49 protein-coding genes (2 of these 49 cut by a window edge) are annotated in these 57671 nt (G+C 52.6%); 28 read left to right on the plus strand and 21 right to left on the minus strand.

Annotation, left to right across the window (positions count from 1 at the left end; translation table 11 throughout):
- Nucleotides 1–1319: the 5' portion of a transketolase gene (gene tkt / locus EYB48_RS14760; protein WP_162021141.1), read on the minus strand. Its footprint begins 685 nt before the window's first position; the window shows 1319 of its 2004 coding nt (coding positions 1–1319); it begins with the start codon at nt 1317–1319; its stop codon lies beyond the left edge, outside the window.
- Nucleotides 1320–1517: 198 nt separating this feature from the next.
- Here tkt and speE point away from each other — a divergent pair, with 198 nt between their 5' ends.
- The 6 genes from speE to EYB48_RS14790 all read left to right on the plus strand — a co-directional run bounded on the left by speE (nt 1518) and on the right by EYB48_RS14790 (nt 6299).
- Nucleotides 1518–2765 carry a polyamine aminopropyltransferase gene (gene speE / locus EYB48_RS14765; RefSeq protein ID WP_268895155.1) on the plus strand — a complete coding sequence of 416 codons (1248 nt, stop codon included), beginning with the start codon at nt 1518–1520 and terminating at the stop codon, nt 2763–2765.
- Nucleotides 2766–2773: 8 nt separating this feature from the next.
- Nucleotides 2774–3268, plus strand: coding sequence for a hypothetical protein (locus EYB48_RS14770; protein ID WP_162021143.1), 495 nt, complete (start codon nt 2774–2776; stop codon nt 3266–3268).
- Nucleotides 3268–4398: a glutathionylspermidine synthase family protein gene (locus EYB48_RS14775; RefSeq protein WP_162021144.1), complete on the plus strand. Its 1131-nt coding sequence runs from the start codon at nt 3268–3270 to the stop codon at nt 4396–4398. The genes EYB48_RS14770 and EYB48_RS14775 overlap by 1 nt, the downstream gene beginning before the upstream one ends.
- 121 nt (nt 4399–4519) lie before the next feature.
- Nucleotides 4520–4927 carry a DUF350 domain-containing protein gene (locus tag EYB48_RS14780; RefSeq protein ID WP_162021145.1) on the plus strand — a complete coding sequence of 136 codons (408 nt, stop codon included), beginning with the start codon at nt 4520–4522 and terminating at the stop codon, nt 4925–4927.
- A gap of 95 nt (nt 4928–5022) precedes the next feature.
- Nucleotides 5023–5748: a 16S rRNA (uracil(1498)-N(3))-methyltransferase gene (locus EYB48_RS14785; protein WP_162021146.1), complete on the plus strand. Its 726-nt coding sequence runs from the start codon at nt 5023–5025 to the stop codon at nt 5746–5748.
- 149 nt (nt 5749–5897) lie between these two features.
- Complete coding sequence (locus tag EYB48_RS14790; RefSeq protein WP_235935179.1) at nt 5898–6299, plus strand: YidB family protein; 402 nt, start codon at nt 5898–5900, stop codon at nt 6297–6299.
- A gap of 111 nt (nt 6300–6410) precedes the next feature.
- Here EYB48_RS14790 and EYB48_RS14795 read toward each other — a convergent pair whose 3' ends face one another.
- Complete coding sequence (locus tag EYB48_RS14795; protein WP_162021148.1) at nt 6411–9482, minus strand: Ig-like domain-containing protein; 3072 nt, start codon at nt 9480–9482, stop codon at nt 6411–6413.
- Between the two features lie 788 nt (nt 9483–10270).
- Between EYB48_RS14795 and EYB48_RS14805 the strand changes: the two genes are divergently transcribed.
- Nucleotides 10271–10939 (plus strand): hypothetical protein, encoded by a 669-nt coding sequence (locus tag EYB48_RS14805; RefSeq protein ID WP_162021150.1) that lies wholly within the window; start codon nt 10271–10273, stop codon nt 10937–10939.
- A 7-nt stretch (nt 10940–10946) separates the two neighbouring features.
- Here the strand turns inward: EYB48_RS14805 and EYB48_RS14810 are convergent, their stop codons facing one another.
- On the minus strand, nt 10947–12752 hold the full coding sequence (locus EYB48_RS14810) for a DUF885 domain-containing protein (RefSeq protein WP_162021151.1): 1806 nt from the start codon (nt 12750–12752) through the stop codon (nt 10947–10949).
- Nucleotides 12753–13033: 281 nt separating this feature from the next.
- Here EYB48_RS14810 and EYB48_RS14815 point away from each other — a divergent pair, with 281 nt between their 5' ends.
- The 7 genes from EYB48_RS14815 (at nt 13034) to dut (ending at nt 21015) form a co-directional block, all read left to right on the plus strand.
- Nucleotides 13034–14191, plus strand: coding sequence for a methyltransferase (locus tag EYB48_RS14815; RefSeq protein ID WP_162021152.1), 1158 nt, complete (start codon nt 13034–13036; stop codon nt 14189–14191).
- A 93-nt stretch (nt 14192–14284) separates the two neighbouring features.
- Nucleotides 14285–14500, plus strand: coding sequence for a hypothetical protein (locus tag EYB48_RS14820; RefSeq protein ID WP_162021153.1), 216 nt, complete (start codon nt 14285–14287; stop codon nt 14498–14500).
- Between the two features lie 153 nt (nt 14501–14653).
- Nucleotides 14654–15634, plus strand: a complete 981-nt coding sequence (locus EYB48_RS14825; protein WP_162021154.1) for a bifunctional riboflavin kinase/FAD synthetase — start codon at nt 14654–14656, stop codon at nt 15632–15634.
- A gap of 141 nt (nt 15635–15775) precedes the next feature.
- Complete coding sequence (gene ileS, locus EYB48_RS14830; RefSeq protein ID WP_162021155.1) at nt 15776–18640, plus strand: isoleucine--tRNA ligase; 2865 nt, start codon at nt 15776–15778, stop codon at nt 18638–18640.
- A gap of 123 nt (nt 18641–18763) precedes the next feature.
- Complete coding sequence (gene lspA, locus EYB48_RS14835; protein ID WP_162021156.1) at nt 18764–19282, plus strand: signal peptidase II; 519 nt, start codon at nt 18764–18766, stop codon at nt 19280–19282.
- 9 nt (nt 19283–19291) lie between these two features.
- A complete protein-coding gene (gene coaBC / locus EYB48_RS14840) occupies nt 19292–20494 on the plus strand; it encodes a bifunctional phosphopantothenoylcysteine decarboxylase/phosphopantothenate--cysteine ligase CoaBC (protein WP_162021157.1) in 1203 nt (400 codons plus the stop codon).
- Between the two features lie 71 nt (nt 20495–20565).
- The gene (gene dut, locus EYB48_RS14845; protein ID WP_162021158.1) at nt 20566–21015 is read left to right on the plus strand and encodes a dUTP diphosphatase; all 450 of its coding nucleotides are present in this window, start codon (nt 20566–20568) and stop codon (nt 21013–21015) included.
- 126 nt (nt 21016–21141) lie between these two features.
- Here the strand turns inward: dut and EYB48_RS14850 are convergent, their stop codons facing one another.
- The 3 genes from EYB48_RS14850 to clpS form a co-directional block, all read right to left on the minus strand.
- Nucleotides 21142–21420: a hypothetical protein gene (locus EYB48_RS14850; RefSeq protein WP_162021159.1), complete on the minus strand. Its 279-nt coding sequence runs from the start codon at nt 21418–21420 to the stop codon at nt 21142–21144.
- Nucleotides 21421–21497: 77 nt separating this feature from the next.
- Nucleotides 21498–23798, minus strand: a complete 2301-nt coding sequence (clpA, locus tag EYB48_RS14855) for an ATP-dependent Clp protease ATP-binding subunit ClpA (RefSeq protein ID WP_162021160.1) — start codon at nt 23796–23798, stop codon at nt 21498–21500.
- On the minus strand, nt 23795–24103 hold the full coding sequence (clpS, locus tag EYB48_RS14860; protein ID WP_162021161.1) for an ATP-dependent Clp protease adapter ClpS: 309 nt from the start codon (nt 24101–24103) through the stop codon (nt 23795–23797). Before clpS ends, clpA begins: the two co-directional genes overlap by 4 nt.
- Before the next feature lie 394 nt (nt 24104–24497).
- Here clpS and EYB48_RS14865 point away from each other — a divergent pair, with 394 nt between their 5' ends.
- The 3 genes from EYB48_RS14865 to EYB48_RS14875 all read left to right on the plus strand — a co-directional run bounded on the left by EYB48_RS14865 (nt 24498) and on the right by EYB48_RS14875 (nt 26784).
- Nucleotides 24498–24701 carry a cold-shock protein gene (locus EYB48_RS14865; RefSeq protein WP_162021162.1) on the plus strand — a complete coding sequence of 68 codons (204 nt, stop codon included), beginning with the start codon at nt 24498–24500 and terminating at the stop codon, nt 24699–24701.
- A 170-nt stretch (nt 24702–24871) separates the two neighbouring features.
- A complete protein-coding gene (locus EYB48_RS14870; RefSeq protein WP_328823439.1) occupies nt 24872–26167 on the plus strand; it encodes a cache domain-containing protein in 1296 nt (431 codons plus the stop codon).
- Nucleotides 26167–26784, plus strand: coding sequence for a response regulator (locus tag EYB48_RS14875; RefSeq protein WP_162021164.1), 618 nt, complete (start codon nt 26167–26169; stop codon nt 26782–26784). The genes EYB48_RS14870 and EYB48_RS14875 overlap by 1 nt, the downstream gene beginning before the upstream one ends.
- A gap of 115 nt (nt 26785–26899) precedes the next feature.
- Here EYB48_RS14875 and icd read toward each other — a convergent pair whose 3' ends face one another.
- Nucleotides 26900–28153, minus strand: a complete 1254-nt coding sequence (gene icd / locus EYB48_RS14880) for an NADP-dependent isocitrate dehydrogenase (protein ID WP_162021165.1) — start codon at nt 28151–28153, stop codon at nt 26900–26902.
- A gap of 182 nt (nt 28154–28335) precedes the next feature.
- Between icd and EYB48_RS14885 the strand changes: the two genes are divergently transcribed.
- Nucleotides 28336–28884 carry a pseudouridine synthase gene (locus EYB48_RS14885; RefSeq protein WP_162021166.1) on the plus strand — a complete coding sequence of 183 codons (549 nt, stop codon included), beginning with the start codon at nt 28336–28338 and terminating at the stop codon, nt 28882–28884.
- 114 nt (nt 28885–28998) lie between these two features.
- Nucleotides 28999–29451: a DUF192 domain-containing protein gene (locus EYB48_RS14890; RefSeq protein ID WP_202927797.1), complete on the plus strand. Its 453-nt coding sequence runs from the start codon at nt 28999–29001 to the stop codon at nt 29449–29451.
- Nucleotides 29452–29615: 164 nt separating this feature from the next.
- Here the strand turns inward: EYB48_RS14890 and rpsT are convergent, their stop codons facing one another.
- Nucleotides 29616–29879: a 30S ribosomal protein S20 gene (rpsT, locus tag EYB48_RS14895; protein ID WP_162021168.1), complete on the minus strand. Its 264-nt coding sequence runs from the start codon at nt 29877–29879 to the stop codon at nt 29616–29618.
- A gap of 273 nt (nt 29880–30152) precedes the next feature.
- Here rpsT and EYB48_RS14900 point away from each other — a divergent pair, with 273 nt between their 5' ends.
- Both EYB48_RS14900 and EYB48_RS14905 read left to right on the plus strand, forming a co-directional pair.
- Nucleotides 30153–30746 (plus strand): GNAT family N-acetyltransferase, encoded by a 594-nt coding sequence (locus EYB48_RS14900; RefSeq protein ID WP_162021169.1) that lies wholly within the window; start codon nt 30153–30155, stop codon nt 30744–30746.
- A 3-nt stretch (nt 30747–30749) separates the two neighbouring features.
- A complete protein-coding gene (locus tag EYB48_RS14905) occupies nt 30750–31919 on the plus strand; it encodes a vWA domain-containing protein (protein WP_162021170.1) in 1170 nt (389 codons plus the stop codon).
- 110 nt (nt 31920–32029) lie between these two features.
- Here EYB48_RS14905 and EYB48_RS14910 read toward each other — a convergent pair whose 3' ends face one another.
- Entirely contained in the window at nt 32030–32857 is an 828-nt protein-coding gene (locus tag EYB48_RS14910) for a PleD family two-component system response regulator (RefSeq protein ID WP_162021171.1), read from the minus strand.
- A 134-nt stretch (nt 32858–32991) separates the two neighbouring features.
- On the opposite strand from EYB48_RS14910, the gene EYB48_RS14915 reads away from it, so the two are divergent.
- Together EYB48_RS14915 and parC are read left to right on the plus strand one after the other, a co-directional pair.
- A complete protein-coding gene (locus EYB48_RS14915; protein ID WP_162021172.1) occupies nt 32992–34983 on the plus strand; it encodes a DNA topoisomerase IV subunit B in 1992 nt (663 codons plus the stop codon).
- Between the two features lie 104 nt (nt 34984–35087).
- Nucleotides 35088–37403 carry a DNA topoisomerase IV subunit A gene (gene parC / locus EYB48_RS14920; RefSeq protein WP_162021173.1) on the plus strand — a complete coding sequence of 772 codons (2316 nt, stop codon included), beginning with the start codon at nt 35088–35090 and terminating at the stop codon, nt 37401–37403.
- An 83-nt stretch (nt 37404–37486) separates the two neighbouring features.
- On the opposite strand, the gene EYB48_RS14925 is transcribed toward parC, so the two are convergent.
- From EYB48_RS14925 to hutU, 7 genes are all read right to left on the minus strand, one after another.
- Nucleotides 37487–39139: a diguanylate cyclase gene (locus tag EYB48_RS14925; RefSeq protein ID WP_162021174.1), complete on the minus strand. Its 1653-nt coding sequence runs from the start codon at nt 39137–39139 to the stop codon at nt 37487–37489.
- Nucleotides 39140–39532, minus strand: a complete 393-nt coding sequence (locus EYB48_RS14930; protein ID WP_162021175.1) for a response regulator — start codon at nt 39530–39532, stop codon at nt 39140–39142. It abuts the gene before it with no gap.
- Nucleotides 39533–39849: 317 nt separating this feature from the next.
- The gene (locus EYB48_RS14935; RefSeq protein WP_162021176.1) at nt 39850–43503 is read right to left on the minus strand and encodes a DUF748 domain-containing protein; all 3654 of its coding nucleotides are present in this window, start codon (nt 43501–43503) and stop codon (nt 39850–39852) included.
- A 320-nt stretch (nt 43504–43823) separates the two neighbouring features.
- A complete protein-coding gene (gene hutI, locus EYB48_RS14940; protein WP_202927798.1) occupies nt 43824–45029 on the minus strand; it encodes an imidazolonepropionase in 1206 nt (401 codons plus the stop codon).
- Nucleotides 45029–45640, minus strand: a complete 612-nt coding sequence (locus tag EYB48_RS14945) for a HutD/Ves family protein (protein WP_162021177.1) — start codon at nt 45638–45640, stop codon at nt 45029–45031. Before EYB48_RS14945 ends, hutI begins: the two co-directional genes overlap by 1 nt.
- Nucleotides 45641–45734: 94 nt before the next feature.
- On the minus strand, nt 45735–47276 hold the full coding sequence (gene hutH / locus EYB48_RS14950) for a histidine ammonia-lyase (RefSeq protein WP_162021178.1): 1542 nt from the start codon (nt 47274–47276) through the stop codon (nt 45735–45737).
- A gap of 153 nt (nt 47277–47429) precedes the next feature.
- Nucleotides 47430–49133: a urocanate hydratase gene (gene hutU, locus EYB48_RS14955; RefSeq protein WP_162021179.1), complete on the minus strand. Its 1704-nt coding sequence runs from the start codon at nt 49131–49133 to the stop codon at nt 47430–47432.
- Between the two features lie 226 nt (nt 49134–49359).
- Here hutU and hutC point away from each other — a divergent pair, with 226 nt between their 5' ends.
- From hutC to EYB48_RS14975, 4 genes are all read left to right on the plus strand, one after another.
- Nucleotides 49360–50070 carry a histidine utilization repressor gene (gene hutC, locus EYB48_RS14960; RefSeq protein WP_162021180.1) on the plus strand — a complete coding sequence of 237 codons (711 nt, stop codon included), beginning with the start codon at nt 49360–49362 and terminating at the stop codon, nt 50068–50070.
- Nucleotides 50071–50211: 141 nt separating this feature from the next.
- Nucleotides 50212–50409 (plus strand): hypothetical protein, encoded by a 198-nt coding sequence (locus EYB48_RS14965; protein ID WP_162021181.1) that lies wholly within the window; start codon nt 50212–50214, stop codon nt 50407–50409.
- Between the two features lie 113 nt (nt 50410–50522).
- On the plus strand, nt 50523–51170 hold the full coding sequence (locus EYB48_RS14970; RefSeq protein WP_162021182.1) for a DUF2242 domain-containing protein: 648 nt from the start codon (nt 50523–50525) through the stop codon (nt 51168–51170).
- The gene (locus tag EYB48_RS14975) at nt 51163–51405 is read left to right on the plus strand and encodes a DUF3820 family protein (RefSeq protein WP_162021183.1); all 243 of its coding nucleotides are present in this window, start codon (nt 51163–51165) and stop codon (nt 51403–51405) included. The genes EYB48_RS14970 and EYB48_RS14975 overlap by 8 nt, the downstream gene beginning before the upstream one ends.
- A 176-nt stretch (nt 51406–51581) precedes the next feature.
- On the opposite strand, the gene EYB48_RS14980 is transcribed toward EYB48_RS14975, so the two are convergent.
- Together EYB48_RS14980 and EYB48_RS14985 are read right to left on the minus strand one after the other, a co-directional pair.
- Nucleotides 51582–51974: a hypothetical protein gene (locus tag EYB48_RS14980; protein ID WP_162021184.1), complete on the minus strand. Its 393-nt coding sequence runs from the start codon at nt 51972–51974 to the stop codon at nt 51582–51584.
- A 178-nt stretch (nt 51975–52152) separates the two neighbouring features.
- A complete protein-coding gene (locus EYB48_RS14985; RefSeq protein WP_162021185.1) occupies nt 52153–53859 on the minus strand; it encodes a M14 family zinc carboxypeptidase in 1707 nt (568 codons plus the stop codon).
- Between the two features lie 145 nt (nt 53860–54004).
- Here EYB48_RS14985 and EYB48_RS14990 point away from each other — a divergent pair, with 145 nt between their 5' ends.
- Entirely contained in the window at nt 54005–55093 is a 1089-nt protein-coding gene (locus EYB48_RS14990; protein WP_162021186.1) for a threonine aldolase family protein, read from the plus strand.
- Between the two features lie 56 nt (nt 55094–55149).
- Here the strand turns inward: EYB48_RS14990 and EYB48_RS14995 are convergent, their stop codons facing one another.
- The 3 genes in view from EYB48_RS14995 to EYB48_RS15005 are tightly spaced (at most 59 nt apart) and all read right to left on the minus strand, a layout consistent with a single transcriptional unit that may run on beyond the window.
- The gene (locus EYB48_RS14995) at nt 55150–56487 is read right to left on the minus strand and encodes a TAXI family TRAP transporter solute-binding subunit (protein WP_162021187.1); all 1338 of its coding nucleotides are present in this window, start codon (nt 56485–56487) and stop codon (nt 55150–55152) included.
- Nucleotides 56488–56541: 54 nt separating this feature from the next.
- Nucleotides 56542–57345, minus strand: a complete 804-nt coding sequence (locus EYB48_RS15000; RefSeq protein WP_162021188.1) for a competence/damage-inducible protein A — start codon at nt 57343–57345, stop codon at nt 56542–56544.
- Nucleotides 57346–57404: 59 nt separating this feature from the next.
- Nucleotides 57405–57671, minus strand: the end of a protein-coding gene (locus tag EYB48_RS15005) for an EI24 domain-containing protein (RefSeq protein WP_162021189.1). 639 nt of this gene lie beyond the right edge of the window; the window shows 267 of its 906 coding nt (coding positions 640–906); its start codon lies off the right edge, out of view; its stop codon occupies nt 57405–57407.

Raw genomic sequence — 57671 nt, forward strand, 5'->3', positions numbered from 1 at the left:
AGGAAAGTCGCGCCGAAAGGAATGTAGCCGCCATGCAATGCGATACCGTTCATGATCGCGCTCATACCGAATTCACGCACACCGTAATTGATGTGGTTACCGGCCTGATTGCCACGTACCGCGACGCATTCTTTCCAGTTAGTCAGGTTAGAACCGGTCAGATCGGCAGAACCGCCGAGGAATTCAGGCAGCGATGGCGCAAAAGCCTGAATCGCATTCTGGCTGGCTTTACGGGTTGCGATGTTTTCTTTTTTCTCTACGCAGGCAGCGATCGCGTTAGCGACGACTTCATCAAAATTCGCTGGCAAATCGCCTTTCATACGACGTGTCAGTTCAGCCGCTTTTTGCGGGAACTGGGCGCTGTAAGTCGCAAACAGGGTATTCCAGGCGGCTTCATTGGCTGCGCCTTCTGCTTTCGCATCCCAGGCGCTGTAGACGTCAGCCGGAATTTCAAATGGCGCGTGGTTCCAGCCCAGATGTGCACGGACTGCAGCCACTTCTTTGTCGCCTAGTGCTGCACCGTGTACGTTGTGCGTGCCTTCCATGTTAGGAGAGCCTTTACCAATCACGGTTTTGCAGCAGATCAGGGTCGGCTTGTCAGATGTTTTTGCCGCTGTGATCGCTGCGTCGACTGCCTTCGCATCATGACCATCAACAGCGCGGATCACGTTCCAGCCATAGGCTTCGAAGCGTTTAGGGGTGTCGTCAGTGAACCAGCCTTCGACATGACCATCAATCGAGATGCCATTGTCATCCCAGAAGGCGATCAGTTTATTCAATTGCAGCGTGCCAGCCAGCGAGCAGGCTTCGTGGGAAATGCCTTCCATCAGGCAGCCGTCACCCATGAAAACATAGGTGTGGTGATCGATCACCGGCAAACCGTCCTGATTGAATTCCGCTGCCAGCAGTTTTTCTGCCAGCGCCATACCCACCGCATTGGTGATGCCCTGACCCAGCGGGCCAGTGGTAGTTTCTACGCCCGGAGTAATGTGCACTTCCGGATGTCCTGCGGTTTTGGAGTGCAATTGACGGAAATTGCGGATTTCATCCATCGACAGATCGTAGCCAGTCAGATGCAGCAAAGAGTAATGCAGCATAGAGCCATGGCCATTCGACAGAACAAAACGGTCGCGGTTAATCCACTGAGGATGCGCTGGGTTATGGCGATAATGGCCTTTCCACAATGCCACAGCGATGTCTGCCATGCCCATAGGCGCACCCGGGTGACCGGAATTGGCTTTTTGAACGGCATCCATAGACAAAACGCGCACGGCGTTTGCCATAGTGGTAAGTGTTGCTGGCTGGAGAGTTGAGATCATGGCGATAGATGATGTTTTGAAGAAACTGGTAAATGAAGCAAATCACGTCAAACCTGAGCGACGTTTCCGTATAGCGACAGCAGTTAAGATTCATGCTGTCTATAAGTGATAACTATGATTGCACATTGTAAAGCCCGATATTTTACCAGAGCCAGACGCTCAGAATACAATTGCGGCTTTTGATCAAACCTAAACACCATGGATGGCTTGCATTTAACCGCAGATTGTTTTGATTGCACGGCAGAAATGTCGCTTTTCCTGGAGGCCGACCTGCTGTCCGCCTTTGTTGCATCTTGTGTAAAAGATACCGGTCTGACACTGGTCGGCGAAAAATATGTCTCGTTTAGCAATCCCGACCAGAGCCCGGCGGGCGTCACCGGCACTGCGCTGTTGGCGGAATCCCATGTGGCGCTGCATACCTGGCCAGAGCTGAAGGCGGTCACGCTGGATGTCTACGTTTGCAATTTCATGCAAGACAACAGCCTCAAGGCGCGTCAGTTGCTGGAATTGCTGATACGGCACTTTGACCCGGCCCGTTGCACCCGTCAGGAGTTACAGCGCGGCAGCAGTCAGCCCGGGCTGGCGACGGAACAACTGAGCACGGCTACCCATTACCGTACGCAGTTGCAGCAACGTATCATGCAAAAGCAAAGCCAGTTTCAGCAGATAGAAATTGCCGATAGCAGCGATTTTGGCCGCATCATGCGTATTGATCAGGCGATGATGACATCGGAAAAAGATGAATTCTTTTACCATGAAAATCTGGTGCATCCGGCCGCCATCACCCATCCGGAACCAAAAAGCGCACTGATAATCGGTGGCGGCGACGGTGGCTCCAGCCGCCAGTTACTCAAACATCCAAGCATAGAACGCATTGTATTGTGTGAAATCGATGAGGAAGTGGTCAGCATCGCCCGTCAGTATCTGCCTTCCATCCATCAGGGTGCGCTCGACGATGCCAAAGTAGAGCATGTGTATGCAGATGGTTTCGCCTATGTGCAAAACTCGGATGAACAGTTTGATCTGATCTTGCTGGACCTGACCGATCCGCTGAGTCCAGATGGCAGCAGTCTGGCAGCAACTTGCATGACGGAGGTTTTTTTCCACCAATGTTGCGCCAGACTCACAACGCAAGGCATGCTGGTCATGCATTTGGGCAGTCCTTTTTACCATTCGCAACACTATCGCGACACCCTGCACAAGCTGGCTGCGGCCTTCCCACTGGTAAGGCCCTACTCTGTATTCATCCCTTTATATGGCGCAGAATGGGGCATGGCGGTTGCCAGTACGGCCGCCGATCCACTCGCGCTGACAGGATCAACGGTAAAGCAGCGTATCGAACACCGTGGTTTGCAAAGCTGCAATTATTACAATGAGCAAACTCATCAGGCGCTGTTTGCGATACCCAATTACCTGCGTGACCTGATGCCAGACAAAAAAATATAGGAATGATCGTGAAGAAACATGCGTGTAAGGACGCGCAGTCCAGCAGACGACGCGCCAGCAAGGCCTTGCCTTTGCTGCTGGCGGGCAGTGCCAGCCTGGTTGCCTGCAGCGAGCAGCCAGTGCAGGAACTGACCCAGATCCGGGATGAATATCAAAACATAGAAGATTGCCGCAAAGACTGGGGCGAAGGCCCGGCCTGTGAACTGCAGCCAGGCAGCAACTTGCAGGAAGCGGCACTGGCGCCTGCGTCCAGCACCGCCACTTCCGGCACCAGCAGCTATACCAGTTCAGGCGCGCACGGCTACTACGGTGGAGGCGGTCATTATCTGGGCCCCAGCTATATTGCCGGGGAACGCGAAGCCAGCCGTCAAAGTATGGGCTTGCGCAACTCCCAGTCCGATCATGCGAGTGGCCATAGTGTGAGCCGTACCTCGGGTGGACGCGGTGCGGTCAGCCGTGGTGGTTTTGGCGGCTCGGCCCATGGTCATTCAGGAGGTGGTTAATGGAACGCATCAGCTTACAGCCGCGCAGCGGCTGGCAACAACAATTCGAACAACTGGGCTTCAGCTACCACTCTATCGATGGCCTGTACTGGGATGAGCGTTATGCCTACCGCTTCACCGAACAGCAAATCGACGTATTGGAACAAGCGACCGAAGATCTGCATCAGATGTGCCTGCAAGCCGTCGATCATGTACTGCGGCACGGCATGCAGGAACGCTTCAGCATTCCGCCTAATTTCTGGCAACGTGTGGAGCAAAGCTGGCGTGAGCGCGAGTTCTCGCTGTATGGCCGTTTTGATCTGAGCTGGAACGGTCAGGGTGCACCGAAAATGCTGGAATACAATGCCGACACACCGACCGGCCTGGTCGAATCCAGCGTAGCGCAATGGTATTGGTTGCAGGATGTATTTCCGGAAGCGGATCAGTTCAACTCCATCCATGAAAAACTGATCGCACAATGGCAGCGCTTCCCGCATAAGGGCATGCTGCATTTCGCCTGCATCATGCAGAACGAAGAGGATGAGGGCAACCTGTCTTATCTCAGGGATACCGCGATTCAGGCCGGACTGACTACACGCCAGCTCTGTGTGGAACAAATAGGCTGGGATGCACAACGTGCGCGTCTGGTCGATGATGTCGATCTGGTCATCGATAATCTGTTCAAGCTCTATCCCTGGGAATGGCTGAGCCGCGAAGCGTTTTCAACCCACCTGGAACAGCCAGACACGCGCATCATAGAACCGGCCTGGAAAATGATTTTATCGAACAAGGCGATCCTGCCGGTACTGTGGGAATTATTCCCCGGCCATCCGAATCTCTTGCCCGCCTTCTTCGACCGCTGGCGCATACAAGGCGATTATGTGAAAAAACCCTTGTATTCACGCGAAGGTGAAAACATCTCCATTTATCGTGGCAGCGAGGTCATCCATACCGATGGCGAATATGGCGCAGAGGGCTTTGTATATCAGGCGTTTGCACCACAGGCGTTTTTTGACGATGGCATCACACCGGCATATACCTCGATAGGCTCGTGGGTGATCGGCGATCAGGCGGCTGGCATAGGCATACGGGAGGATGCAACCCTGATTACCAAGAATACCAGCCGATTTGTCCCTCACTATTTTGAATAAGACTGAACTTACGCAAAACCGCACCGACTGCGTTATGGCGCCTTGTCGTACAAAACGTACTGCCATCGTCGCCATGCCTTGCCGGTACAATTTTGCGTAAGTCCTTTTAGAAAGGCACCCCATGAGTTCTCATTTTTTCAACAGCGGCCTGAGTGCATTTTTCAGCCACTTCCTGATCGCCGTGTTACTGCTCGCGCTGTTCATCGCGATTTACGTACGCATTACACCGTATAAGGAAATCACGCTGATACGCGCTGGCAATGTCGCAGCAGCCATCAGCTTATCCGGCTCTATGCTGGGATTTGCGATAGCACTGGCTTCCGCCATTGCCAACAGCATCAGCTTATTCGACATGCTGACCTGGGGCTCCATCGCACTGGTGGTGCAATTACTGGCGTTTTTACTTACCCGCGTCATGCTGCCGGACATCGTGTCCGACATCCCGCAAAACAAAACGGCTTCCGGTATTTTTCTGGGTGCTGCCAGTTTCGCACTGGGTTTGCTGAATGCGGCTTGTATGACTTACTGAGCACAGAACTTGCAGCTGGGGGAACCCTAAGTCCTCCGCTGCACCTTATAATCCCGCCTAACTTCAGCTTACCGGCCCTAGCGCCCTGTCTTGCCATGCCTCGCTTTTACTGCCCGCTGCCGCTTGCTATCGGCGCCATGATCGATCTTCCCACCGATGTCGCGCACCATGTGTTTGTGCTGCGTCTGCAGAGCGGTGACAACATAGAACTGATGAATGGTGAAGGTGGCAGTTATATCGCTACCCTGACCCAAATAGAAAAAAAGCGTGCCAGCGCCGAGGTCAAATTATTCTTGCCGGAAGAAGTCGAATTGCCCTACGCGCTGAATCTGGCCCAGGCTTTGCCCGAGGGGAGCAAGATGGACTGGATCATAGAAAAAGCGGTAGAGCTGGGCGTCAGCTCAATACAACCGCTGGCAGCCAGACGCTCAGTGGTTAAACTCAGTGCTGAACGCGCAGAAAAGAAAATGCAGCACTGGCAAGGCGTGATCATCGCTGCCTCTGAACAATGTGGCCGCAACCGGCTTGCACAATTACATGAGCCGCAAGACATCACACAGTGGCTGACTCAGACTGATATGCATCAGCGCATCATGCTGTCGCCACGCGCCGATAGTTCGCTGGCCGACTGGGCCAGACATCATCCGCCGCAGGCTGTCAGTCTGCTGATCGGCCCGGAAGGTGGATTAAGCGCCGAAGAAGAAGCGCTGGCAACGCGCCAGGGTGTACTGTCGCTATCCATGGGGCCGCGTATTCTGAGAACTGAAACCGCCGGTCTGGCTGCAATCGCTATCCTGAGTGCAGCCTGGGGTGGAATGTAGAGAAACGTCAATTTCATACAAATTTAACAAAGCAGCCAGTATTTCCCATTTACACTCTGCGGGTTTCAAGCGCACCGCAGGTGCACACTTTTTCTAACTCCAGTCAAATACAGGTGGGACAAATGGGCTTATTCGATACAGCATTATCCATGTTAGGCAATGCTAATTCTGCTGAAGGTGGCGGTCAGTCTGCACTGATACAGGCGGCACTTGGCTTGCTGAATCAAGGCGGTCAAGGGGAGACTGGCGGACTGCAAGGTCTGCTGTCTCAGTTTCAACAGGCAGGTCTGGGCGATGTTGTCGCGAGCTGGGTCGGTACCGGACAAAATTTGCCGGTTTCTGCCGAACAAATCCAACAAGTACTGGGCAATGGTCAGCTTGCACAGTTAGCTGAATCTGCCGGTATCCCGCACGATGGTATTGCCGGTCAGCTGGCCAGCATGCTGCCAGGTCTGATTGATCATCTGACGCCTAACGGTGAAGTACCGGAAGCTGGTAAGTTCGATGCGTCCAGTGTATTGCAAGGTCTGGGCTCTTTATTCGGCAAATAATAATTTGCCCTTAGCCGAAGTAATCCGCACAGCGAAAAAAACAAAAAAAAATCCCGCAACAGCCAAAAGCTGTGCGGGATTTTTTATGGATGAAGCTGTTGTGATTTGTGATTACTGAGTAAGCAGCGTTACATCATCAATCAGAAACGCGGTTGCTGTCACGCTGCCTTCCACACCGGTGAATACGATGCGAATAGTCTGTCCTTTGTAAGCCGACAGATTGAAGGTCTTATTCAGGTAGCTGCTGCCCTTATCCAGATTGGAATAAGTCGCCAGCGTTGCCAGCACCGTACCACTGCTATTCTGCACCTGCACTTTGAGTGTGTCATAGGCCTGAGTGGTGGTCGTTTCATCGGACACGACTTTCAACCAGAAACTGAGTGTGGCCGAAGTCGCAGTCGACGGTATCGTCACTTGCTGAGACAGCGTGTCAGTGTGTGTACTGCCATAGCCATTCAGCCATGCCTTGTAACTACCGGTACGGGCCGCCTGACCTGAGCTGTTTGAAATTACACCTGAAGTCGCCGTCCAGGACGCAGCGCCACTTTCAAAACTGCTATTGGCGATTAACTGCGTGCTGACTGCATTATTCACACTGAAACTCACACTAGCCGAAGACCCGACGTTATTAGCCGCGTCATACGCCTTAGCCTGCAAGCTATGTGTGCCATTGCTGAGCGTGGTGGAAATCAGGCTCAGGCTGTAAGGTGCAGCGGTGCTGCTGCCTTTCAACACGCCATCCACATAGAACTCTACTTTCGTCACGCCCACATTATCGCTGGCATTGGCCGACAAGCTGATGTTGCCGCTGCTGCCGCTTTCCGAGGCTGTGACGGTTGGTGGTGTAGTATCCGCAACCGGATTATTGATGCTGAAGTTCACGCTGGACGAAGTGCCGACATTATTGGCTGCATCATAAGCCTTAGCCTGCAAACTATGTGCGCCATTGCTGAGCGTCGTGGAATTCAGACTCAGGCTGTAAGGTGCAGCGGTGCTGCTGCCTTTCAACACGCCATCCACATAGAACTCTACTTTCGTCACGCCCACATTATCGCTGGCATTGGCCGACAAGCTGATGTTGCCGCTGCTGCCGCTTTCCGAGGCTGTGACGGTTGGTGGTGTAGTATCCGCAACCGGATTATTGATGCTGAAGTTCACGCTGGACGAAGTGCCGACATTATTGGCTGCATCATAAGCCTTAGCCTGCAAACTATGTGCGCCATTGCTGAGCGTCGTGGAATTCAGACTCAGGCTGTAAGGTGCAGCGGTGCTGCTGCCTTTCAACACGCCATCCACATAGAACTCTACTTTCGTCACGCCCACATTATCGCTGGCATTGGCCGACAAGCTGATGTTACCGCTGCTACCGGTTTCTGAGGCACTGACAGTAGGCGCGGCAGTATCGGTATTGCCGCCGCTGGTTTGCGTAACCCAGACCGGTGCAGACCACAGGATATTGCCATCGTCCTGAGTGATTTTCGCATAATAGAAATGCTCGCCCACGGCTGGCGTAATGGTTGCCGTGGCGCTGCTGGCTAACTGGCTGACCGTCCCCTTACGACCTGGAACACCTTCGTAAATCACCACGCTGGACACGGTGCGGCCAGTGGTGGAGGCAAAATTAGCTGTCAGTGTCAGCGGCCCGCTATTGCTGAAGCGTTCACCCATGATGTGGTTGTTTGCGGTCAGGATGATTTGCGAATTCTTATCCATGGTCGCAAACACGCGGCGCGCTTTCAATGCATCGATGAAATTCGCATTGGTGAGCGGCACACCATTGGGTATCAACACACCGGTGCGGTTGGTAAAAGATGCGCCCCAGTTGGCGCAGTGATTATCCTGATTGGTACTGAAGGCAATATGAAAACCGGCTTCCAGGGCTTTATTGCATGCGCCTTCATAGGTGCTGCGGCCAGTCTCGGTTTCTGTGGTGTTGGTGGAGAATGCGGACGTATTTAAGACTTCGCACAAAACCATGGCCTGATCACCATCGGCGGTATAGCCAAGTGCGACACCATTGGCGGCGAACTGACCGCTGCTGGAAGGATGATTGAACTGACCTATCCAGCCACGCTGACGCATCAATGTATATAAACCCGCATAATCGCCTTTGGTGACCAAGGTATCACCGATCAGCTGATTACTGCTGTTGTATTCCCAGCCCAGCAACTCAGTGGAATTAAAAATATTCAGGTGTCCGCCATTGTTGATGACACCCCATTCCAGACCATAGATCGCCAGGAAGTTGCTATGAGCAGAGTTAAAGCTCGCCGCCGCGCTCAATCCGGACTGGTATAGATTTTTTGCCGTCGCCGGATTGGCTGAGGCATTGGTACTGTCTGAACCATCGTACATATGGTTGTGCTCAGACGTCATCAGGAAATCCAGGCCCTTATTCAGTGCATACTGATACGCATCTGTCGGCCCATAAGCGGCAGACTGTGGATTCTGTGCGCCGGTACAGGAACTCAGCTCACCGCCACCATCGCTGTGATTAGTCTGGCTGTGTAAGTTTCCGTAGTAAATGGTGTAAGGCAGAGAGCTGCCCGCCGCGCTCAGGCTGGCGACAGCCATTTTATTCGCACCACTGGCCTTAGGTGCTGGCGTGGTTTTGCGTGTATTCAGTGCGGTGAAACCTGGCATGGCCGGAGCCGCCACTTTGCCTACTTGCATAGGCCAGCTTTGCACTTCCAGTCCAGCCTTATTGGCTTGCAGGCTGCGCTCAACGAGGGTATTGACAGCCGGGTTAGCAGACGTCGCTGCGACTACATCGCCAGCCACTGCAGTCAGTTTTACCTGGTACAGGCCATCACGTAACACTTCGCCTTTGGAAGTTTTACCCGTCCACAAAATTTTATTGCTGACAGCTTTATTGAAGATTTTCTCTATGCCATACCAGCGATCCAGCACGCGTCCATCAGCGGCCAGAAGCTCGACACGCCAGCTGACAGCCTGCTCTTTTGTTAAATGTGGATAGTCAAATTCGAGTGTGAAATAACGCGCTTCTGCACCGGCGCGCAAACTGGCATCGGCTTTGAATGGCACGTGCAATGTGGCTTCAAATTCATGGTGATCGGCGACTGAGGCCGAAGCAGTAACTGCCACGCCTGTACCCAGGATAAGGGCGAGGCTGACTTGCGTAGCGATATGCTTGAATCGCAAGGCTGGAACGATGGACGGCATGAAAAACTCCCTGATAGCTGTTGATTGTTGGGCAGCTCACAAACAAAGCTGGCAAACGAAAACCAGGTACTCAGGAAATTTCAGGCAAAACACGGCCCTGCCACCTGGCAAACAGGTAGCCCCATCTCCCCAATACACTCGGGCTTTACTTACGCTTTTATTTGTGATCTGCAGTCTGTTGCAGCAGAAATTTATTTTTATAACTAAGGAATGTCAGCACCGACGACGCTCAAGCTAATTGTCGACAATTTCAGCCAGCAATCGTTTGCGCAAACGTTTCACAGATTAGCATTGACTTGTGTCAAATTGATTACCTGCAATTTCTACACTGCAATTTCCTTGAATAAATATGCAAAAAACCAAAAAACTGTGCTGTTTTTGAGACATTTTTTGATTCTTCGGAACTGGAAATGGATAGTTCGTATTTTTCAATTAAGGAAAATTTGAAAAATTTAAATGCAATATAAAGAGATAAAGGATGGAATCAACGCCGATAAACGAAGTTTTGTGATCATTCTTTGAAGAAATCTAAATTTATATAAATTTAACAAGCTATAAAAGCGCACAAGCTGTGGCTACCACGTATTGTGCATTCAATAGACAAGTGAATTTCTATAAGCGCAGATTGTATCGCTGCGTATAAATCACCTCCTTAGCCGCAAGCTGCCCCTACGCCGGCCTGCCCCACAAGAAATCCCACACAAAAGCATACATATACATTAAGATACATTGCGTTACATAGCATAAAACTTCTATTTATCAGTAGTACGCTGCATTTTAAGTATCAAATGGACAATATTAACGATAATGTGGTTTTCGACCAATGGATGAAGGATCAAATCGATGCAGCCATTTCTGCATTGATGCACCACACCTATCAGCACAAAACACATGGTGCGGCCTTAAAGTGCGCTGAATACGCGATACTGGGTGCGCGCTTACTCAGCACACTCAGCAAGCGCCCTTATTTTGCGGTGGCAGGCTCGCAAATCGTCGACTTTGGCGATGGACGGTTTGAATTGATTTCCCCATCCAGACGGGAAAGAAGAAATGCAAAAAAACTGGCTGACATCCAAAGCTACCATTGCTGGATAGAGTGTCAGCAGCATGCAGATGGATCGAACCACCTCGAATACATCGACTTCACCAGCCGCTATGAGAGGCAAATCGCGCAATTACTCAAAGTTTCGGATGCCAATATTGCAGAAGAAAACTACCTGTGGGAGCGCGCCGATGCACTCAATTACCCGATCCCCGACCGCTTTTTGCAGCATCCTTCTGTGATCGGACGCACCCAGGGATGGCGCTGGAAAGATCCACTCTGCACCCGCTTACTGACTGGCTATGAGCAAGCAAATGAGGCCTACTTCAGACAGCAATCGGCAGAGTTACTACAGCTGCTGACCCGGCAAATTGAAACATTCATGCAAAGTCAGCAGCCGCATTGCCTGAGCTAATACCGGCTCAGGGCTTCAACATCAGTTGCCGTATCATGCCTACCGGCGCACTGCCATAGCTCAAAAATTGCTCATGGAAGGGTTTAAGTCTGAACTGCGTTCCACGCTGCTGTTTCAACTCTTCGCGCAAAGCCATAATGTCAGCATAGCCACTGAAATAACTGGTCAGCTGCACCGAGGTATATTGCACACGCTTCCACTTGCCATCCGCTTCGGCCTGCGTCTGAAACGCTTCCTGGGTCAGGAAACGTTTGGCTTCCTGCTCGCTCATACCCATCACATGTACCTGGTAATCCAGGATAGTGTTACAGATCGCACGCAAATTCCATTTGTAATACATGAGCCACATCTCGGGCGTGTTGCCACCGTAGCCGGACTCCAGCATCATGCGCTCGCTATAGACTGCCCAGCCTTCTATCATTGCGCCATTACCGAATAGGGCTTTGATGACGGAAGGTGACTGGTTGGCGTGTTGCAGCTGGGTGTAATGGCCAGGTATCGCTTCGTGGATATTCAAAATCTGCAGCACCCAGTGATTGTATTCACGCAGCGTGCTTTCTATCTGCTCTGCACTCTGGCCGGTCAGCGGCGTGACGTTGTAATAAGTCTTATCATGCGGCCGGAATATGCCCGGTGCTTCTATCGAAGCAACCGACACACCACGCTCATACTCCGGTGTTTCTCGCACCACCAATGGCTTGCGGGTATCAAGGCTGAGCAAATCATGCTGCTGTATCCAGGCCTCCAGCTGAGGTAACTGGCGACGGATTTCGGCAAACAACTGATCCGGCTGCACATGTTGCTCAGACAGCTTATCGATGACCAGCTTGATACGCTGCGTTGCATCAGCCGGACGGGCCACCTCGCCCATCACGCGCGGCCACAACTGATCAGCCAGCTCTGCCATACGCTGATGCGACTCCGCTTTGGCAGCCAGGGCTTTTTGATACATTTCTTGCGCACTGAGTGGTGACTGAATATCGGCCTTGAACTTAGCTGCATATAAGTCTGACCCTATGCGGAAAGAACGCCATCCCTGCGCAGGCGGATGTGCAATCAGCGCTTGCAGGAAAGCGGCATAGCCATCCAACGCTTTGCCGGCTGACTGCAAACGGATCTGTAGTTCCGCTTTCTCCGCTTTATTCAAGGACGAAGTCTGCGCCTCTTGCTGAATCTGGGCAAACACCGCGCGGGTGCCGGCCATTTGCGCCAGCGCCAGCTGCGTATGCTCCAGTGTAGGCTGGTCTATGCTTTGTTGTGCCGCCTGATAATACGCAGGAACCGCTTTGAGACGTTCGCTGATCAAACGCAGGCGGTGCTCTTTAGGTGCAAAATCGGTGTTGAGCAAATTATCAAAACCGCCCGCCACATTGTGCTGTGAAGGATTCCAGGCGAATTCGCGGTAAGTCTGCAGATACCAGCGATTCGCCTCCAGCGTGTTACGGATCAGCGCCAGATCAGTCTGATCGTTGGCAGTAAGCTGATCTGCGGCGACTTTCGCTAAGGTCGCCAGCCAGCGTTCGCAAAAGCGCAGATAGGCATTGCGGCCGGCTTCATCCGGCAAGCTCAGTTTGGCACCCAGCTCAAAACGCCCGGCCGCCATCGCGCTTTCCGGGTCCTGTTGCCAGAATTCTTTTAAAAACTGGGCGCGCATTGTTGCAAACTGCGCGGCCCTGACTGCACCGGCCTGCTGCTTTGCATCCTGTTTTGCATCCTGTTGTTTGGCTTGTTTTGCTGCCTGTACCGGCAAACTCAAGCTGCAACTCAGCCCTGCCAATAAGACACTGAGTGCGACCGCTCGATAATCTGACATCTTCCCCTCCTTAATATATTTATTTTTAATCCCAGCACCTTGGGTAAGGAAAGCCGGAATAAGTTCCTGAAGATCAAACAGATTTATCCCAACCCGCTGCCAAGATACACGGTCTGCACGAAGCCAGGTTGAGTCAACCGCTTTAAGTACCCTTAAGTACCCTTTAAGCACCCATTATGTACGCTTTGAATGCACTGTAAGTACATACAAATGCAGGGAATGGTGTCTGAATTTGTTACACTACGCCCTCACCGCTGTCTGCGGTATTTATGGAATGAGTTATGACGTCTGCACCACCCGCCTCCCAGCTGCACTGGGAATTTGAAGGCCAGCCTCAGTCTTGTCTGTGGCGCTCAGAAAATGGCAGCCCGGCACCGAAGAAAGTCGTACTGGCTGATGACCGCATGTCGGCCGATACCGCCTACCGGCTTGCTTGCGAAGGCACGGCCTTGTTATGGCAGGGTGATTATCACCAGGCCAGGCAAATGCTGCAGGCACTGGGGCGGCGTATGGAGCGTAAAGCTGTACGCAAAAACACAAAAACTGCCGCCACGACCACCACCACCGATATCACGCTGAGCTTTCACCAGCACCGCCAGGCGCAGGCGCAGCGCGCGCGCATCCTGGGCATGGTACTGGTGCCGGTCACAGCAGAACTGAGCGTACCATTGCGGCGCGCACCGGATGTGCGACTGGCGCTGGAGCAGGCTGGCGCGACTGCTGGTACCGCATTTGCACTGTCGCTGCGTGAATTACTGGGCATCATCGGTGCGTTTGAATGGCGTAGAAATGGCGTGGACATTCCTGCGCTGGGCGGCAAGATACATCCCTACTATGGCGTGTTTTCACCGATACGCGGCGAGTATGTAGACTTAGTCGCCAAAGCACGTTTGCCAGTGATGGATCTGGCATTTGATATCGGTGTAGGCAGCGGCGTGTTATCGGCGGTACTGGCGAAACGCGGTGTAAAAAAAATCATCGCCACTGATCAGGACCCGCGCGCACTGGCTTGTGCGGCTGAAAATTTGCACAATCTGGGATTGGCAGCGCAAGTAGAATTACTGCAAACCGATCTGTTCCCTCCCGGTAAAGCCGGACTCATCGTCTGCAATCCCCCCTGGCTACCGGCCAAACCCAGCTCAGCCATAGAATTCGCCGTGTACGACCCTGACAGCCGCATGCTGCGTGGTTTTCTGGCAGGTGTGGCGGCCCATCTCACTGCACAGGGCGAGGCATGGCTGATCATGTCCGACCTGGCAGAACATCTGGGCTTGCGTAAGCCAGATGAACTCTGGAGCTGGATAGAAGCAGCCGGACTGAAAGTCGCCGGCAAAATGGATATCAAGCCACGCCATGGAAAATCCGTCGACGTGAGCGATCCCTTACATGCCGCGCGCGCCAAAGAAGTCACGTCGCTGTGGCGACTGACTTTGCAGTAAGCAGCTCAGGCTGTGCAGCAGTACCCGAACTGCTGTCAGCCTTGCTGAACTGATCCCGATTTAATATTGATTACCAAAACTACCGAATTAACCATGCTCAACAAACCAGCCCGTATCCTGACCTTTAAATGCAAAAGCTGCGGAAAATCTGTACAGGTATTCCTGCAAAAAGTCTCGGCCTGCGCCCATATTTCACCGTATCAAGGCATCTGCACCTGCGGCACTGTGATGAAACATGCAACAGGCAACAAAGAAGCGGTGGAGTCGTATCTGAGTTCCGATGCGGTCACCTGGTCTCATCATCATTAACAGCTGGCCGCTGGTCCTGACTGCGCAGCGCGCTAAAAACCGGTCAAACTGAGCCGGTTTGCGGACATTTCCCGCATTTTCAGTCGCCCGGTACAGGAAAGTTCAGGGAAAGCATTTATAATCTACCGCTTTGCAGCAGTTTTTCTGGAAACAATGAAGGTATTTCGCGGACTTCCCAATGCAGCTTCCCGTGCGCCTTGCGCACTGGCGATAGGCAATTTCGATGGCGTGCATCGCGGCCATCAGACTTTGCTCGCACATTTGCGTCAGGCAGCCGACCGGCTGGGGCTGGAATCTGCGGTAATGACCTTTGAGCCGCATCCACGCGCCTTCTTTGCCCGCCTGGCCGGTGACTTATCCAAGGCACCGACCCGCATCGCTAACCTGCGTGACAATATGAGCTCGCTGGAACAAGCTGGCGTAGACCGCGTGATTGTTGAACACTTCAACACCCTGTTCGCCTCCTTATCACCAGAAGATTTTATCCGCAAGGTCCTGGTAGATGGCTTGCATGTGAAATGGCTGATGGTGGGTGAAGATTTCTGTTTCGGCGCACGCCGGGCAGGTAATATCGCCACCCTGGAAGAAGCCGGTCAACGCTATGGTTTTGAAGTCCAGACCCTGCCTGCGGTACAGAATAAGGGCGTCAGAATATCCTCATCCGCTGTACGCCAGGCGCTGGCACAGGGCGATTTTGCAGAAGCCAGCGAATTGCTGGGCCACCCTTACCGGATTTCCGGCCATGTGATCCATGGTCAGAAACTGGGACGCACGATCGGGTTCCCTACCCTGAACCTGCGCATTGCGCATCACCGCCCTGCCACGAGTGGCATTTTTATCGTCAAGGTGCATGGCCTGGCAGAGCAGCCCTTAGCGGGCGTAGCGAGTCTGGGTGTACGCCCGACCGTCGATGACAGCGGCCGGGTCTTGCTCGAGACGCATGTCTTTGATTATGCCGGTCACGCCTATGGCAAGATCGTGCAAATCGAATTCCTGAAAAAACTGCGCGACGAAGAAAAGTACCATGACCTCGCCACGCTGACCGCGGCTATCAACCGTGATGCGGAACAGGCACGCGCCTATTTTGATTCCGCTACACGCATCCCGGCCAGCAGTGCGACCGACCGAATTTGAAGCTCTGCCCGACTCAGTGTCAAACTGTTAGCCAGACTTTCAGCAAACCACTGCGACATTGACATCAGCTGCGCTGAATCTACCGCTTAGATTTGACGGCAGATGCTTAGACCCGAATTAAAACATACAAAGAAAACCACCATGTCCGATCAGAAACCAGCAAAAGCTGCCAATAAATATCCTGTCAATATGACGGAAACACCTTTCCCTATGCGTGGCGATCTGGCCAAACGCGAACCAAAATGGGTCAAGGAATGGCAGGATAAAAAAATCTACGAACGTGTGCGCGCCGCATCAGCCGGACGTCCTAAGTTCATTTTGCATGATGGTCCACCGTATGCGAATGGCGATATCCATATCGGCCATGCGGTCAATAAAATCCTCAAGGACATGATCATCAAAGCACGCAGTATGGCTGGCTTTGATGCGCCTTATGTGCCGGGCTGGGATTGCCATGGCATGCCGATCGAAATCCAGATCGAAAAACTGCATGGCAAAAATTTGCCTGTGAATGAAGTGCAGTCCAAAGCGCGCGCTTATGCCGAAGAGCAGATCGCCCGCCAGAAGGCCGACTTCATCCGTCTGGGTGTGTTGGGTGAATGGGATAATCCTTACAAGACCATGAACTTCAGCAATGAAGCGGACGAAATCCGTGCGCTGGGTCAGTTGCTGGATAAAGGCTATGTCTATCGCGGTCTGAAACCGGTGAACTGGTGTTTCGACTGCGGCTCTGCGCTGGCCGAAGCCGAAGTCGAATACGAAAACAAACGTGATCCGTCTATCGACGTTGGTTTCCCGTTTGCCGAGCATGACAAACTGGCGCAAGCCTTTAAGCTGGACAAACTGCCGCACGAGCAGGGCTACTGCGTGATCTGGACCACCACACCGTGGACCATCCCATCCAATCAGGCCCTGAACATGCATCCGGAAATCAGCTACGCGCTGGTAGAAACGGTACGTGGCGGCGCGCCGCTGTTGCTGATCCTGGCACAGGAACTGGTGGAATCCAGCCTCGCAAAATATGAACTCGAAGGCAAAGTCATCGCGACCTGTAGCGGTGCTGATCTGGCAGAAATCCGCTTCAAACATCCGCTGTCTTCACTGCATGAAGGCTATGACCGCTATTCGCCAGTCTATCTGGGTGATTACGTGACGCTGGACAGCGGTACCGGTGTGGTGCACTCGGCACCCGCTTACGGTATCGAGGATTTCCAGTCCTGCAAAGCGCATGGCATGAAAGATGACGAGATCATCGCGCCTGTCATGGGCGATGGCCGCTATGCATCCAGCCTGCCGTTCTTTGCAGGCATGACCATCTGGGAAGCCTCCAAGCCTATCTGCGATAAATTGCGCGAAGCCGGTGCGCTGTTCTCGCTGAAAATGTTTGACCATAGCTATATGCACTGCTGGCGTCATAAGACACCGATCATCTATCGCGCCACCTCGCAATGGTTCGCGAGTATGGATAACACACCGAAAGACGGTGGCGCTTCATTGCGTGAAACTGCACTCAAAGCCATCGACGAAACTGCATTCTTCCCAAGCTGGGGTAAGGCGCGTCTGCATGGCATGATCGCCAACCGCCCGGACTGGACCCTGTCGCGTCAGCGTCAGTGGGGCGTGCCTATGGCATTCTTCCTGCATAAAGAAACTGGTCAATTGCATCCACGCACACCGGAATTGCTGGAACAGATCGCTCAACGCGTAGAAAAAGAAGGTATCGAAGCCTGGCAACATATAGAAGCCGCTGATCTGCTGGGCGATGAAGCTGAGATGTATGTGAAAAACCGCGATACGCTGGATGTGTGGTTCGATTCCGGTACGACGCATTTCACGGTATTGCGCGGCTCGCACAAGGCGCAATCTGCTTATCCGGCCGATTTGTATCTGGAAGGCTCAGACCAGCATCGCGGCTGGTTCCACTCTTCCCTGCTGACCGCCTCTATGCTGGATGGCCACGCACCGTACAAAGCCTTGCTCACGCACGGTTTCGTGGTGGATGGCGAAGGCAAAAAAATGTCCAAGTCCAAGGGCAATGTGGTGGCGCCGCAAAAAATCTCCGATACGCTGGGTGCGGACATCCTGCGTCTGTGGGTGGCATCGACTGACTATTCCGGCGAATTGTCGATCTCCGATGAAATCCTGAAACGGGTGACTGAGGCCTATCGCCGTATCCGTAACACCCTGCGCTTCCTGCTTGCGAACACTTCTGATTTTGACTTCAGTAAAGATGCAGTGCCGGTCGAAGCGATGTTGGATATAGACCGCTATGCGATCGCTGATATGGCGCGTCTGCAGCAAGACATCCTGGCGCATTATGAGCGTTTTGAATTCCATCCTGTGATCGCCAAGCTGCAGTCTTACTGTTCTGAAGATCTGGGTGGATTCTACCTGGATATTCTGAAAGACCGCTTGTACACCAGCGGTGTCAACTCAGCGGCACGCCGCTCTGCGCAAACGGCTATCTGGCACATCACCCAGGCGCTGTTGCGTCTGATGGCGCCTACTCTGTCGTTCACAGCCGAAGAAGCCTGGCAGTTCTTCGCGACCGCAGAGGCCTATCAGGATAGCAGCGAAACCATCTTTACCCAGACTTATTATCAGTTGCCAGCGGTAGCAGGCGCAGAAGAATTGCAGGCTCGCTTTGCCAGCCTGCGCGCGGTACGCGCCGATGTGACTAAGCAGCTGGAAGAAGTCCGGGTCGCTGGTGGTATTGGTTCTTCATTGCAGGCTGAGGTTGTGATCAAAGCCAGTGGTGATAAGTTTGCCGTGCTGAACAGCTTTGCAGATGATTTGAAATTTACCCTGATTACCTCTGCAGCCAGCGTAGAACAAGTCGCCAGCGAAGCGGAAGAAACCGTAGTAGTCACACCATCTAAGTATGAAAAATGCGAACGCTGCTGGCACTATCGTGCAGACGTAGGTTCGCATGCTGAGCATCCTGGTCTGTGCGGACGTTGCCACAGTAATTTGTTTGGCCATGGTGAATCGCGCCGCTTTGCCTAAAACGCGTTAAGCTGAGTGTCGTCGCACAGGCGACACTCAGCCACTTGCGCTGCGTTGAACCTCGTTTTCAGCACACGTTCCGTCTTCCCCTGACCAGTTAACAGTTAATGGACTCCATCTTTCATGGCAAGTAAAAAATCTCCTAAACCTGTAATGCGCAGCTCCAGCTCAGGTAACAGCCTGATCCCCTGGCTGGGACTGGCGACCATCATCATTCTGCTCGATCAGGTCAGCAAGATCACCATCACCAGACTGTTCGCTTATGCAGAAACACTGGCAGTGACCTCTTTCTTCAATCTGACACTGGTGTATAACAAGGGCGCGGCATTCAGCTTCCTGGCCCAGGAATCCGGCTGGCAACGCTATTTCTTTACAGCCCTGGGTCTGACTGCTTCGGCTTACATCATTTATTTAATGCGTCAGCATTCGGCCCAAAAATTGTTTTGTACGGCGCTGGCGCTGATCATGGGCGGTGCGCTGGGTAATGTGATCGATCGTTTGCTGTATGGTCATGTGATAGATTTTCTGGATTTCCATTATCTGGAAACCTATCATTTCCCAGCCTTCAATCTGGCCGACAGCGCGATTTGTCTGGGTGCTGCTTTATTTATTCTGGACGAATTGCGCCGGGTAAAAAAATAAGGAGTTGCTATGCGTCTGGCTGGAAAAAAAATCGTACTCGGGCTGACCGGTGGTATCGCCTGCTACAAAGTCGCCGAACTGACCCGTGCCCTCGGCAAAGCGGGCGCGCAGGTGCAGGTCGTGATGACACAGGCTGCCTGCCAGTTCATCACGCCAGTGACGATGCAGGCCTTGTCTGGCAATACCGTTTTCACCGATCAATGGGATGCGCGCATAGGCAATAATATGCCGCATATTGATCTGACCCGCGATGCAGATGCGATTGTGATTGCACCTTGCAGTACCGATTTCCTGTTCAAGCTTGCGCACGGTGCCTGCGACGATCTGCTGTCGACTTTATGCATAGCACGCCCGGCCCATATTCCGCTGCTGATCGCACCGGCGATGAATGTAGAGATGTGGCAAAACCCCGCCACCCAAAGAAACGTCACACTGTGCCGCACCGATGGCATACACATCATGGGTCCTGCCGCAGGTGAACAAGCCTGCGGTGAAACCGGTATGGGTCGTATGCTGGAGCCGGATCAGTTGCTGACCGAAATTATTGCCTCCTTCCAGACTAAGTCCCTGGCCGGTCAGCATCTGCTGATCACCGCCGGGCCTACGTTTGAGCCCATCGATCCGGTACGCGGCATCACTAATCTGTCTTCAGGAAAAATGGGCTATGCGATCGCTCAGGCGGCCTGGGAAGCTGGTGCGCTGGTCACCCTGATTTCCGGCCCGACCGCTCTGGCCACACCTTACGGTGTGAAACGGGTGCAGGTACAAACCGCACAGCAAATGCATGATGCGGTGATGACGGCGCTGAAGCAGCAAACCCAGCAAGCCTTTATTGCGGTCGCAGCAGTGGCGGACTGGCGGGTCGCCAATGCGAGCACGCAAAAGCTCAAAAAAACTGGCGAGCACGACACACCGGTGCTGCAATTCGCGCAAAATCCGGATATTCTCGCGACCGTTGGCGCGCTGCCGGATGCGCCCTATTGCGTCGGTTTTGCAGCAGAATCCGAAAACTTAATGGAATACGCAGCCGCCAAACGGGTCAGGAAAAATATCCCGCTACTGGTCGGGAATATAGGACACCAGACTTTCGGTCAGGATGACAATGAGCTGGTCTTATTCGATGCCGAGGGCACAACCCAGCTGCCACGCGCCGACAAACAAACTTTGGCCATTGCGCTGATACAGGAACTGGCAAAACGCCTGCACGCCTGATTTTACGGCGGTACGGCAGTGTCCTGTACCGCCTTTATTCATTCACTCAGATACAAACAAGATACGCTACGATGAAAAATGTTGCCCTAAAAATCCTCGACGCCCGTATGAAGGATAACTTACCAAGCTACGGTACCCCTGGCAGCGCCGGTCTCGACCTGCGTGCCTGCATCGATGCACCGCTCACCATACAAGCAGGCGAAACCGTATTAATCCCTACCGGCTTGGCGATCCACATCGCCGATCCTGGCTATGCAGCGATGATCTTGCCACGCAGCGGGATGGGACATAAACACGGTATCGTACTAGGCAATCTGGTGGGTCTGATTGACTCCGATTATCAGGGACAATTAATGGTCTCAACCTGGAATCGCGGGCAAAGCGCATTTACGCTCAACCCTATGGAACGCCTGGCACAACTGATCATCGTACCTGTGGTTCAGGTAGGTTTTGAAATCGTGGAAGAATTCGGCGACAGTGAACGTGGTGAAGGCGGCTTCGGCAGCACAGGTAAGCACTAAACGCCAAGGCCCACATGATTTGTGGGCGACCGATTCGAATCACGGCGCAGCATAATGCAATGTAGTTCCAAGTGGACAAATGCCTGAGCAATAAAAAAAGCCAGATCTGTGAATCTGGCTTTTTTCTTACCTCTTTACTTTTTTACTTCTGCCTGCGGACTCGCGCAGTATGGTGTAGTTCCACTCATCTTCATGGATGCCGCTACCGGTATCCACGCTGACCAGAAAACTGTCATCTTCGCCTTTCACCCTGCGCCCGGTGGCGACATGCTTTTTACTCACATCACGCCGGTCATACACATCGACTTCGACATTATTACCATCCAGAGCTGCCGCTGACAGCACGGAGTCTATCGTTTTTGTCGTGTATTCCAGCACATAAAGCGGTGGTTTCGGTATGCCCATCGTCTGCTCCAATTCTTATCTTCTTTATCCAGACTTTACAGTCTAGTGCTTATCCGCGCCGAAACAAGAACAAAAATTTATTCAACCTCGACCGCTTCCTGAGAAGCCTCCGGTGGCGTGGCATCGCCCTCAGAGAATTCCAGCTTGATCTGATCCTTATCATCCAGATCCACCACGACCCGGCCACCACTGACCAAACGACCAAACAGCAATTCGTCCGCCAGGGCTTTACGTATCATGTCCTGTATTAAACGTGCCATAGGACGCGCACCCATCAGCGGATCAAAGCCTTTTTTACCCAGGAACTTGCGCAAGCCATCGGTAAAGCTGGCCTCCACTTTTTTCTCGTGCAATTGCTCTTCCAGCTGCATGAGGAATTTATCGACCACACGCAGAATAATTTCTTCGTCCAGGGCACGGAAGCTGATGATTGAGTCCAGGCGATTGCGGAATTCAGGCGTAAACATACGCTTGATATCCGCCATCTCGTCACCTGCTTCGCGGCTGTCGTTAAAGCCAATAGAACGCTTCTGCAGGCTCTCGGCACCAGCATTGGTCGTCATGATAATGATCACGTTGCGGAAATCCGCCTTGCGGCCATTATTGTCGGTCAGGGTGCCATGATCCATGACCTGCAACAGGATGTTGAACACATCGGGATGGGCTTTTTCTATCTCATCCAGCAGCAAAACAGCATGCGGCTTTTTGGTAATCGCTTCTGTCAGCAATCCGCCCTGATCGAAACCTACATAACCAGGCGGCGCACCGATCAGGCGGCTAACCGCATGACGCTCCATGTATTCGGACATATCGAAGCGTATCAGCTCTATACCCAGCGTAAACGCGAGTTGTTTGGCGACTTCGGTTTTACCCACGCCGGTAGGACCGGAGAACAGGAAGGCACCAATCGGCTTATCGGTTTTACCCAGACCGGCACGCGCCATTTTGATACTGGAAGCCAGCGCTTCTATCGCTGGCTCCTGACCAAACACCACATTTTTCAAATCGCGGTCTATGGTCTGCAATTTAGCGCGATCATCCTGATTCACGGTCTGCGGCGGAATACGGGCTATTTTCGCGATGATGTCTTCGATATCCGCCTTGCCTATAGTCTTTTTCTGCTTAGACTTAGGCAGCACACGTTGCGCAGCACCTGCCTCATCAATCACGTCGATTGCTTTGTCCGGCAGATGGCGGTCATTGATAAAACGGGCAGACAACTCAGCGGCCGTAGTCAGTGCAGACGCAGAGTATTTAACGTTGTGATGCTCTTCAAACTTAGATTTCAAGCCACGCAGAATCTGCACAGTTTGCTCTACCGTTGGCTCATTCACATCAATTTTCTGGAAGCGACGTGACAAGGCATGGTCTTTTTCAAACACGCCACGATACTCGGTATAAGTGGTCGCACCGATACACTTGAGCTGACCGCTGGACAAGGCTGGCTTGAGCAAATTAGATGCATCAAGCGTACCGCCGGAAGCAGAGCCAGCGCCGATAATAGTGTGGATTTCGTCTATGAACAGTATGCCGTTCGGCGTTTCTTTTAACTGTTTGAGCACACCCTTCAGGCGCAACTCAAAGTCGCCACGGTACTTGGTACCAGCCAGCAAAGCGCCCATATCAAGCGAATAAACGACAGCGTTCTGCAAAATTTCCGGCACATCACTTTGCGTGATACGCAATGCCAGACCTTCAGCGATCGCGGTTTTACCTACGCCTGCTTCACCGACCAACAGGGGATTGTTTTTACGGCGACGGCACAGTATCTGGATCACACGTTCCACTTCACTGTCACGGCCGATCAGCGGATCGATTTTGCCTTCGGCCGCATGACGATTCAGGTTTTGCGTGAACTGATCAAGCGGATTTTCTTTAGCCTGTGCATCAGCCTGACCCTCTTCACCACCTTCATGGGATTTCTGTGGCTCAGCCGGGCTGTCTTTACGCACGCCATGCGAAATGAAATTGACCACATCCAGCCGGGTCACCCCTTGCTGATGCAGGTAATACACGGCATGGGAATCTTTTTCGCCAAAAATCGCGACCAGCACATTGGCGCCATTGACTTCTTTCTTACCATTTGACGAAGATTGCACGTGCATAATCGCACGCTGTATCACGCGCTGAAAGCCCAGCGTGGGCTGGGTATCGACCTCATTGCTGCCTGGTACTGTGGGTGTATTATCGGTAATGAAATTGGTCAGCGTTTTGCGCAAATCGTCGATATTCACGGCGCAGGCACGCATGACTTCGGCAGCCGATGGGTTGTCCAGCAAGGCCAGCAACAGATGCTCGACCGTGATGAACTCATACCGTGCCTGCCGCGCCTCTACAAAGGCCATATGCAAACTGACTTCTAATTCTTGCGCAATCATACTTCCTCCATCACACATTGCAGGGGATGCCCTGCCTTACGAGCGTGCGTCAAAACGAGTTCCACCTTGGTCAGCGCAATATCCTTAGAATAAACGCCACAAATCCCTTTTCCATCACGGTGGACTTTGAGCATGATCTGCATCGCAGTTTCCCGATCCTTATTAAAGTATTCCTGAACAATAGCCACTACAAACTCCATAGGAGTATAGTCATCATTCAACAATATCACCTGGTACATAGAGGGCGGCTTGAGCTGTTGTGCCTGTCGCTCCAATATCGTACTGTTATCATGCTTATTTCCCATACGTCTATTCTAGTACGTTGATTCAATCCCGATGCAAATAATAAACGAGTATATCGCGCTTATTTCAACGCTGATCAAATGTTACCTGCTTTCTGCGCTTTTCACAGATGGTGATCATTTCCCAGAGATCAAGCTCAGCTTAATGAATGTTTTTCGATAAAAACCCACGGTCAACTGCGTGTTTTACAGACAAATTAAATTAAAAATACAACAATACAACATCCTCCTTAAAAGTTTCTTGACTTTAGTTTTTTTTCCGCCAAGAATGACAATTGTTGGCAACATTAGTTATATTTAGTCAACATGAAGTGGGCAAGTTTAGGGAGGGCTGACATTCCGTCAGGTTTCTTGCTTTTACGGCTCGTGTGATTAGTTTCTATTTGAAAGATGCATTATGGCAACAGGTACCGTCAAGTGGTTCAATGATTCCAAAGGCTTCGGCTTTATCACTCCGGACGACGGTGGTGAGGATTTGTTCGCCCACTTTTCCGCAATCCAAATGAACGGCTTCAAGACACTGAAAGAAGGTCAAAAAGTAACGTTCGAAGTCACGCAAGGCCCTAAAGGCAAGCAAGCTTCTAACATTCAAAATCCTTAATCTCTGATTAAGATTTTTTAAAAAACCCCGCTCTGCGGGGTTTTTTTTATTCAAGTCTGAAGCGAACCATCTGCAATCCATTTTTTGAGAGATCCTGATACACAACGATGAAGCTCAGGCACAAATTCATACTGTTAGCCGTCATTCCACTGCTGCTATCACTGGCAGGAATGGCTGTCACTGTTTTGTATCACGCCACGGCTTTAGCAAAACAGCAAAGGCTAACCGTGGAACAGGCTTATCTGCACAGTAAAGAAGCCGAGCTAAACCACTACGTCAATTTAGGTAAAGCAGCGATACGCCAGCTTTACGACAGCAATGCACCCCACGCTCAGGACGATGCCAAACGCATCCTGAAGGCACTGGAATTCGGTAAAGACGGTTACTTTTATATCTACGATATGCAAGGCCGGAATCTGATGCACCCCAGGCAGCCGGAGCTGATTGGTCAGAATCTTTGGGATCTGGCAGATTCCGATGGCAATTACACCATACGCAACCTGATTAGCGCAGCTAAACATGGTGGCGGACCTGTGCGCTATTTGTGGAAAAAGCCTTCGACAGATCAGATGGTGCCAAAACTGGGCTATGTGATTCCTTTAGAAAAATGGGGTTGGATGCTAGGCACAGGCATTTACCTCGATGATGTGGAAGACGCGCTGCATAAAATTGATGTGCAGGTTGAAAAAAACATCCATACCACCTTGCTTTCCATTGCGGCGATCGCTTTATTTTTTTCCATACTGGCCGCCTTGTTTGGCCTGGCCATCAACATCAATGAATCAAGGGTGGCGGAGGCCAAGCTGAAAGTGCTTGCTCACAGCGTGGTACGCTCCCAGGAAGACGAGCGTGCGCGCTTGTCCCGCGACCTGCATGACGGCTTGAGTCAATTGCTGGTGTCGACTAAATTACAGGTCGAGTCAGGTATCGCCAAAATCAAGGCAGGTGCGACCACCGGTCAGACTGCCGAAGTCTCACTTGAACGGGCGGTCAGCCAGCTTAACGAGGCATTGAGCGAAGTCAGGCGTATCTCCCACGATCTGCGCCCGGCTTTACTCGATGACCTGGGGCTGATAGCTGCATTTGAACATCTGTGCGAGGAATTTGAGAATGCAACGGGGCTGCCTGTGCACTGTCACTTCAGCGGCGACATGCAGAACCTGTCGGAGATCAGCAATACCAGTTTGTTCCGGGTTGCGCAGGAAGCGCTGACCAACATACACAAACACGCGCAGAAAGTTAATTCTGTTGAAATGGAATTGACAGCAGATAAACATTATGTAAGGCTTAAAATTGCCGATAATGGCAACGGGTTTGATTTGCAAGGCATCACCAACCACCCCAAACGCGGCATAGGCATCAGCAATATGCGCGAGCGTCTGGCAACCGTGGGTGGACACCTCAGCATAGAGTCAGATACAACGGGAACACGCGTCATTGCTCAGATACCGAATGGAGATCTTTAATGCATCCAAGAGCAACCATCAACTTATTACTCGTGGATGATCATCCACTAGTCAGAGATGGCCTGAGAGCGAGACTGGAGACGGTTTCCCATTTCTACATTGTCGGTGAAGCTGCGAATGCCCAGGATGCGCTGGCCATTGCGGGCAGAGCCAAGACCGATCTGGTGCTGATGGACATCAATCTGGGGACGGCCAATGGCATCAGCCTCACATCCCGCTTTACTCAGGAGTACCCGCATATCTCGATTATCATGTTGTCTATGCATGATAAGGCCGAGTACGTGACGCAATCCATACAGGCAGGCGCAAAGGCCTATGTGCTCAAAGATGCACCAGCCGAAGACATCATCAATGCCATAGAAAGTGTCACTGCCGGCGGTACGTATTTCAGTGCTGGTCTGCGTAAATCCGATGAGAACGGCGCAAATCAGGTACTGACTCAGCGCGAACTCTGCATACTCAAGAGCATTGCAACCGGCAAATCCAATAAACATATCGCGCAGGACCTGGGACTCAGCGTGCGTACCGTAGAAACCCACAGGCTCAATATCAAACGCAAACTAAATATTGAGGGTCAGGCTGATCTGATCCGTTATGCGCTGAGCCATACGGACTGAATATCCGCTCTGCCCACTGTGCATCCACAATAAAAAAAACCAGCAACAAGTGCTGGTTTTTTTACATCACGGCCTATCCCCTGCACCCGGAGTGGATGCAGGACAGAGCAGCGTATTACATGTTTTCGATCATGACGTCGCCGAAACCGGAGCAGGATACCTGAGTAGCACCTTCCATCAGACGCGCGAAATCGTAAGTCACTTTCTTAGAAGTGATCGCTTTTTCTGTCGAGGAAATCAACAGATCAGCAGCTTCAGTCCAGCCCATGTGACGCAACATCATTTCAGCGGACAAGATCAGGGAACCTGGGTTCACATAATCTTTACCTGCATACTTAGGCGCTGTACCGTGGGTAGCTTCGAACATAGCAACGGAATCGGACAGGTTAGCACCTGGAGCGATACCGATACCACCTACCTGTGCTGCCAGCGCGTCAGAGATATAGTCGCCGTTCAGGTTCAGTGTCGCGATAACGCTGTATTCTGCTGGACGCAACAGAATCTGTTGCAAGAACGCATCAGCGATAGAATCCTTAACAACGATGTCTTTGCCTGTCTTAGGATTCTTGAATTTGCACCATGGGCCGCCATCGATCAATTCTGCGCCGAATTCTTTTTGTGCCAGAGCATATGCCCAGTCACGGAAGCCGCCTTCGGTGTATTTCATGATGTTGCCTTTGTGAACGATAGTCACAGATGGCTTGTCATTGTCGATTGCGTACTGGATCGCTTTACGTACCAGACGCTCTGTACCTTCACGGGAAACTGGCTTCACGCCGATACCGGAAGATTCAGGGAAACGGATTTTCTTGACGCCCATTTCATCTTGCAGGAACTTGATCAGTTTTTTAACCTGGTCAGAGCCTTCTGCGAATTCGATACCAGCGTAGATATCTTCAGAGTTTTCACGGAAGATAACCATGTCGGTTTTTTCTGGCTCACGCACTGGGGATGGCACGCCTTTGAAATAACGTACTGGACGCAGACAAACGTACAGATCCAGCTCTTGACGCAGCGCAACGTTCAGGGAGCGGATACCGCCGCCTACCGGAGTCGTCAGTGGGCCTTTGATAGAAACAACGTAGTCTTTCAGTACTTTCAGAGTTTCTTCAGGCAACCAAACGTCAGGACCATACACTTTTGTTGATTTTTCACCAGCATAGATTTCCATCCAGCTGATCTTGCGCTTGCCACCGTAAGCTTTTGCTACAGCAGCGTCGACAACTTTAATCATGACCGGGCTGATATCAACACCGGTACCATCACCTTCGATAAAAGGAATGATAGGATTATCAGGAACGGTCAGTGAGAAATCCGCGTTGACGGTAATTTTTTTACCTTCTGCAGGAACTTGAATATGTTGATACATTGTTTTCTCCGTAGTTAGGCGATCAAGCGACACGCGCTTTTTTCACAATATGCCTTGCCTATATATAAAAATACCGCTATTCACATTAACTCTTATATAAGACAGAAGACCTTCATTTCGTATTATGCACTAGTATTTTACTGGATGCCATCAGTTTACTGAATTGCGGTTACCATATTGCCATGAAACTGATATTACTCAACAAGCCCTTTAACGTGATGTGCCAGTTCTCACATCACCCTGACCGCCCTACGCTGGCGGCCTATATGGACATTCCCAATATATATCCTGCAGGTCGTTTAGATGCAGATAGTGAGGGATTAATTTTACTCACCGATGACGGAAAACTGCAAAACCGTATCAGCCACCCTGCACACAAGCTACCCAAGACCTATCTGGTACAGGTTGAGGGCAGCCCCAGCCGTGAGCAACTGGAACAGCTGCGACAGCCGCTGGACCTGGGCGACTTTATTACCCAGCCTTGTACCGTCAAACACATCCATGAACCGGATTGGCTGTGGCCGCGACATCCGCCCATCAGGCAGCGCGCACAGATCCCGACCAGCTGGCTATGCCTGATCCTGTCTGAGGGGAAAAATCGTCAGGTGCGACGTATGACAGCCGCCGTGGGACTGCCTACCCTGCGTCTGATACGCACGGGCATAGCGGGCTTTTCTTTAGAATCTCACCCTCTGTTGCCGGGTGAGTGGCAGGAAGTAAAGCTGAGCTGATCGGCCACAGAGACCAGTCACCGGCAGTAAGCCGCCAGGAAAGATGCAGGAATTGAACTTTCCCGATTTTTTTGCGGTAGGATTACGTTTCAATTTTTTATGCAGACCAAGACAATGAACACAACTTTTCGTTTTGCAAAATCACTTACTTTTATCCTGGCAGGCTTATTTTTCTCTGGCCACGCGGCATATGCACAGACAAAACTGCCAGTTAAGCAGCTTTCTGCAGGTATGCATCTGATCCAGGCGGAAGTCGCAGCGAACGACGCAGATCGCCAGCAAGGCCTGATGCTCAGAACTAAGATGGGTACTAACGAAGGTATGATTTTCGACTTCGGCGCACCGGCAGGTGTTTGTATGTGGATGAAGAACACACTGATCCCACTATCTGTCGCCTTTATTGATGCAGAAGGAACGATAGTGAATATCGAGGATATGAAACCGCAGACGCTGGAATCCCATTGCGCCAAGAAAGTCGTGCATTACGCACTGGAAATGAATCAGGGCTGGTTTAAACAAAGAAATATCAAACCTGGCACTAAGATCGACGGTTTGCCGCTGAAGTAAGCTGGCACTGGCAAGGAAAAGCCGGACTTTTGCTTGCCATGGATATGCATGCTGCAAAGCGCACGCCCAAGCGCAGGCAAACAATCTGAGCAAAACAAAAAACCGCAAATAAATTTGCGGTTTTTTCTTCCGTTCCTGCAATTTGCAGGAAAAACAGCTGGGTATTAAGCCAGTGCTTTCAGAGCGGATGCCAGACGGCTCTTATGGCGAGCTGCCTTGTTTTTGTGAATGATCTTCTTGTCAGCGATACTGTCGATTTTAGAAACAGATGCTTGGAAGATTGTCGCAGCAGCAGCTTTATCGCCAGCTTCGATTGCTTTACGAACAGCCTTGATTGCAGTACGCAATGCAGAACGTTGGCTGGAGTTATGCGCGTTTTGTTTTACTGCTTGACGAGCACGTTTGCGTGCTTGTGCGGTATTTGCCATGAGATTTCCTAAACGTGGTCAAAGCGACGAGGTCAAAGCAAGTTGATCAAATGCCACGCCGCAAAATTCTATACAGCTTTGCAGTATAACGCGTTTTTTTTTTCGTTAGCAAGCATCGCTGTGGTTTTGAGTGAATTGGTGATTATAAACTTTTTCCTGACTGTTTTCATCTGATTTCTCACTTTCTGTGCATGACAAAACAAGATGATTGCCTGATCATAGTCAGGTTTATACAAAAAACCATTTTTCATCCCACCGCCCGGAAGCGCAAACATGGATCTCAATCCGATTTACCTGCAAGGTCAGCACATCAGCCTGGAACCATTGAACGAATCACATCTGGATGACATTCGCGCCGCTGCAGCGGATGGCGAACTGTGGAAACTGTTTTTTACCTCGGTGCCACGCCCGGATCAGGTATCGCAATGGCTGACGACAGCACTGGAAATGCAGCAACAACAACGTGCACTGCCGTTTGCCGTGCGTGATAATCTGAGTGGAAAAATCATAGGCTCCACCCGCTACTGCAATATCGAGCACGTGCATCAAAGGGTGGAAATCGGCTATACCTGGTACGCGCGTTCGGCACAGCGCAGCGGCGTCAATACCGAATGCAAGCAACTGCTGCTCAGGCATGCATTTGAAGTCTGGCAGTGCATCGCCGTAGAATTCCGTACCGACTGGTTTAACCGCCGCTCTCAGGCTGCGATAGAAAGACTGGGGGCAAAACGTGACGGCGTGCTGCGCAATCACATGATACTGCCGGATGGGCGGATTCGTGATACCGTGGTGTATAGCATCCTGCGCAATGAATGGCCGGGAGTCAGTCAGAATCTGCAATATATGCGACAACAATATGGAGAGTGATACGTGTTAATCGATTTTTTCTTTACGCTCAAAGACGCCAAAGTTCCGGTTTCGATTAAGGAATTTCTGGTCCTGCTGGAAGCGTTGGAAAAAGGCCTGATCAGCCTGTCGCTGGATGACTTTTATTTTTTATCCCGCACCATTCTGGTCAAGGACGAAGCGCATTACGACAAGTTTGATCAGGCTTTCGGTAAATATTTCAAAGGGATAGATACCCTGTTTGAAAAGTATCCGGAGATCCCGCTGGACTGGCTGCAAAAGCGCATGCAGCGCGAACTCAGCGATGAGCAACGTGCAGCCATAGAAAAGTTTGGCTACGATAAGCTGATGGACAGACTCAAAGAGCTGCTGAAAGAACAAAAAGAAAGGCATGAAGGCGGAAACCGCTGGATAGGCACCGGTGGTACCTCGCCTTTCGGCAATGGCGGCACCAATCCCGAAGGCATACGCATAGGCGGCAAAGGTGGCAACCGCAGCGCAGTCAAAGTCTGGGAAGCACGTAGCTTTAAAGACTATGACGAGGAACGCGAACTCGGCACCCGCAATATCAAAGTAGCCCTGCGCAGATTGCGCAAGTTTGCACGGCACGGCGCAGAGGAAGAACTGGCACTCGATGCCACTATACGCGCCACTGCGAACAATGCAGGCTATCTGGATATACGCATGCAGCCTGAGCGCAAGAACAACATCAAAGTCCTTATGCTGCTGGACGTCGGCGGCACCATGGATGACCACATAGCGCAAACCGAAGAATTATTTTCCGCCGCAAAAACCGAATTCAAAAATATGGAGTTTTTCTATTTCCATAATTGCGTCTACGACTATCTGTGGAAAAACAACCGGCGCCGTCATGCGGAAAAATTCCCGACCTGGGACGTGCTGCGTAAATATCCGCCGGATACGAAAGTTATTTTTGTCGGTGACGCCACCATGAGCCCCTATGAAATCCTGCAGCCCGGTGGCTCGGTGGAGTACAACAATGAAGAAGCCGGTGCAGCCTGGATACAGCGCTTTACCCACACCTTCCCGAAGACGGTATGGCTGAATCCGGAACCGGAAGGTCTGTGGCAGTATCGGCAGTCTATCGCCATCATGCGCCAGTTAATCAGTGACCGCATGTTTCCTGTGACCTTGGACGGGCTCGCCCGTGCGATGCGCTTACTCAGCAAATGAGTGCACCATCCATAAAAAAACCGCAGCATGCAGGCTGCGGTTTTTTTTCGTTCAACGACAACTACATCATCACATGCGAATATCGGCGGACGTCGGCGAGTATCGCCTCATTAATCGAGTTGCATGAACTTTCTGATTGTTTTCAATACCAGGCGGCGTGATAAAGGCTTCACCAGAAACCCCTCGCAGCGTACTTTGTGCCCTAAGCCCAGCTTGTATTCAAAGTGACGGTCGACCAGCAAGATCACTGCGGTTTTCAGCCCGCTATTTTGTCGCTTCAAGCCTTCGCATAAACGATAGGGGTCCACATTGGGTGTCGAAGTATTGATCATGGTGAGTGCATGCTGATTATTTCCATCTAACAGCAATGCACTGCGCTCGTCGGAAGCAAGTGTGACCGGCACGCCGTAAGCATCCATGATACCTGCGACATATTCGCGGAAATGCGTGTCTTTATCAACAATCAGTATGCCGCCTTTGGCCATCGGCTGTTGACGCATGCGTTCGTAGACAGCGGGTTCGGTCAGATCCAGATCCAGCCGTTTATGCCGGCGCCTTTCGTGAACAGACATCGCGCTGTGAGCACTGAGCGTGGTTAATAACAGCTCACGCTTGTCTATCATCGCATCCAGAATATCGAAAATTTTGCGCCAGCGTATAGGCTTAGGCATGACCTGATAAGGCAGGTCGATATCGGTTTTTCCAATCAGCAGCACCGGTTGCGCCTCGCCCGGATGCAGGTCAGATAAATCAGCAATAGCTTTCAATTCGCTGGCATTGACGATGTACATGTCCGGATCCTGGATGCAGCCAGGTTTAAGACAGGAATAGCGATAGCCCTTCTCGCGTGCTACCGCCAGCACGGTGGAAAAGGTCTCTTCCTCCTTTGCAGAAAACCCAAGCAAGCGGATGGCAATCGTTGGAGTTTTTAGTGACATCGTTTATCCATCTACTCAATACAGCTACAATAGCTGCCAAAACCTATGCAAGAATACATCGAAATGTGTACTGCAAACAAAAAAATTGCAAATTACCATCCACCATTTAACCAAAACAACAGTTTTTACTTCGCATGGCAACCAAAAAAAATACAGCAAGCACTGACTATAGCGAATCATCGATCAGGGTCCTGAAAGGACTGGAACCCGTCAAGCAGCGTCCGGGTATGTACACGCGGACCGAAAATCCGCTGCATATTATTCAAGAAGTCATCGACAATGCTTCCGATGAGGCCCTGGGCGGTCATTGCAAAAATATTCAGGTCACCCTCAATGCGGACGGCAGCGTCAGCGTGGAAGATGATGGCCGCGGCATTCCGGTCGGCCTGCATCCGGAAGAAGGTGTGCCCACCGTAGAAATCGTATTTACCCGTTTGCATGCAGGCGGCAAATTCGATAAGGGCTCAGGCGGCGCCTATGCTTTTTCCGGCGGCCTGCATGGCGTCGGCGTATCGGTCACCAATGCACTGTCAAAAAGGCTGGAAATCACAGTCTGGCGCGAAGCAGGTTTACATCAGCTGACGTTTGCCGATGGCGATGTGATCGAGCCCCTGCGCAGCCAGCCTATACCGCGTGGTGACAAGAAAAACGGTACCCGTGTCTCGATTTGGCCAGATGCAAAATACTTCGATTCCGCCAATATCCCGCTCGGTGAATTGCAGCGCCTGCTGCGCTCCAAAGCAGTATTGCTACCCGGCGTCAAAGTCACGCTGACCAATGCCAAAACCGGTGAATCCCTGGTCTGGCAATATGATCAGGGCTTACGCGGTTATCTGACCGAAGCACTGGCGCAATCCTCGCATGGCGAACCGCTGATCCCGCTGTTCGAAGGCGAGCAGTTTGCCGGTTCAGACAATGATGGCTTTGCCGAGGGCGAAGGCGCATCCTGGGTCGTGGCCTGGACAGAAGAAGGCAATGTGGTACGCGAATCCTATGTCAATCTGATTCCTACTCCGGCAGGTGGCACGCATGAATCCGGTTTGCGCGATGGCTTGTTCGGTGCAGTGAAGAGCTTCGCCGAAATGCATTCCCTGCTGCCGAAAGGCGTTAAATTACTGCCTGAAGACGTATTCGCACGGGTATCCTTCGTGCTGTCCGCCAAAGTGCTGGACCCACAATTTCAGGGGCAAATTAAAGAACGTCTGAATTCGCGCGATGCGGTGCGACTGGTATCTTCATTTACCAAACCGCCGCTGGAACTCTGGCTGAATTCACACGTGGAATACGGCAAAAAACTGGCTGAGCTGGTCATCAAGCAGGCACAATCCCGCCTGCGTTCGGCACAAAAAGTCGAAAAGAAAAAATCTTCCGGTGTTGCCGTATTACCGGGCAAACTGACCGACTGCGAATCCAACGACATTACCCGCAATGAAATCTTCCTGGTCGAAGGTGACTCGGCTGGTGGCTCCGCCAAAATGGGGCGGGACAAAGAGTTCCAGGCGATATTGCCGCTGCGCGGCAAGGTCTTGAATTCCTGGGAATCGGAACGTGATCGTCTGTTTGCCAATAATGAGATTCACGACATCGCGGTTGCGATAGGTGTTGATCCGCATGGTCCAAATGATCAGCCTGACCTGTCCAATCTGCGTTACGGCAAAATTTGTATCCTGTCCGATGCGGACGTCGATGGTTCGCACATCCAGGTGCTGTTACTGACGCTGTTCTTCAAACACTTCCCGCAACTGATCGCACGTGGTCACATCTGTGTTGCCCGACCACCGCTGTTCCGCGTTGACGCACCTGCGCGTGGCAAAAAACCGGCCCAGAAAATCTATGCGCTGGACGAAGGTGAACTGACTGCAATTGAAGACAAATTGCGCAAGGACGGTGTCAAAGATGGCGCCTGGAGCATCTCGCGCTTTAAAGGTCTGGGTGAAATGAATGCGGAACAATTGTGGGAAACCACCATGAATCCGGATACCCGCCGTCTGTTACCGGTGGCGCTGGGTGAATTTGATCAGGACTTTTCCGAAGCCCGCTTCAATATGCTGATGGGTAAAGGTGAGGCCGCTGCGCGCCGCGCCTGGATAGAAGAGCATGGCAATGCAGTGGAAGCCGATATCTGATCCAGGCTGACGCTGAGATATCCCCCAAACACAAGAATGTCACATGCCCGGCCTGCTCTCAGGCCCGGCTACCAACTAATAAGCCAATAAGCCTATAAACAGCTATGAGCGAACAAGCAAATTTATTTGAACAAGCCCCTCCCCCTGCGGATGGTGATGCACTGACGCTAGCGACTTTCGCCGAACGCGCCTACCTGGACTATGCGATTTCCGTCGTCAAAGGGCGCGCCTTACCGGATGTCTGCGATGGTCAGAAACCGGTACAGCGCCGCATCCTGTACGCCATGAATGAACTGGGTCTGAATGCCAGTGCCAAACCCCGCAAATCAGCGGCCGTGGTCGGCGATGTGCTTGGTAAGCTGCATCCGCACGGTGATCAGTCGGTGTATGACGCACTGGTGCGTATGGCACAGGATTTTTCACTGCGTTATCCATTGATCGATGGCCAGGGTAACTTTGGTTCACGCGATGGCGACGGTGCAGCGGCGATGCGTTATACCGAAGCCCGTCTGACGCCAATTTCGCGCCTGCTGATGGATGAAATAGACGAAGGTACCGTTGACTTTCAGCCTAATTACGATGGCACCACGCAAGAACCTAAGTTACTGCCCGCACGTCTGCCCTTTGTGCTGCTCAATGGCGCTTCCGGTATTGCGGTGGGTCTGGCGACTGAAATTCCTTCACACAATCTGAGCGAAGTTGCTAAAGCCGCTGTAGCCCTGATCCGCAATCCGGGCATGCAACATGCAGAATTGATGGAGTTCATACCTGGCCCGGATTTCCCGGGCGGCGGGCAAATCATCACGCCAGCCGCCAGCATTGCGGAAATGTATGCCAGCGGTCGTGGCAGCATGAAAGTCAGGGCACGCTGGAAAATCGAAGACATGGCGCGCGGCCAATGGCAAGCGGTCGTGACCGAACTGCCACCTGGCACCTCGTCCCAGAAAGTATTGGAAGAGATAGAAGAACTCACCAATCCGAAAATCAAGACCGGTAAAAAGACCTTATCGCCGGAACAGGTCTCGCTCAAACAAGTCATCCTGTCGGTACTCGATACCGTGCGCGACGAATCAGGCAAAGATGCGCCGGTCCGCCTGGTGTTTGAACCGAAATCCAAGAATCAGGATCAGACCGAGTTCATGCAAATGCTGCTGGCGCATACTTCGCTGGAAACCTCGGCATCGATGAATCTGGTGATGATAGGCGGCGATGGCCGTCCGCGTCAGAAGGGACTGATCGACATCCTCAACGAATGGATCGCGTTCCGCTTCACGACTGTGACGCGTCGTACGCAGTACCGCCTGAAAAAAGTCGACGACCGCATTCATATCCTGGAAGGTCGCGAAGCAGTCCTGCTGAATATCGATGAGGTAATCCGCATCATCCGCGAATCGGATGAGCCAAAGCCTGCGCTGATTCAGGCTTTCCGCCTGTCTGAACGTCAGGCTGAAGACATCCTGGAAATCCGTCTGCGTCAGTTAGCGCGTCTGGAAGCCATCAAAATCCAGCAAGAGCTGGCTGAGCTGCGTAAGGAAAAAGCGACGCTGCATGACTTGCTGGACAATCCGGCATCCATGAAAAAAATGCTGATCAAGGAAATCGAAAGCGATGCCAAACAGTTTGGCGACGCGCGCCGTACTCTGATCGAAGAAGCAGCCAAAGCCTCGGTTGAGCAAAAAGTCGTGGATGAACCAGTCACCGTAGTGATTTCGGAAAAAGGCTGGGTACGTGCACGTACCGGTCATGGTCATGACACTGCCCAATTCAGCTTCAAAGCGGGTGACAGCCTGTATGGCACCTTTGAATGCCGCACGGTCGACAATATGCTGGTATTCGGCTCCAATGGCCGTGTGTATTCGGTCGCCGTGTCCGCCCTGCCCGGCGCACGTGGAGATGGCGTACCGGTCACCACCCTGATCGATCTGGCGCCAGGCAGCAAAATCCTGCACTATTTTGCAGGCAATAATGAGCAGGCGCTGTTGATGGCGTCCAGTGCAGGCTATGGTTTCACCGCCAAAGTCGGCGACATGGTGGGCAGAATGAAGGCAGGTAAAGCCTTCATGACGCTGGAAGACGGCGATGCTCCACTGCCACCGGGCATGATCAGCGAAGACGCCAGCGCGATCGCCTGTTTGTCAGCCAATGGCAGACTGTTGGTATTCGGTCTGGCTGAAATCAAGCAATTGTCCAGCGGTGGGCGTGGTGTGATCCTGATGGAACTGGAAGACAAGGAAAGCCTGAGTGCGGTTCAGGTCATCAGTCAAAAAGGGCTCAAAGTCATGGGTACCGGGCGTGGCGGCAAAGAGCAGGAAGTCAGCCTGAGTGCGAATGCTTTGCTGGTGCACATCAATAAGCGTGCCCGTAAAGGCAAAGCAATGGAATCGAAAATCAAGCCGCTTAGCCTGCAACGCATCAGCTAAGGCCTGAATTGCGTATCAAGCACGGAAGTAAAAAAGCCCGGGATCTGTTGAAGATTCCGGGCTTTTGATTTAATGCGTCTGCTTTACGCCAGCGTAATGCGATTGCGCCCTTCCTGTTTAGACACATACATCGCGGAATCCGCCACATCGAACAACTGATCGGGATCAGTCGCTTTTTCCATATCTGCCACACCGGCAGAGAAAGTGACAGAAAATTCCACTTCTTCTGAATGCTGGCTGACTTTGGAAAACGCCAGCCTGACCTGATCCAGCACGCGCCTGGCGGTACTGGCTGTCGTGTCAGGGAAAATCACGGCGAATTCCTCGCCACCATAGCGCCCCACAATATCAGTACGACGCAAGCGCTGACGCAGAATCCGGGCCAGAGTGCGTAAGACCTGGTCACCGGTGGCATGACCGTAGCTGTCATTGATCTTTTTAAAATTATCCAGATCTATCATGGCCAGCGCCAGCGGCGCGCCATTTCTTTGGGCCTGCAATACTTCGGCTTCCAACTGCTCTTTGATCGCCGTGTGATTCAGCAAGCCAGTCAAACCATCGCGCATAATAAGGGCACGCAGTGAGCGATAGCGTTCGGCGCGGGTAGACAAGGACGAGACCAGATACTCGGGAGGTACCGGCTTGGTGATGAAATCATCAGCGCCCGCCTTGACGGCATCGAGCTGCTTATTCACATCGGCTTCGCTCGATAAAAATACGATAGGCACATCGACATACGAATTATCCTGACGTATCAGGCGCGACAACTCTACGCCACTGCAGACCGGCATATACACGTCCAGCAACAGTAACTCGGGACGGAAATCCGTCATCACGGCAAGCACCTGCGTCGGATCATTGAGCAGACGCACATTCATGCCGGCGTCACGCAGAATAGCGCCGTAAAACTTAGAGGTGACGACATCATCATCAATAATCAGTACCCGGTAGCCATTGCTCAGATCACGCTGCGAGATGGTGTCGATACGCTCAGTCAGTGCCACCACATCCACTGGCTTAGTAAAATAGCCGTCGCCCTTGGCGCGTACTGCCAGTAAGCGCGATTCAAAACTACTGGTCTTCGAAACAAAAATAGTCGGTATGCGCAAACGCTGCAATTGCTCGATACGCTTGATTTCATCGACCCCGGCATTTTTCCCTTCGGGGAAACTGAGTTCAATCACGATCACGTCCGGACGTCGTGTCGCAATCGCAAACGCCAGATCTTTAAGATGTGGGATGCGTTTGACTTCATAGCCGAAATGCTCAAGTTGTACCGTAATCGCCTGCTGTTGTGCCTCGTCTTCATCAACCAGATAGATCAGACGAGTTTCATTTAGCGCATCTTCGCCAGGCACCAGCTCCGCCATGAACTCATCTTCATGGTCGGGCGCTTGCGTGAGTCCATCAACAGCATGCATAAAATAAAGGCGCAACTCAGATGCCAGACCTTGCAACTCAACTTCAGTCCAGCTTGGATTCGCCAGCCAAGGCTTGATACGGGATTCAAAGGCTCTGGCCTGCAAACCCAGGTCGGAGAAACCAAAAGTACCGGCCGAGCCCGCCATCGTATGCAAATGCCGGTGCAGCACCGTCAGCGCATCCTTGTTTTCCGGATGCGCGACAAATTCATTGAGTGCAGAGATAATCTCTTCACACTTGCCTGGCAATTTTTGCAGGAATACAGCTTCTAAAGCGCGTAACTTTTCCAGCAAGCTGTCATTTTTACTATTCATTTACTCTCTTTCCAGCCACAACTTATTGACTTGTGCCGACAGCTCCATAGGATCAAAGGGCTTGGCAATCACGCCTATCGCCCCCAGGGACCTGTAAAACTCGAGTTCAGATGACTGCACCTTGGCCGTCATGAAAACGACCGGCGTATGTGCTGTCGCCGGAATCTTCCTCAATTCAGTCAACGTCGTGGGGCCATCCATGTTTGGCATCATCACATCCAGCAACAATAAATCTGGGGTATATCCATCCTTTACGACAGACAGTGCCAGCCCGCCTGAACTGCAGGTTTTCAAGGCGAAACCGCCTACCACCTCGAGAGAAATCTGTGCAACCGTCTGAATATCCGGATCGTCTTCTACATACAAAATATGATGAAGGCTTGCTGCTGTCATTGTCACTCCTATTGAATACTTCAGTTGATTACATCGGTTTGATCGATTCAGGATAATTCAAGATTGTGGCTAAAACAATTAAATTTCCGTATTCCCTACCATCCAGTATCTGGCAGCGCGGACCGTGCCGCGCCCGCCACCTGAAGTTTTCGCTCTGTTTGGGTTCCGTTTAGGTTCTGTTTTTGTATTCTTTTCATTCTAAAGAACCCATGCAGCATGAATCTTGCGCCAGCACAGTTCCGCTTAGGATAAAAACCACACATCTATGCACAGCCATTCACAACAGCTGTATCAGCGATAGCATGATGGGTAAAAAGCTATTTAAGTGAAAAATCAACCCGCGCCGCGGAACCCTTATCTTTAATACTTTCCACCTTAAGCTTAGGTGCGATCAGAAACAGGCGTTCGCGCGGCACGCCGGCGACATCTTCGAGGTAATCGCGCACCAGGTCAGCGCGCTTCTGAGCCAGTTCGCGCATATCTTCATCATCAATCTCCGTGTGACTTAGCAGCATCGCCTCCATCTCCGCGGCAGGCAGCGATTTGCTCAAACCCAGCATATTTTTGGGCTTATCAAATTTAGCCACATCATACAAAGCCTGCAAATAGCGCTGACGCTCATTCGCATCCAGACTCACTTCACTGAGTTTGACCGACTTATCCTTTTTCAAGACCTCACGCCACTTTGCATGCTGCAGGCGCGTTGCGAGCTTACGACTGCGCATGCCAGCCGCATCTGTCTCAGGATCGACCCGGCCTATGATGTCCAGCTTCAATGCCTGGCGGTTCATGAGCGCTTTGGCCAGCTGATCCAGTTTGCCGGTCACGGTCGGTGTCAGGCTGGCAGCGCCTGCTTCAAATTCCACATAAGCGAGCTCTTCCCCACCGCCAAACATAGAACCCAGCAGCGCGAACGGCGAAGTCACGGCCTTAGTCAGCACATTGACGAATACCTTCATGATGATGCTGCCGACCGAAAACTGAGGATCAGATAAAGAGCCGGAAATCGGCAGATTAATCGCGATACGGCCATCATTGTCACGCAACAAAGCAACTGCCAGCATCACCGGTAAGCGAGTGGCACTGGGGCTCTCGACGCGTTCACCAAAAGTCAGCTGATCCAGCGTCACCCCATTATCCGCTTTCAATTGCTGGTTTTCTATGCGATAGCTGACTTGCATAGACAGTTTGCCTTTGTCGATCACATAGCCCGCATATTTGGCGGCATACGGCGTCAGGCGGGTCAGTTCTATGCCATTAGCACTGCCTTTAATATCGAGGAACACTGGCTCAGACAAGGGATTGAGCGTGCCGGAAATCAGCAGCGGCGCATCATCATCGACCTTGCCATTTAACTCCACGGTGGCAGCCTGCGGATTATCGGATGCCAGCGCACCGATATTGCCGGAAATGCCAGTCAGATTCGCTTTGTAATTCGGCTTGATGAAGTTATCGGTGAAATTGACATTCCCGCCGCGTATCGCAATTTGTCCTATCCGTATCACCGGCTTGACTGTGGACTTAGCTGCGGCTTTTACTGGCTGAGCGGTAACTGTTGGAAGCTGTGTCGCTGCAGCGACGCTGGCCGCAGCTGCTACCACAGGCGTAACGCCTTCTGCTGAAGATTGAGCGGTTTTCTGTACCACGATATTCTGCAAATTCAGCTTACCCTGCTCCGACAATACTGCTCTGGCGTAGAAATCTTTCAGGCTCAGTTGCTTCATATCGACCGTCTGTTGGGCCGCTGTTATGTTCACCCGCATGCCATCGAACACGATGGATTTCCAGTCCAGGAAGTCTTCATCCGAACCGTTTTCAACGATCTGGAAGTCATTGAAACCCAGCATGCCGTCATAGCGAATTTCGGGTTGCACATCCAGTACCCGCGCCAGCTGCAGCTTACCCTTAGCACTGGCCACGCCTTGTGTGATTTCCACATTCAGCAATGAAGAGAAATACGGGTATAAACCAGCCACAGGCAGGCCTTGCGCATCCAGATCCAGTTTGAGTTGCGCCAGTTGCGCTGTACTAGTGCCATTCAGTTTCAGGTTACCCTTGCGGTTCAGCCGGGATTGCAACTGAAATTGCATGGCATTGGCTAAATCGCTGCGCCAGCCCTGCACTTGCAGATTGAGATTTTCTGTCGTGAGTTTAACCGCAGGGCTCACCGAGCTATCCTGGAATTGCAAAGCGGCGTTCTCCAGCTGTATCCGGCCCGCTGCCAGCTTCCAGGCTGAACCTGGTGCAGCAGCGTTGGCAGGGCTGGCACTGCCCTCAGTCTGTGACGGCACCAGCCAGTTTTGAAAACCACTGGCGAGCTCTTTGCTGCGGCGCAGATCTGTATTCAAACCTTGCAAACGTAACGCATCCACGCTCAGTTCACGCTTGCCGGTATCGAGTGCAAGCTGCTCCAGACGCAAGGATTGCAAAGCGATGCTGCCATCTTCTTTTTTTCCTGCGATCTGAAAACGGCTGAGTTCGGCATCCATCGCCGATAAAGACAACACGCCTTGTTGCCATGCGATCTGAGTCTGGGCTTTGAGTTCGCCCTGTACAGTGGCTTTCAGATAGGGGCTGATGAAACCCTGATAGGGTTCCAGCGCCAGTTGATCGACGCTGAGCTTACCGTTCAATGTGGCGCTTACCAGCTGCAATTGCGCATCCAGCTGCAGGCTCTCACCGCTACTGCCTTTAAGCTGCAGATTGATCTTGGCCGCTGCCGCATCTTTGTGTGTGGATAAGCCCTGAGCCTGCAAGCTGATCTGACTGAAATCTAATGCCTGCTCAGTCGTGCTGTGCAGGCTGTCGCGCAGATGTAGCTGGCCTTCGTCTATAGCGAGTTGATGCAGCAGGATAGCTGGCAGCGCGGTGGACTGGGATGCTACAGCATCTGATTTTGCAGACTTAGTTGCAGACTTCTGTGCAGACGGCGTTGCGGCGCCGCTCTGCGTCAGATTGGCCCAGTTCAGGCCCTGCTTTTTATCCATCGTCAACCAGACTTGCGGACCTTTCAGTTGCAACCTGATGATGTCTGCCGCCATTTTTTGCAGATCGAACTGACGGATTTCGGTTTTTACCGCTTCCAGCTGTAATAAATCAGCACCCGCCTTATCCTGTAACTTGAGCTGACGCAGACCCAGCTCGCCGGACAACACGATTTGCGCATGCGCCTGTTGTTTGAAACTCAGATCCAGCCGGGTATCGAGTAAAGCAGAGTTCAGCTGCACCGGCAGCGCCACCGGCAGATAAGGGACAAGCTGTGCCAGATCGAGCGCATGCAAATCGATTGCAAGGCTGGTATCCAGATCTTTGGTAAATGGTTTGGCGCGCGCTTTCAGGTCTATCGGCGCCCCATTCAGTTTTGCCTGAAATTTTGGTTCCACAAAGCTGTCTATCGCTTTCGGGAAGTTCGACACAAAGGGTACACCGATAGCGATATCGCTGAGTACAAATTGCTTGCTCAGTACGCGGTCATTGAGCTGTATCCGGCCGCCCTGTATCTGTATATTGCTGATCGCAAAACGCGTCTCTGTATCGCTTTTAGGCTGAGCCGCGAGTTTATTGAGAACATCGGAAAAATTATATATCCCGGCTTCACCGGCGCTCTCGCGTACCAGAAAAATTTCCGGTTGCTCGAGCAGGATTTCATCGATCACTGCGGCACGATGAAATAAGGAAGTGGCAGACAGGTTCAGTGTTAACTTGTGCAGACTCAGCGCGGTGCTCTTCTGATCCGCCTCAAATAATCTGACGCCCTCTGCCGTTACGGCTAACTGCAAAGGGGAAAAGCTGAGTTTATCAAGTTCCAGCTTACGCCCGGTCTGCTGCTGGGTTTGTTCTATCAGTAGTGTTTTGAGCCAGCCTGGCACCAACAGCCAGCTAAGCACCATACTCAGTAGCAGTAAGGCAGCCAGGCCGCTTATCCAGCGTCCTGTTTTTCCACGTGTGAAAAATTCGCGAAACTGAAACATGTTATCAACCTTTTTGAGTACAGATCAGTGCGTGCTCCGACGCACTGGTATGGGACGATGAAACGGGATAAAGAGCGCAGTCATGATGTCGTGCTGCTTTGGCAGGACACAAAACATCCAGACTCGATACCTCAGACAAAAACAGCAAGCGCAAGTATGTGATCAAAACCGTCATCAATACAGCTATCAGGGGCAAACAGGATGGGCGCGGCACACTTCATTTATAGAAAATGGCACTCTTGAGTCTTCAGGGCATAATTATACGTTGAACAAAAACAAACCCCGCCGTAGCGGGGTTAAAAAAATGTGTCTTAAGGAAATTATTGTAACTGACCACGAAAAACTTTTTCCCGAAGGAAATTTCCACCGATAAAGTAGGCCAGATCAGCCGGTCGCGCGATATCCCAGATAGCGAAATCGGCGGACAGGCCGACGTCCAGCTGTCCGGTTTCCTGCGCCAGCCCCAGCGCCTGCGCCGCGTGACAGGTCACGCCTTGTAAAGCTTCGAGCGGTGTCATGCGGAATAAGGTGCAGGCCATATTCATGGTCAGTAACAGCGAGGTCATGGGCGAGGTGCCCGGATTGCAATCGGTCGCCAGCGCGATTGGCACCCCGGCAGCACGCAAGGCGGCGACCGGCGGCAACTGCGTTTCCCGTAAAAAGTAAAATGCACCAGGCAGTAATACAGCAACCGTACCGGCACTGGCCATGGCCGCTATCCCCTCTTGCGACAGATACTCCAGATGATCGGCTGATAAGCCTTGATAACGCGCCGTCAGTGCCGCGCCCTGCTGGTCAGACAATTGTTCAGCATGCAGTTTGACCGGCAAGCCCAATGCTTGCGCAGCCTGAAATACGCGCTCAGTCTGCGCCGCAGAAAATCCGATTTTTTCGCAAAACGCATCGACCGCATCGATCAAGCCTTCAGCGGCCAGTGCAGGCATCATTTCTTCACATACCACGCGCAGATAGTCATCGCTGCGTCCGGAAAATTCCGGCGGCACCGCATGCGCGCCCAGAAAAGTGGTGCTGACCCGCACCGGATAGCTGGCGGCTATCCGTCTGGCGACGCGCAATATACGCGCCTCGGACGCCAGATCCAGGCCATAGCCCGATTTAATTTCCAGCGTGGTCACACCTTCTTTGAGTAAGCTGTGCAGACGCGGCAAGGTGGCCGCCAGTAACTCTTCTTCGCTGGCGGCACGGGTAGCGCGCACGGTAGCAACGATGCCGCCGCCCTGGCGTGCGATCTCTTCGTAGGCGACGCCATTCAGGCGCGCCTCAAATTCATTACTGCGATTTCCTGCATACACCAGATGGGTATGGCTATCGATCAGCCCCGGTGTCATCCAGGCACCGCCAGCATCATGCACGGTGCTGGCTTGCCAGCCAGACGGCAAATCTGCCTGTGGTCCCAGCCAGGCAATGCGACCATCTTTGACCGCAATCGCAGCATCGCGGATTTCACCATATCCATCGCGCATCGTGGCCAGATGCACATTCAGCCAGCAGCTATCCCATTGCATCAGCTTAATCCTGTCACTAAAAAATGTATGCGGATCAGATACAGTTCCGCCTGTTCTGCCGCCTCAATCGTGAAGCGTATGCCTGCATGTTCCGTGTTTTCTTCGAACAGGCACAAATCACTGGCCTGCAACAGACTGCCGTTATCCAGTCTGGCTTCGCCCTGCGCACAAAACAGCAAGACCTGTTGTGCATCCTGCGCTTCAATTGCATGCTGACCTGCGCCCAGTCTTTGCATATGATGGGTACAGGCATCACGCCGCGTCATCATATTCAAATCCAACACCGTTTCGCCTTCCAGCAGCTCAGCAAACACCGGCGTTTCACCGGCAAAGCGGTAAGGCTGGCTGGCACGGGTCAGCGTGACACTGGCCGCATGCTGACTCTCACTATCGCAATGCATGATCAGACCCTGACCGGATAACACCGCCAGCGTGCGGTCTATGCGCGCAAAATGTGAAAACGGACCGGCACTGCTGACGCTGGCTGTGCTCAGACGCCAGATAAACTGATCGAGACCAGCCTGCTCAGGAAATACCGCGAGTTCTGTGGTTGAACCGCCGCCATTCTTCCAGGGCATGGTGTGATAATCGTGCAAAGTCCAGTGACGCATAAGGGTTCCGCAAAAAAATACGCAATGAGGTGTGACAGGCCGGGCTGAACCCCGTGCTGCAGTTCAGCCCTTCGTGTCCTCAACTTCATTCAGCTTAGTTCAAATACAACGACTGATACAGATCCTGACATTGTGCACTCAGGCTGCCCGAAATCACCAGCGCTTTCGCCGCTTCGATATCCGGCGCAAAGTAGCGGTCTTTGTCGTAGAAGCTGACCTTGGCGCGCAGTAAATCATGTACCTGGCTCAGAGTATCCGAGGTTTTCAGTGGTGCGTGGAAATCCACACCTTGCGCCGCTGCCAGCAATTCAATGCCGACGATGGTCGCTGTGTTATGCGCCATTTCATGCAGGCGGCGTGCACCATAGGTCGCCATACTCACATGGTCTTCCTGATTCGCCGAAGTTGGAATCGTATCGACACTGGATGGATGAGCATGGGATTTGTTTTCTGAAGCCAGCGCAGCAGCGGTCACATGCGCAATCATGAAGCCGGAATTCAGACCCGAGGACGGCACCAGGAAAGGTGGCAGGCCAGAGATAGATGCATCGATCAGCAATGCGATACGGCGTTCAGAAATCGAGCCGATTTCCGCAATCGCGAGTGCCAGCGTATCGGCCGCAAATGCAACTGGCTCGGCATGGAAATTACCACCGGAAATGACTTCGCCGGTTTCAACAAACACCAGCGGATTATCGGTCACGGCATTGGCTTCGATCAGCAAAGTACGCGCCGCGTTATTGATGATATCCAGGCAGGCACCCATGACCTGAGGCTGGCAGCGCAGGCAGTAAGGGTCTTGCACGCGCTCATCGTTAACCAGGTGCGACTGGCGAATTTCACTACCGGCCAGCAGCGAACGGTAAATCGCTGCAGTCGCGATCTGTCCAGGCTGACCACGGCTGCTATGAATACGTGCGTCAAACGGTGCATCGCTGCCTTTAGCGGCATCGACCGACAAAGCGCCGGTAATGGTCGCCGCTTCCAGCAGACGCTCTGCCAAAAACAGGCCATGTAGAGCCAGTGCGGTCGATACCTGGGTCCCGTTAATCAGCGCCAGACCTTCTTTTGCGGCCAACACTACCGGTGTAATGCCAGCTGCGGCCAACGCTTCACGCGCAGGCTGCAATTGCCCGTTAACCCGGACTTCGCCCTCACCCAGCAGCGCCAGCGTCATATGCGACAAAGGTGCCAGATCGCCCGAAGCACCGACCGAGCCTTTGACCGGTATGGTCGGCATAATGCCAGCGTTGACCATCGCGATCATGCTGTCGATCACCGAAGCGCGGATGCCGGACACGCCACGTGCCAGGCTGGCGATTTTCATGACCAGGATCAGACGCACCACTTCATCGGAAATCAATTCGCCGGAACCGACGGAATGCGACAAAATCAGATTACGTTGCAACAGTTCCAGCTGCTCATCCGGTATGCGGGTCTTGGCCAGTTTGCCAAAGCCGGTATTGATACCGTAAGCCGCATCACCTTTGGCGACGATCTGGCTAATGGTATCGGCGGACGCATTAATCGCTGCATAGGCAGACGGCGTCAATTTCATGGTTTGCGGCTTGCTCCAGATCGCGCGCAAATCGGACAGGCTGAATTGGCCAGGTTGAATTTCGAAACAGGTGGTCATGGTTTTCTCTCTTTTTATCTGCTCTGGCCGGGCGCTGAACTACAGCGACGTCCGGCATCAGAGTAACAGCTGGTTTATCTTTTAAAGCGACAAAATTTATCCCGGCACAGCACAGCATATACCGCAGGCCGGGACGACTATGCGCAGTGCAGCTTATTTAATCATCGGCAAATTCAAGCCTTCGCGCTTGGCGCAGGCGACTGCCTGTTCATAGCCAGCATCAGCGTGACGCATCACACCGGAACCGCAATCGTTGACCAGTACGCGTGCCAGACGCTTAGCAGCAGCTTCAGTGCCATCGGCCACAATCACCATGCCAGAATGCTGGGAATAACCCATACCCACACCACCGCCATGATGCAAAGAGACCCAGCTGGCGCCACCGGCGGTATTCAGCAAGGCATTCAGCAAAGGCCAGTCAGAGACGGCATCGGTACCATCCCGCATACCCTCAGTTTCACGATTTGGACTGGATACTGAGCCGGTATCGAGGTGATCGCGACCAATCACGACCGGTGCTTTGAGTTCACCGTTTTTGACCATTTCATTGAATGCGAGTCCGGCGATATGGCGTTCGCCCAGACCCAGCCAGCAAATACGTGCCGGCAAGCCCTGGAAGGCGATACGTTCACCTGCCATGTCCAGCCATTTATGCACGCCTTTATTGTGTGGGAATAATTCCTTGATTTTGGCATCGGTTTTACGGATGTCTTCCGGATCACCCGACAGAGCCACCCAGCGGAATGGACCTTTGCCGTCACAGAACAGCGGACGGATATAGGCCGGTACGAAGCCAGGGAAATCGAAGGCATTTTTTACGCCGGTATCGAATGCGACCTGACGGATATTATTGCCATAGTCAACAGTAGGGATACCCATCGCATGGAAGTCCAGCATTGCCTGTACATGCACCGCACAAGCCTGAGCTGCATCTGCGGTCAGCTTTGCATGTTGTGTCGAATCGTGCTGGGCAGCCTTCCACTGTTCCACGCTCCAGCCTATAGGCAAATAGCCATTGATCAGATCATGGGCCGAAGTCTGGTCAGTCACCAGATCCGGTTTCATGCCGCCCGCTTTGGCGCGCTTGACCAGCTCAGGCAGGATTTCAGCCGCATTGCCGAGCAAGGCGATAGAAACCGCTTCTTTACGTTCGCAATGATGCTGTATCAGCGCCAGCGCATCGTCCAGGTCTTTCGCTTGTTTATCGACATAGCGGGTACGCAGACGGAAGTCGATACTGCTTTGCTGACATTCGATATTCAATGACACCGCACCGGCAAAGCTGGCTGCCAATGGCTGCGCGCCGCCCATGCCACCGAGGCCGGCAGTCAGTATCCAGCGCCCACCCCAGTCGCCGTTGTAATGCTGGCGTCCGGCTTCGGCGAAGGTTTCATAAGTGCCCTGCACAATGCCCTGGGTGCCGATGTAAATCCAGCTACCTGCCGTCATCTGGCCATACATGAACAAACCTTTGCGGTCGAGTTCATTGAAATGCTCCCAGTTGGCCCATTTCGGTACCAGATTGGAATTCGCGATCAGTACGCGTGGCGCATCTTCATGCGTCTGGAATACACCTACTGGTTTGCCTGACTGTATCAACAGGGTTTCATTGGCTTCCAGCGCCTTGAGTGAAGCCAGAATCTGGTCATAGCATTCCCAGTTACGCGCGGCGCGGCCTATGCCGCCATACACCACCAGATGCTTAGGATTTTCAGCGACGGCCGGGTCCAGATTATTTTGTATCATGCGATAGGCTGCCTCAGCCACCCAGGTTTTACAAACCTTCTCAGCACCGTGCGGTGCGTGAATAACACGGCTGGCATCCCAGCGTGGATCATTATCAAATTGCGTTGTCATGAATTGTCTCCTGTGAGGGTGGTTTTTCCGGGACTCAGTCATGCGCGATCACGACACAGACTGCAGCCATCGTCTTACACACACCGAGTTTAAGTTGTATATACAACTTTTGCAAGCGGAATTTACATGCGACAATGCAGGAACTTAACGACCAGCCCGGACTCACACACTACAAGTGTGATTCACAGCGATCAGCACGAGTCCACCACTTTTTAACAGGAAGCACGTGTCCAGCACTCAAGCCAGCGCCCCCGCCTTTCAGGCGATCAAAGATTACTTATTGCGGGAAATTCAGTCCGGTACCTGGAAAGAAGGCCAGGCCATCCCCTCGGAAGCCATGCTGGCGGCGCAGTTTTCTGTGTCGCGCATGACCGTCAACCGCGCAGTACGCGAGCTGACCAGCGAGCAGATACTGAACCGGATACAGGGCTCAGGCACCTATGTCGCACAACAAAAATACCAGGCCACTCTGGTGGAAATAAAAAGCATCGCCGAAGAAATCCGTTCGCGCGGACATGTGCATCGCAGCGAATTGCATGAGCTCAGCGAAAGTCCCGCCAACGAACAGTTAGCGGCTGAATTTCTGGTGAAGCCCGGACACCGGCTGTTTCATTCAGTGATCGTGCATTTCGAGAATGAAGTGGCGATACAGGTAGAAGACCGTTGGGTCAATTCCAGTGTGACGCCGGAATATCTGCAGCAGGATTTCAGCAGCATGACGCCGAATGAATATCTGGTGGCAGTCGCCCCTTTGCAAGGCGTGGATTACCGCATTGAGGCAGTACTGCCACCGCGTCAGATCGCTGAGATGCTGCATATTTCGACCAAGGAAGCGAGTCTGGTACTGCATAGAAAAACCCGCTCACAAGGCAAAATCGCAACCAGCGTGACCATGTGGCATCCGGGCAAACAATACCAGTTCACCGGCAGCTTCTGACACCTGTGCCTGACCACCGGTATCCACACTAACCCAGCGCGGCGGGCACGAGGTAACAGCGCTGTAACAACCTTGGCTGCCAGAGCAAGTTACAATACGCACCTGACAGAACAACAGATAAAACAACAGAAAGGCCACGTCATGGCAAAAAAACAGGATCTCGATCCGGAAGAACAAGCGCTGATCGCCTGGTGCATAGAAGTGGAAACCCATCTGATCGCCGGTGGTGCGACCCGTGCCCAGGCCCAGGACCATATCGAAGAACAGATAGAATGGTTCACCGATCTGTATTTTGATGGCCTGACTCCGGAACAGGCAGCGCAGGAAGCCTTAGCCTGAACATCGCAGTCAACGGGATCGCGCCGGCCCGCGTTGAGCTGGCACGTCCCGCATAGGCAGTACCATTCTGCGCCGCGCTTTCGTCATATTTTTTAATATTGGTTCAGATGAAAATGAGTCGTCGAATTTTAGTTTTATCCTCGCTATGCCTCAGCCTGATGCTGGGCGCATGTAGCACAGCCAGTAAGAACGCTGCCTTGCAGCATGAAGAATTTGGTGAGTCCGGCGTGTTCACCCGCAGTTTTCCGGGTACCGAACAAAGCGCCTGCGAAGCCGCCAGACGCGCCCTGCTCAGTCAGGGTTATGTGATCAGCGACTGGAAACCGGCCATCATCAAAGGCCGCCGCAAATACCAGCATGACGCCGAAGTCCACGCCGAAATCGAATTCAATGTGGTCTGCGTCGCCGATAGCAAAGGCAGTAACAGCACCACCGTATTTGCCAATGCAGTGCGGGATCGCTATTCACTCAAGAAAAGCAATACCTCAGCCAGCATAGGTGTCAGTGCCTTGGGCTCGGTGTCTTTACCGTTTGGCTCTACCGATGATGCGCTGGTCAAGGTCGCCAGCGAAACCATTCCTACCGGTCAGTTCTATAACCAGTTCTTTGATCTGGTAGAACGGTATTTGGATGCAAAAACCTATCCCAACGAGCCTGAGCCTGAAAAGAAAGAAGCTGAGAAAAAAGAAACTGGCTCCGACAGCAAACCCGGCGCTGCATCTGCTGGTTCTGCTGAAGCAGAAAATCACGGCGATGACTGAGGGCTTACCCTTTGCACGGCCACGTCAGGCCGATGATTTACAACGCCTGGTCAGCATGGCTATGCCGTATGGAAAATACCAGGGTCGTGTACTCGCGGATTTACCCGGCCATTATCTGGGCTGGTTTGCACGTCAGGGTTTCCCAAAAGGCGAACTTGGGCGCTTGCTGGAACTGATGTACGAAATCGACCACAACGATTTACGCGAACTGCTCAGGCCGCTGCGCAATTCCTGAGGCCTGACATCTGAGGCTGACGTTCACTTGTTCACTTCTGCGCATTATCCCGACCACAAACAAAAAATCCTGCACCAGACTGGCTGGACGCAGGATTTTCGTTGACCTGAGCGGTCTCCGCGTACGGGCTTAGGCAGTTGGTCTGCCGGGCTGCCAGTTACGCCGGATCGCTGAAATTACTTAGTTTCTTGTTTTTTGACTTTACCTGCAGCAGACGCTGGCAGGAATTTCATCGGATCATTCGCACCGGCTGCGTAGGCAGTGGTGATGCTGGATTGACGCATGCAGGACGCACCGAGTACGTTCGCATCCGCGGAAGCAGAGTTTTTGCAGACTTGCAGTTCTTTGACAGTATTCAAAGGAATACCAGCCGCTGCCGCAACAGAAACGATAGCCTGTGGGTTAGCACCGCTGGCAACCAGGCTGTCTACTGTTGCCTGCAAATTGGAACTGCTGCTCAATGCGGTGAAAATACCATCTACCGACACATCCACACCTTCAGCCACGGCGACCGATGTACCGCCAGCGATTAACAAACCTGCTACTGCCAGTTTCAAGAATTTTTTCATGATGTCCCCTTCAACGAATAAGCAAAACTATTTTGCCTGAAGCAACTTATTCTAATGAAGAGCTTTGTAAATGCAAAGCACAGATTTGCAATCAGAACGAAAAAATAAATAGCATTTCCGTACGGAAATTTTCTATACACTTTTCCATTCTTTTCCGCTCTGATTACAGCACCAAGGCTTACAACACGCGATACACCGGGTAACGATTCCACTCCGGTTCACGGTAACGCTGGCAATGGGTGAAGATGAAATCCAGCACCGCTTCCTGATTATTCAAGAGCTCAGGATGGGCGCTCTTCCAGGCCTCAAATGCGGCGCGGGTTTCCGGCTCATCGCGCAGGATTTCTGCGGCGCTGTCTTCAAACACATAATCCGAATACGCTTCTTTTTTCTCCAGCACGCTGTTGAAAAAGCCCCAGCGGAACAGGCTGTCATGCGCTTGCGGTTCCAGCGTTTCCATCACATAGCGCGCCTGATCCTGATGCAGATGCACCAGATAATCACCGGCTTCGGCATGCAGGGTTTCCATGCTGCTGCTGAGTTCCAGCTGATCGTGGAACATATGCCCCTCATACGCATGCGCACGGGTTTGCACGCTTTGTATGCGGTACACCTGCACCGGAATTTCCTGATCTGCGCTGAGTCGTTCAGCCTGCACACCATTCCATTGCAGGCGCTCGATCACATGACGCCAGGCTTGCGGAATCAGATAAGCGCGTGGGCGCTGCACCACTACATCGGCCACGAAGCGGTTGAAATATGGGATAGGCTTTTGCCAGGGCTGATTGCGGTCATACGACAGGCGCGTGTAATTGCCGATCACGCTGGGGCTGTACACAGCCTGGTAGCCGCTGAATAAAAAACTCGCTGGCTGCGTATGATCAGCACGCCATTTGACCGCCACCTGTGCCTGACTGGCAGCCGCTGCCCGTGCTTCGCGGCGCAGCCGCTGAATTTCGCTGCCATGGCTGACCGTGAATGCCAGCACACTATCGACCAGCGCGCGCATGGATTCATAGCGATCGGCGAAAGGCTTGAGCATATGCGTTTCCGGCATGAAGCCTATGGTGTGATGCAAGGCGGCATAGCCAGTCGAAAAGCGCGGCGTTTCCAGAAAGTCTTCTATGCCGTGATCCGGAATATCTTTGACCGGATTCACATACGGGCAAGTCGGCCAGCCACGCTGCGTCATATCGGCATAAATCGCTGGCAGCATAGTCTGGCTCAGGAAAGGGCCGAGGCCATAACCGAGTTTGTCAGCCTGGGTTTGTATCAGCGTCATGGTGTACGCATAATCCGCGCCATTCGAGGTATGGGTATCCACCATCACATCCGGGCTCCAGGCGCTGAAGAAGCGGTTGAATACCTGTGCATTCAGGCTGTCGCATTTGATGAAATCGCGGTTCAGATCCAGATGCAGGCTATTGCCACGGAAGCCAAAACTCTCAGGCCCATCCTGATTCACACGCGAGGTATTCTGACGGTTTTTACTGCCATCCACGTTATACAGAGGGATGAACAAAAATACTGTAGAACCAAGCGCAGCGCGGCGTGTCGCATCGGTACAGAAATCACGCACCAGCGCCATACAGCCATCAACCCCTTCCGGCTCTCCCGGATGGATACCGTTATTATTAAAAAAAACTGTGCGACCCTGCGCCTTTAACTGCGCGCGGTCGAACACACCATCTGCAGTGACCACACCGGCGTGAATAGGACGGCCGGAATCAGACTGACCGATTTCAAAAAAATGCAGCGCCTGTGGAAATTGCTGCGCCAGCTTTTGATAAAAAGCGATGCAGTCTTCCCACTGTGTCGTCTGGTTGCGGTTGCCCGCTTCATACGGGGTGATCCAGTCAGGATGCGCGGTGTGAGTATTGCTCATGATGGTAAGTTCGCAAGAGGCAGAAAACCCAGATTCTAGCCCAGATCGGCAAGCCCCAACGGACTGAAACAGGAAAGTCTGCGCAGGCCGGAACAGCCGTGGCATACTGAGTGCAAAAAAAAAATCTGACCACGGAGACCGCCGCATGACCGATGCCGAATTACAGCAATTAAAAGCCAGTTGCCACACGATATTACCCGGCCACGCCCTGCCCTCACCCGCACAAAGTTTTGCTGACATGGCCGCCTGGTGTGAACAGCATCAGATCAGCCACGATGTGTATGGTGAAGGTGAACTGATCCAGTCTTTCGAACAGAAAATCGCTGACCTGCTCGGCATGGAAGCCGGTTTGTTCTGCATCAGCGGCACGATGGCGCAAGTGACTGCCTTGCGCCTGGCCTGTGAAGAACGCGGCAGTCCGCTGGTTGCGCTACATCCGAGCTCACACATCCTGGTGCATGAACGCGCCAACTTTCAAACCCTGCAGCACTTCACTGCACTACACACCGGCAATCCTTACCGGCCCTGGGGCGTGGCGGATTTACAGGCGCATGCCGAACACATCTCTGCGGCCCAATATGAATTGCCTATGCGTGAAATTGGCGGCCAGTTACCTGACTGGGAAGCACTGAACGCGGTCAAGGCGTATTGCCGGAAGCAGGATATCCATCTGCATATGGACGGTGCACGTCTGTGGGAAGCCGCAGCGGGTTATGCGCGTCCATTGCACGAAATTGCGGCTGGTTTTGACAGCGTCTACGTATCGTTTTACAAGGGCATAGGCGGTATGGCGGGTGCGATGTTGTTAGGTCGCCCGGATTTTTTGGCGAAGGCAAAAGTCTGGATGCACCGTCAGGGTGGCAATGTATTCCGCCGCACGCCCTATGTGGTGGCGGCTGCCATGCAATTCGATGCCCGACTGGCTGCAATGCCCGCCTGCCTGCACCGAACCCGGCAGTTATATACGATGCTGCAAGCCTATCCGGCACTGATCTGCAATCCGGCGCAACCGCAAGTGAATATGCTGCATCTGTACTTGCCGGTGGACAGAGAGCGCGCTATCGCCTGGCGCAATCAGGTCGCAGCTGAACACGGCATCTGGCTGTTCAATCAGGCGGTACACACAGCACTGCCACAGCAATGCATGTTTGAATGGGTTGTCGGCGACCAGATGCTGAATTTGCCGGATGCGCAGTTAGCACAGGCATTGCAATTGCTGGCACAGCTGACATAGGTGGCAAAGGTGGCGTAGGTAGATTTAGTTGGCCAGCCTGCACAGTTTTGCAGACATCACGCCGGTGGCGGCTCTGCCATCAGACTGAGTACACGTTTGCGCACGAAGTCGATATGACTGCGCAAGCCGTATAGCTCTTCGGCGTAGGATAAGGGAATGCTGATGCGGTTGACCTTATCCTCGATCTCATCCAGCCGGCTCAGTTGCTGTTGCAGCAGCTGAGTACGTCCGCTTGCTGGCAACTCGTCCATCACCTGCTCCACCAGCCGTAACTGGCCGTACCAGCGATATACGCGTGAGCGGATGCGCCATACATACAGCGGCGGAATAATTTTCGACAATGGCAATAGCAAGGCACCAAGCGCCACGATCACAAACCACATACGCTCGATGAAATTCGCAATCCAGAAAGGCAGATAACGCTGCAGCACCGGTATGCCATGCTGATAGAATTTTTCCGCATCAGCCGAGACCGGGATTTCGGTATAGCGATCTGAAGGGAATTCAGCGCGATGGCTGAGCCAGTCGGCGCGGCTATGGATTTTCTGCGCAGCTTGCAACAGTAAGGCGATCAGCGCCGGATGCAAGCTTTCATGCGCGACCAGGGTCACAGTCGGCGAGATCAGATGATAATCGCGCGCCGGAATATCTTTGCCGATATCGATCATGCCGCGCGCCAGTGTGACCTGGGACAGATAGGGAAAGCGCCGGGTATAGGCTTCGGCCTGCACGAAATCAAACAGCCGTATGCCACTGCTTTGCATCAGCCTTTGCACCAGCGGCGAATCGCTGCCTGCGCTGAGTACCAGCACATCGGTATCACCGCGTAGCAGCGCATCGGCCGCATCCTGATCGGGTGAGCGCTGTATCTGTACATCGGCTTCCTGCAAATGATTGGCCGCCAGTATCTGGCTGAAAATACGCCCTATGCCATTGCCCTCGGCACCCAGATTGATGCGCTTGCCTTTAAACTGACTGAGATTGCTAAGTTCCTGACGCGAACGGTAAAACACCCAGATCGGTTCGTAAAACAGACTGCCCAAAGAGATCAGGCCCTGCTCCTGTGCACTGTCAGGATCGGTGGAACCACTGCGCACGAAACCGACTTCAATTTGCGAATCCGGGCTGCGGATGCGGTCAAAATTTTCTTGTGAGCCTTCTGAAGTCTGTAGCCGTAAAGTGATCTTGTTTTTAGCCAGCTCCTGCGCATACAGCTGCGCAAAGCGTGCATAGGCGCTGTTGGCCGGGCCGGTCGACATATCGATCACACGCGGTGGAGCCGGGTCCACCAGCCAGTACGCGAGCCCACACACCACGACTGCCGTCAGAATGAAGGGCAAGGCCGCCAACAACAAGGCGCGCAGCGAAAACAGGGTGAATTTAATTTTCTGCATCAGTCCAGATCGGTTTATGTGGTGCGCACAGTCTGATCAGTCAGATCAGTCAGATCAGTTTTTAGCCTGCAAAGGTGCTGGCACATACTCAGACTGCAGCGCATCGAGGCCGCTTAACATCACCTGAAAAGCGGCATCCACTTGCTGCGGATCGCCCTTCACGCCCAGCTCGATATGACGGCGTTCTGTCGCGGTCGCCACGCTGGGCAGACTGAAGATTTTTATCAAAGGAAAATCCTGCTCCAGCTGTTCCATCAGCGGTGTCAGCACAGACTCGATGGCGTCGTATACCAGCACGGATTTTTCTGCTTTCGGCTGTTGATGGAACAGATGCGGGTAATGGGTATCCAGCACCCAGTCTATCATCGGCCAGGCCATCACCGGAAAGCCGGGCACGAAGTAATGGTGTTGAATCGCAAAGCCGGGGATATTGTTGTAGGGATTAGGAATCAGCGCCGCGCCCTGCGGGAATTCGCCCATCTTCAGCCGCTGCAAATTGTCCGGGCTGTCCAGATCCACAGTCTGTCCGGCCTCGGCCGCCATGCTCAGTATGCGTTGCTGTATGCAGACCTTGGCATCAGGATGCAGAACGATGGGTAAATCCAGCGCAGCCGCTGCACATTGGCGGGTATGGTCATCCGGCGTGGCACCGATGCCGCCAGTTGAAAACACGATGTCACCCGAGGCGAAACTGCGGCGCAAAGTCGCGATGATGCGCTCAGGCTGATCGCCCACATATTCCGCCCAGTCGAGTTGCAGGCCACGTTGCTGCAGGCTTGCGATCACGCGGCTTAAATGTTTGTCCTGCCGCTTGCCGGATAAGATTTCATCGCCGATGATAATTACACCAAATCCCATATTGTCTCCGCCCTGTCGCTTATTCAGTCACTTATTCAATCAGTTAATCAGTTAATCTCTTAATTGCGGATAGCCGGAAACGCTGGCTTGCTGGCCGGACCGTTGGCGACGTCCTCGCTTGAGTCTGCCTTGCGGCTATCCAGCCTGGTACCCAGCACCGGTTCCTGCTTACGCCGGTAAGCCTGCAAAGCAGCCAGGCAGTAATGCTGAAACCAGAGTCCGGTGAAGACAAACACAAACACATATAACCACACCGCGACGCCCGCAATCAGCGGCAGCAACAGGAAGGACAAGACCCCGCCCAGCCATAACAGCCCAGGCGCTGC

Source organism: Cognatundibacterium crateris (assembly GCF_010078235.1).
Lineage (GTDB): Bacteria > Pseudomonadota > Gammaproteobacteria > Burkholderiales > Burkholderiaceae_D > Undibacterium > Undibacterium crateris.

Bases quoted from the DNA above. Each gene is read 5' to 3' on its own strand.
- EYB48_RS14790 (WP_235935179.1), top strand. From the start codon at position 5,898: ATGTTAGGCAATGCTAATTCTGCTGAAGGTGGCGGTCAGTCTGCACTG.
- EYB48_RS14990 (WP_162021186.1), top strand. From the start codon at position 54,005: ATGACCGATGCCGAATTACAGCAATTAAAAGCCAGTTGCCACACGATA.
- EYB48_RS14980 (WP_162021184.1), bottom strand. From the start codon at position 51,974: ATGAAAAAATTCTTGAAACTGGCAGTAGCAGGTTTGTTAATCGCTGGC.
- lspA (WP_162021156.1), top strand. From the start codon at position 18,764: ATGGCAAGTAAAAAATCTCCTAAACCTGTAATGCGCAGCTCCAGCTCA.
- EYB48_RS14885 (WP_162021166.1), top strand. From the start codon at position 28,336: ATGAAACTGATATTACTCAACAAGCCCTTTAACGTGATGTGCCAGTTC.
- EYB48_RS14910 (WP_162021171.1), bottom strand. From the start codon at position 32,857: ATGTCACTAAAAACTCCAACGATTGCCATCCGCTTGCTTGGGTTTTCT.
- EYB48_RS14915 (WP_162021172.1), top strand. From the start codon at position 32,992: ATGGCAACCAAAAAAAATACAGCAAGCACTGACTATAGCGAATCATCG.
- EYB48_RS14810 (WP_162021151.1), bottom strand. From the start codon at position 12,752: ATGTCAGATTATCGAGCGGTCGCACTCAGTGTCTTATTGGCAGGGCTG.
- ileS (WP_162021155.1), top strand. From the start codon at position 15,776: ATGTCCGATCAGAAACCAGCAAAAGCTGCCAATAAATATCCTGTCAAT.
- hutH (WP_162021178.1), bottom strand. From the start codon at position 47,276: ATGACCACCTGTTTCGAAATTCAACCTGGCCAATTCAGCCTGTCCGAT.
- EYB48_RS14795 (WP_162021148.1), bottom strand. From the start codon at position 9,482: ATGCCGTCCATCGTTCCAGCCTTGCGATTCAAGCATATCGCTACGCAA.
- dut (WP_162021158.1), top strand. From the start codon at position 20,566: ATGAAAAATGTTGCCCTAAAAATCCTCGACGCCCGTATGAAGGATAAC.
- coaBC (WP_162021157.1), top strand. From the start codon at position 19,292: ATGCGTCTGGCTGGAAAAAAAATCGTACTCGGGCTGACCGGTGGTATC.
- EYB48_RS14785 (WP_162021146.1), top strand. From the start codon at position 5,023: ATGCCTCGCTTTTACTGCCCGCTGCCGCTTGCTATCGGCGCCATGATC.
- EYB48_RS14870 (WP_328823439.1), top strand. From the start codon at position 24,872: ATGGCTGTCACTGTTTTGTATCACGCCACGGCTTTAGCAAAACAGCAA.
- EYB48_RS14945 (WP_162021177.1), bottom strand. From the start codon at position 45,640: ATGCGTCACTGGACTTTGCACGATTATCACACCATGCCCTGGAAGAAT.
- EYB48_RS14985 (WP_162021185.1), bottom strand. From the start codon at position 53,859: ATGAGCAATACTCACACCGCGCATCCTGACTGGATCACCCCGTATGAA.
- EYB48_RS14995 (WP_162021187.1), bottom strand. From the start codon at position 56,487: ATGCAGAAAATTAAATTCACCCTGTTTTCGCTGCGCGCCTTGTTGTTG.
- EYB48_RS14900 (WP_162021169.1), top strand. From the start codon at position 30,153: ATGGATCTCAATCCGATTTACCTGCAAGGTCAGCACATCAGCCTGGAA.
- parC (WP_162021173.1), top strand. From the start codon at position 35,088: ATGAGCGAACAAGCAAATTTATTTGAACAAGCCCCTCCCCCTGCGGAT.
- rpsT (WP_162021168.1), bottom strand. From the start codon at position 29,879: ATGGCAAATACCGCACAAGCACGCAAACGTGCTCGTCAAGCAGTAAAA.
- EYB48_RS15000 (WP_162021188.1), bottom strand. From the start codon at position 57,345: ATGGGATTTGGTGTAATTATCATCGGCGATGAAATCTTATCCGGCAAG.
- EYB48_RS14805 (WP_162021150.1), top strand. From the start codon at position 10,271: ATGGACAATATTAACGATAATGTGGTTTTCGACCAATGGATGAAGGAT.
- hutI (WP_202927798.1), bottom strand. From the start codon at position 45,029: ATGCAATGGGATAGCTGCTGGCTGAATGTGCATCTGGCCACGATGCGC.
- EYB48_RS14825 (WP_162021154.1), top strand. From the start codon at position 14,654: ATGAAGGTATTTCGCGGACTTCCCAATGCAGCTTCCCGTGCGCCTTGC.
- EYB48_RS14925 (WP_162021174.1), bottom strand. From the start codon at position 39,139: ATGAATAGTAAAAATGACAGCTTGCTGGAAAAGTTACGCGCTTTAGAA.
- EYB48_RS14975 (WP_162021183.1), top strand. From the start codon at position 51,163: ATGACTGAGGGCTTACCCTTTGCACGGCCACGTCAGGCCGATGATTTA.
- EYB48_RS14780 (WP_162021145.1), top strand. From the start codon at position 4,520: ATGAGTTCTCATTTTTTCAACAGCGGCCTGAGTGCATTTTTCAGCCAC.
- EYB48_RS14970 (WP_162021182.1), top strand. From the start codon at position 50,523: ATGAGTCGTCGAATTTTAGTTTTATCCTCGCTATGCCTCAGCCTGATG.
- EYB48_RS14875 (WP_162021164.1), top strand. From the start codon at position 26,167: ATGCATCCAAGAGCAACCATCAACTTATTACTCGTGGATGATCATCCA.
- EYB48_RS14815 (WP_162021152.1), top strand. From the start codon at position 13,034: ATGACGTCTGCACCACCCGCCTCCCAGCTGCACTGGGAATTTGAAGGC.
- EYB48_RS14930 (WP_162021175.1), bottom strand. From the start codon at position 39,532: ATGACAGCAGCAAGCCTTCATCATATTTTGTATGTAGAAGACGATCCG.
- EYB48_RS14865 (WP_162021162.1), top strand. From the start codon at position 24,498: ATGGCAACAGGTACCGTCAAGTGGTTCAATGATTCCAAAGGCTTCGGC.
- EYB48_RS14890 (WP_202927797.1), top strand. From the start codon at position 28,999: ATGAACACAACTTTTCGTTTTGCAAAATCACTTACTTTTATCCTGGCA.
- EYB48_RS14850 (WP_162021159.1), bottom strand. From the start codon at position 21,420: ATGGGCATACCGAAACCACCGCTTTATGTGCTGGAATACACGACAAAA.
- EYB48_RS14965 (WP_162021181.1), top strand. From the start codon at position 50,212: ATGGCAAAAAAACAGGATCTCGATCCGGAAGAACAAGCGCTGATCGCC.
- EYB48_RS14935 (WP_162021176.1), bottom strand. From the start codon at position 43,503: ATGTTTCAGTTTCGCGAATTTTTCACACGTGGAAAAACAGGACGCTGG.
- hutU (WP_162021179.1), bottom strand. From the start codon at position 49,133: ATGACAACGCAATTTGATAATGATCCACGCTGGGATGCCAGCCGTGTT.
- speE (WP_268895155.1), top strand. From the start codon at position 1,518: ATGGATGGCTTGCATTTAACCGCAGATTGTTTTGATTGCACGGCAGAA.
- icd (WP_162021165.1), bottom strand. From the start codon at position 28,153: ATGTATCAACATATTCAAGTTCCTGCAGAAGGTAAAAAAATTACCGTC.
- EYB48_RS14820 (WP_162021153.1), top strand. From the start codon at position 14,285: ATGCTCAACAAACCAGCCCGTATCCTGACCTTTAAATGCAAAAGCTGC.
- clpS (WP_162021161.1), bottom strand. From the start codon at position 24,103: ATGGGAAATAAGCATGATAACAGTACGATATTGGAGCGACAGGCACAA.
- EYB48_RS14775 (WP_162021144.1), top strand. From the start codon at position 3,268: ATGGAACGCATCAGCTTACAGCCGCGCAGCGGCTGGCAACAACAATTC.
- clpA (WP_162021160.1), bottom strand. From the start codon at position 23,798: ATGATTGCGCAAGAATTAGAAGTCAGTTTGCATATGGCCTTTGTAGAG.